Origin of the sequence: Niastella soli (assembly GCF_017742245.1) — a bacterium.
Taxonomy (GTDB): Bacteria; Bacteroidota; Bacteroidia; order Chitinophagales; family Chitinophagaceae; genus Niastella; species Niastella soli.
This window is the reverse complement of sequence record NZ_JAGHKO010000001.1, coordinates 636,075-693,745: the sequence shown is the minus strand read 5'-3', so window position 1 is coordinate 693,745 and position 57,671 is coordinate 636,075. Positions and strand designations below refer to the sequence as shown.

Sequence of the window (57,671 nt, the reverse complement as noted above, 5' to 3'; positions counted from 1 at the left end):
GCCACAGTGTTTGTTCTTTTTCGGCCAGGGCATATCCCTTTCCTTTCGTGGTGATCACGTGCAACAATTTGGGCCCGGGGATCTTTTTCAGATCCGCCAGAGTATCTACCAGCTTGGTGATGTTATTGCCATCGATAGGACCAAAATACCGAAGCTTCAATGCTTCAAACAGGTTACTGCTTTTGTTGAGGAAACCTTTGATACTGTGCTCCAGCTTACTACCCATTTCGCGGGTAAAGTTCTTACCAACAGGTAATTTGCCCAACGCCTTCCAAATATCATCTTTAAGGCGATTATAGGTAGGAGAGGTAGTAATATCGGTAAGATATTCTTTGAGCGCACCCACGTTGGGGTCAATGCTCATACAGTTATCGTTCAGGATAATGAGTACGTCAGAATCGGCTACGCCGGCGTGGTTCATTCCTTCAAACGCCAAACCGGCCGTCATGGCGCCATCGCCAATTACCGCCACAGATTTGCGGTTCTCACCCTTGTATTTCGCAGCCATGGCCATACCCAACGCGGCAGAAATGGAGGTGGAAGAATGGCCTACGCCAAATGTATCGTATTCACTTTCACTGCGTTTAGGGAAGCCACTGATACCATGATATTTACGATTGGTATGAAATTCATCGCGGCGACCGGTAAGGATCTTATGGCCGTATGCCTGGTGCCCCACGTCCCAAACCAGTTGGTCGTAGGGAGTATTGTAAATGTAATGTAATGCTACACTAAGTTCTACCACACCCAGGCTGGCGGCAAAATGTCCTCCGTGTACACTAACTACATCGATAATGTACTGCCGCAATTCATCACAAAGTTGATGTAACTGTTCTCTGGTCAACTGCTTAAGATCGGCTGGGGAATTGATGGTCGTCAACAATGGGCCGGGTGTAATGTCCATTTTTATTAGAAAATTTGGTAACAAAAATACGGCTTTAAATCATGAGCCCTAATAATGGCGATATTTTAACAGAACAAAAAAGCAGGCCAGGGTAATACCATACTGCCGCTTGTAAAATACAGGGCTGATTACCTGACAATTTTACTACTTTGTAGTGCCGGTAACCTATTTATACCGCCATATATCCCAAATACTAAACCAGAGTGGGCTAAATGCCTAGATTTGTTATAGTTCCAACAAGCATGATGAAGAGTAGAATCCCATATTACTGGCTTTGCCAGATCATAGGCTGGAGCGCCTATATAGTGTTGTTTATATTTTTTTATCTTACCCTGCGTACCCGCGTACAGCCATATTTTTACCAAACGCTGGTATCTGAGGCCTCATTGGGGTTTATTATCACGCATATAATGCGTGTTTTCATAAAGAAGTATAAGTTGGTTGAAAAGCCAGTGAATGAGCAGGTGGTTTACATAATCTTACTTTCTATTGCGTTTACGCTCGTATACGGCTCCACCATCGCGAAACTGGAAGAGTGGCTTGAATTTGAGTCGGAGAAACAGCGGGTGCTCACCTTTGTGAACAAAATGATCCGTATTTCTCTCGGGTATTTTTTCATAATCATTGTGTGGAACCTGATCTATTTCGCCTACCATTACATTGTAAAAACCCGGCAGGCCCAGTTGGATAAGATCAGGCTGGAATCGCTGGTAAAAGAGCTGGAGCTGAAGACCATAAAGGCGCATATTAACCCTCATTTCATTTTTAATGCGCTTAACAGCATCAGAGCGTTGATTGATGAAAATCCCAACCGGGCCCGCAACGCGGTCACCGAGCTCAGTAATATTTTACGAAGCAGCATGCAGGCCGAAAAAGTTGAAACCGTGCCTTTTGAAAAGGAGTTGGGTATTGTAAAGGATTACCTGGCGCTGGAGTATATACGTTTTGAAGACCGGTTGAAGATTGAATACCAGATAGATGAGGATACCCTCGATCAACCGGTGCCACCTATGATGCTGCAAACCCTGGTTGAAAATGCCATAAAACACGGTATCGGCAAACAAATTGGCGGCGGAGTGGTAAAGGTGATCTCTGATTTTAACGAGAACTTTCATGAACTGATAGTGCTGAATACCGGCTATCTGAATGGGCATGTTCAGGAGGGGGATGGTTTTGGCTTGTTCAGCACCAAAAACCGGTTGCAACTATTGTTTGGCGAAAAGGCTAACTTTGAAATAAAGCAAGTGGGATCTGACCTGGTGGAAGCCCGCATACTGATCCCTGTTGAAATAAAATAAAACCAGATATGATTAAAGCCATCATTATCGACGACGAACGGCTGGCCAGAAGTGAACTGCGCAAACTGCTTATGGACTTTCCTGAAATTGAAGTAGTGGCTGAGGCAGGCAATGCTGGCGAAGGCGTTGAAAAAATAGAGAACATAAATCCCGATCTCATTTTTCTTGATATACAAATGCCTGGAAAAACCGGTTTTGATATGTTATCAGAGCTGGATAAAGCGCCGCATGTGATTTTTACCACGGCTTATGATGAATATGCATTGAAAGCGTTTGAAGTAAATGCGCTCGACTACCTGTTGAAACCGGTTGAACCCAAACGACTGGCCGATGCCATTCAAAAACTGCACCTGCAGGAAGAACGCGAACAGGGCCCCATGGTGCCGGTAAACTTTAACCGCAGCATTTTAAGCGAGAATGACCAGGTGTTTGTTAAAGACGGCGAGCGTTGCTGGTTTGTAAAGCTGTCTGACATCAGGTTGTTTGAAAGTGTGGGCAACTATGCCAAGGTGTATTTTGGGCCTAATAAGCCGCTTATTTTAAAATCATTGAATGCCCTGGAGGAAAGACTCGATGAGAAAACATTCTTCCGGGCCAACCGCAAACATATTGTGAACCTGCGGTTGATAGATAAGATTGAACCGTATTTTAATGGTGGGTTATTACTGGAGCTAAAAGGCGGGGAGAAGATAGAAGTAAGCCGCCGTCAAACGGTGAAGTTCAAAGAAATGATGAGTTTATAAAAGGCGAAATTTCTTAAAAAAATAATTCATGGTTAAGCGCTGCTCGTACTTTATCCTGTTACTCCTGATAAAGCAAACTGCTTTTTCACAATCAATTGATAAGATCATCAACTCCAAAGAAGTTGCACGCATTGAAAAAACGCTTTCTGCGGATAACATGCGTGGCCGTAAGGCATTTTCCCCCGAAATAGACAAAGCTGCTGCTTTTGTTGCCGCAGAATTTAAAAAGGCGGGTTTACAACCAGCCAGTGGCAATTCCTTTTTACAGCAATTCGCGCAGTTACGTACAACACCGGTTTCTGTGAGTGGTACCATGAATGGCAAGCCGCTCGACGAAAAAACGGTGGGCGTGCTTTCTGGCAAAGAAGAATTAACTATTGACCAATCATCGGGTTATAAGCAGGTGCGGGTTAATGCTAAGGATACCCTGCCGGTTGTATTAATGAAATTACAGCGCCAGGGTGGAAATTACCTGGTGATGGTTGATACAGTGCATCGCGCGTGGTTTGAAAGAATGAAAAAAAGTGCCTTGTATTCCCCTAAAGGCGATATCGTAATGGTGCTGTCGCCCGAAGAGGCTGGTGAATATTCAATCAAGTACAAACAAACCGTGAATGGCCGATCACTGAAAAACGTGGTAGGTATATTACCAGGCAAATCGAAGAAGGAAGAGTATGTTATTTTCTCTGGTCACTATGACCACCTGGGAGTAGGCCGTCCTAATGCAGCTGGTGATAGCATCTTCAACGGCGCCAATGACGATGCGTCGGGCACTACTGCCGTGATCATGCTGGCCAACTATTTTGCTAAACAAAAGAATAACGAACGCACCCTGGTATTTGTGGCATTTACTGCTGAAGAAAGTGGTGGGTTTGGTTCACAATACTTTTCCCAAAGTTTCAATCCCGACCAGGTAATGGCGATGTTCAATATTGAAATGATCGGTACTGAGAGTAAATGGGGCGCCAACTCAGCCTTTATAACCGGTTACGAGAAAACCGATATGGGCAAGATCCTGGAGAAGAACCTGGAAAAGACCAACTTTAAATTCTATCCGGACCCATACCCTGATCAGCAGTTATTTTACAGAAGCGATAATGCCACGCTGGCCAGGTTAGGCGTACCTGCACATACCATCTCTACGTCAAAAATGGATAGTGAGAAGTTTTATCACACCCAGGAAGATGAAATTGAAACGCTCAATATGAACAATATGGCGGCCATTATAAGGGCTATCGCGCTTAGTTCTACTTCTATTGTTGCGGGAAAGGATACTCCTATAAGAGTTGCAGAAGGATCTTTATGATAACAGTATAAGTTACAGGTTGCAGATTATATGGACCCTGCAACCTGTAACCTGAAACTAGAATTTCTTTATCACTCCATTCATTACCTCCACGATCTCTTTATTGCACAGGTTTCCAATGCTGCCTTCATGCACGTGGTGGAGTTGTTTTTTATAATCGAAGTTGAATTCGCCCTTCTCTATTTGATTGCCTACTTCTTTATAGGCTTCGCGGAAAGGAATGCCTTTATTCACCAGCTCGTTCACTGCTTCTACACTAAACAGGTATTTGTATTTCTCATCATCCAGGATATTGCTTTTAACCGAAAGGTGCTCCAGCATTAACCGGGTCATTTGCAAACAGGCTTTTAGTTCCTCGATAGCCGGGAATAATATTTCTTTTGTCAGCTGTAGATCGCGGTGATAACCGGAAGGCAGGTTGGCCAGTAATAATGCCAGTTCATTAGGCACTGCCTGCAGGCGGTTGCATTTAGCCCTGATCAGTTCAAAAACATCAGGGTTCTTTTTATGAGGCATGATGCTGCTGCCAGTCGTTAATTCGGATGGGAAGGAAATAAATCCAAAGTTCTGATTGATATATAAACAGCTATCCATAGCCAGCCGGCCAATGGAACTGGCAATCCCGGCAACGGCAGTAGCTATTACTTTCTCCGTTCTACCCCGGCTCATTTGCGCATATACTGAGTTCCAGTTTAAGGTTTTAAATCCTAATAATTCGGTAGTGCGTCTTCTGTTCAAAGGAAAAGAAGAGCCATATCCGGCGCCACTGCCTAATGGATTTTTATTGGCTACCTGGTAGGCGGCCACCAGCAGTTCCATATCATCAGTTAAACTTTCTGCATAAGCGCCCAGCCACAATCCAAAGGAAGAAGGCATGGCGATTTGCAGATGGGTATATCCGGGTAATAAATGGTCTTTGAATTTTTCACTTTGCGCTATCAGCAGATCAAAGGTTTGCTTTACTTCTTCTTTTATTGCCAGCACTTCGGCACGCAGGTATAATTTTATATCCACTGCCACCTGGTCGTTCCGGCTTCGGCCGCTGTGGATCTTTTTACCGGCATCACCAATACGTTGGGTGAGCAAGAATTCAACCTGGGAGTGTACATCCTCAATACCTTCTTCGATTTGGAAACGCCCCTGTTCAATGTCTGTGGCTATTTCTTCCAAACCTTTTACAGCGCTATCAGCTTCTTCTTTCGACATTAAACCTACTTCACCCAGCATACGAACATGTGCTACGGAACCCTGCACGTCGTATTTCGCAAGCAGGATGTCGAATTCTTTGTCTCTTCCTACTGTAAATGATTCTACTAATTGTGATGTACTGGTACTTTCTTTACTCCACAGTTTCATAGTTGATGTATTTGCTGGTTACTAAAGGATCTCGTTCAATAAACGCACGTATAATTCAATTCCTTCAACAATCTCGTTTATGTAAATATATTCATCCGCAGTATGGCTCCGCGCCGAATCACCGGGGCCCATTTTCAATGCCTGGAAGGGCATCAGGGCTTTGTCGGAGGTAGTAGGGGAACCATAATATGTTCTGCCTAACGCAATGCCTGATTTTATCAATGGATGGTCCAGTGCAATTGAAGTGGAACGCAACCGCGTACTGCGGGGCGTTACCTCACATTGTACATTTTTATGAATGGTTTCCAGAATGTCTTCGAAGGTGTACAGCTCATTCACCCGCGTGTCTACCACAAATTTGGTATGGGCGGGCACAACGTTGTGCTGTTTGTTATCAGTTTCAATAACAGTTACGCTCATTTTTACCGGTCCCAGCAGGTCAGATACTTTGGGGAACTGATAGCTTTGGAACCACTCGATGTCTTTTATGGCTTTGTATATTGAATTCTCGCCTTCGTTGCGGGCGGCATGGCCGGCTTTACCGTGGGCTACACAATCCAACACCATTAAACCACGTTCGGCAACCGCCATTTGCATTTGAGTGGGCTCACCTACAATGGCGCAATCAATATTGCCAATGTGAGGAAGAACCAGTTCAATCCCATCTTTCCCGCTGATCTCTTCTTCCGCAGAAGCGGCGAGCACCAGGTTGTATTTAAGATCGGTACGATCATAAAAATACAGGAAGGTAGCGATTAACGATACCAGCGGCCCCCCGGCATCATTACTACCCAGTCCGAATAATTTGCCATTTATTTCAATGGGGGTAAACGGATCGAGTGTATAGTTCTTATTGGGCTTTACCGTATCATGGTGCGAGTTTAATAAGATAGTGGGCTTGCTGTCATCATAATGGGCATTGCGGGCGTATACGTTGTGTTGAACGTTTTTAACCTGCACGCCATGTTTTTCAAGGAAAGATCTTAAAATGTCAGCTGTTTTATCTTCCTCTTTACTGAAGGAAGGGGTGCTGATCAACTGCTTTAGCAATTCAATAGCGCTTTGCTGCAGTGTATGTAAATTGATATTACTCATGTACAATGCTTGTTCCGGCATTACCGGTGATAAGATCGGTTAACTGTTCAGCTTTGCCTATGATCACTTTCTTTACACCACGGGTCAATGCTGCAAAAGCATTATCCAGTTTAGGGATCATGCCGGCGAATATTTTTTGTTCTGATTTTAATTGCTGGTAATACACGGGGTTAATTGCCTTTATTACCGTGCTGTCGTCATTGGCATCGAGCAACACCCCGCTTTTTTCGAACGAGTAGATCAGCTGAACGTCGTACAGGGCGCTCAGGGAAGTGGCTACTTCCTGCGCAATGGTATCGGCATTGGTGTTCAGCAACTGCCCTTTTTGGTCGTGGGTAATAGGGGCCATTACCACGGCAATCTGTTGATCAAGGATACTTTTCAACAAGCTGGTGTTGATGGCATCCACATCACCGGCAAAACCGTAGTCGATAGTGGGGTGATTTCTTTTGTGGGCAAGTATTACATTGCCATCGGCGCCGGTTAAGCCCATAGCATTGCAGTTATTGGCCTGTAACTGCGCTACAACATTCTTATTAATAAAACCAGCGTACACCATTGTAACGATCTTCAGGGTCTCTGCATCGGTAATCCGCCGGCCATCGATCATTTGCTGCGGAACGTTCATTTGCTCGGCCAGTTTGGTGGCCAGTTTGCCACCACCGTGGATCAGGACCTTCTGACCTTTTACTGCTGCAAAATCTTTAAGGAAAGACGATAGTTTCTTTTCATCATCGATGATGTTACCGCCTATCTTAACAACGTATAATGTGGACACTGGCTGCTTATTTATTTAACGATTCAAGTATTTCACTGAGTACAGCTTGTGCTGCCCAAACACGGTTGCTGGCTTCCTGGGTAACAATGCTATTGAGACCATCAAGGATTTCATCGCTCAACTCAACATTACGCCGAACAGGTAAGCAATGCATTACTTTGGCGTTGTTGGTAACAGCCAGCTTTTTGTTGGTCAACATCCACTCAGGATCGTTGGTATAGATCTTACCGTAGTCTTTAAAAGTGCTCCAGTTTTTCACATAAACAAAGTCGGCGTCTTGTAAGGCCTCATCCTGATTGTGTGTAATGGTAGCTCCTTTAGTGAATTGCTCGTCCAGCTCATAATCCTCGGGGTGAGTGATCACGAAATCGGCTTGTCCCCAGGCGTTTACCCATTGGGAAAAACTATTGGCCACACATTGTGGCAATGGTTTTACGTGTGGGGCCCAGGTAAGAACGATCTTGGGCTTTTTGCCAGCTGGCAGGGGTTTCTTTTTCAGGCATTCGGTAATGGTAATGATGTCTGTTAAGCTTTGCAATGGATGGAGGGTAGCGCTTTCCAGACTTACCACCGGAATGCCGGCGTATTTTATGAATTGTTTAATGTACAGTTCGCTGTAATCGTCTTCCCGGTTCTTTAATGAGGGGAAAGTACGAATGGCCAGAATATCAAAATAGTTACCCATGATGGGGGCGGCATCTTTTACGTGCTCAACGGTGCTGCCGCTCATGATGGCTTCATCTTCAAACTCCAGTGCCCAGCCTTCCTGTCCAACATTGAACACGATGGGTTCCATGCCCAGGTTTTGTGCTGCGATCTGAGTACTAAGGCGGGTACGCATACTAGGGTTCAGGAACAATAAGCCAATACGTTTACCAGCTCCCAACGATTTGTCAAGAAATGGAGTTGTTTTGTAGGAGAGCGCCTTAATTACCAGCTCATCTATATTCTGCACATCGTGTACACTTGTGAAATTTTTCATGCCTGTAGCGGAAAGGAGAATGAATAATAAAGTTACTTATGAAAGTGAAGGTGATTTACCTGCTGGCAAATCACCTTCGTTCTATTTATTTTGCGATGCTTTCTGTGCTCACCTCAATTTCTTCTTTGATGGCTTCCAGCAACTGGTCTACATCTTTTTTGCGCAGGGCCAGGGAAGGCAGTAGTCTGATCACATTGGGTTTAGCTTCACCGGTGAAGATCTTGTGTTTCCACAGCAAGTTCTTACGCAGGTCTTTGAACTGCTCGGGCACATCAAACCCGATCATCAGGCCGCGGCCCCGTACATTTTGCAGCTGTGGGATCTTCTTAAGTTCTTCCATCAGGTACTGACCTACTTCGGCAGCGTTCTGCAACAGGTTTTCTTTTTCTATTACTTCCAATACTGCCAGCGCAGCTGCACAAGCCAGGTGATTGCCACCGAATGTAGTGCCGAGCATACCGTGTTTGGCTTGTAAATGCGGGGCAATGATAATGCCGGCAACAGGGAAACCATTGCCCATACCTTTGGCCATGGTGTAAATATCTGCATTTACACCAGCGAAGTCGTGTGAAAAGAACTTCCCGCTTCTGCCATAACCGCATTGTACACTATCGGCAATATATACGGAGCCATATTGATCGCATAAGCGACGGATGGCTTGCAAAAAGGACTCGCTGGCTACATTTATGCCACCCACGCCCTGTATGCCTTCGATGATCACCGATGATATCTCATTTCCCTGTTCTTTGAAACAGGCTTCCAGCGCTGCTATATCATTAAAGGGAAGAAAGATCACGTTCGATGTCTGGTTCACCGGAGCTACAATTGCCGGGTTGTCAGTGGTAGCAACAGCCAGAGACGTACGTCCGTGAAAAGATTTCTTGAACGCAATTATTTTTTTACGGCCATTGTGGAAAGAGGCCAGTTTAAGTGCATTTTCATTGGCTTCCGCGCCTGAGCTGATCAGGAATAACTGATAATCGGGTTTGCCAGATATTTTACCCAGTTTTTCTGCCAGTTCATCCTGCAAAGGCATTTTAACTGAATTGGAATAGAAGCCTACTTTATTTAACTGGTTGGTAAGTCGTTCAACATAATGCGGATGGGTATGGCCAATACTAATTACCGCGTGACCGCCATACAGGTCAAGGTATTGTTCCCCTTTGTCATCCCATACGTAAGAGCCTTTAGCCTTATCGATGGCGATGTTGTTGATCGGATAAACGTCAAAGAGTTTCATGGTTGTAATTGTTTACATCGTGGTTGCCCACTCCGCCGTTATGATTAAAAATAATTCGCTTTCAATTTCAGCCCGGCAGTTTCATCCAACCCAAATATCAGGTTCATATTCTGTACTGCCTGGCCGGAGGCTCCTTTGGTAAGGTTATCGATGGCGCTGTGCACCACGAGTTTGCTGCCTACTTTCTCCAGTGAAATAATACATTTATTGGTATTCACTACCTGCTTTAAAAAGATCTCGCCTTTGTTCAATACGGTGAAGGGCTGACCTATGTAGAAATCTTTATACAATTCAGTAAGCTGTTCCAGTTTCCAGTCGCAATCAACCAGTGAGCTGATAAAAATGCCCCTGGTGAAATCTCCGCGCCAGGGAATAAAGTTCAATGCTTCTGATGAACCATCGGCTGTTACTGGCGAAAAGGAGGGTTGCAATTGTTGTAATGACTGCGTGATCTCCTTTAAATGCTGGTGCGTTAAAGTTTTATATGCCTGAATATTATTGGCCCGCCAGCTGAAGTGTGAGGTGGCCGATAATCCCTGTCCGGCCCCGGTAGAACCGGTGATGCCAGTGGTATAAACCGAATTCAGCAAACCGGCTTTTGCCAGTGGCAATAAACCTAACTGAATGCCGGTAGCAAAACAGCCGGGGTTGGCAATGTTCTGCGCACCCTTGATCTGGTCTTTATTCAATTCAGGTAATCCGTATACGAATTGCCGGTTACCAATAGCAGATTTAGGCGCCAGCCTGAAATCCTGAGACAGATCGATGATCTTTATTTTGTCGTTTACAGTATACTCTGTTAAGAATTTGCGGGCATCGCCATGGCCTACACACAGAAAAATAACATCTACACTGCCATCCTGTAAGGGAGAAAGGTCATCAGAGAATTGAAGGTCTGTTTCCCCAACCAGATCGGCATGTACCTGGTAAATAGGATTGCCGGCATTGCTTTTACTGTTTATAAAGGCAATCTCAATATGGGGGTGATTGATCAGTAACCTGAGCAACTCACCACCGGTATAACCAGCGCCACCTATTATGCCTACTTTAATCTTTGTACTCATAACTTACATTAAATCGTGAATGGTCAATGGTGAATGGGCAATCAATTTCCTGCTTCCTACATCTTAATTCTTACTTCGATCCCTCTATCAACTCCATCAACCTTATCAACTTGCTGCTTTTTCTACTAACCTATACCTCGTCAACTATTTCTTCTTATTCTCTTCTGTAACCGAGTTCCAGATCGAGGTCTGGTTGCCAAATATTTTGCTGAATCCACGAACGTCTTCGCCTGTAAAGCCGGTATTCATTTCACCATATTTGCCAAACTTGCTGCTCATAAGGTCATAGGTTGATTCAATACCGATGATCTGGAAGCGATAGGGTTGCAGGTGAACAAATACATCGCCGGTTACGTGAGCCTGAGAGCTTTCGAGATAGGCTTCAATATCACGCATTACAGGGTCCATGATCTGGCCTTCGTGTAACCAGTTGCCATAGAACTGGGCCAGCTGGTCTTTCCAGTTAAGCTGCCATTTGGTAAGCACGTGCTTTTCCAGGGCGTGGTGAGCTTTCAGGATCACCATGGGGGCGGCTGCTTCAAAGCCAACCCGGCCTTTAATGCCTATAATGGTATCGCCTACGTGAATATCGCGGCCCACACCATAGGCTCCGGCAATTGTTTGCAGGTACTGAATGGCTTCGCTGGGGTGAGCAAATTCTTTATCGTTTACCTTTTTCAGTTCGCCTTTTTCAAAACGAAGTGTTACTTCTTCGCTGCCTGTTTTGGTAACCTGGGTAGGCCATGCTTCTTCGGGCAACATGCCTTTTGAAGAAAGTGTTTCTTTACCGCCTACGCTGGTACCCCACAAGCCTTTATTGATGGAGTAAACGGCTTTGGCGAAGTTCATGTTCACGCCTTTGCCTTTCAGGTATTCAATTTCTGCCTCACGGCTTAACTTCAGATCGCGAATAGGGGTAATGATCTCTACACCGGGGATCAAAATGTGGAATACCATGTCAAAGCGAACCTGGTCGTTCCCTGCGCCGGTGCTGCCATGTGCTACGGCATCGGCATTTAGTTTCTTTACGTGCTCTGCAATGTGCAGGGCCTGGCTCAATCGTTCGGCGCTCACACTTAACGGGTACGTGTTGTTCTTTAAAACATTCCCGTAAATGAGATATTTTATAATGCGATCGTAATATCCTTCTATGGCGTTAACAGTTGTATGTGTTTTTACACCCAGCTTGTAAGCGTGTTCTTCAATTTTCTTCAATTCTTCATCACTGAAACCACCGGTATTTACAATAATGCTGTGCACTTCGTAGCCCTGGTCTTCGCCCAGGTATTTTACACAAAAAGTAGTGTCTAAACCACCGCTAAAACCGAGAACAACTTTCTTTGCCATCTTCGCAAGAATTGTTTTTAGAGATTAAAAAAGTAGTGAAAAAAAGATTTGATCTTGCCGGCTCCGCCGCCAGAAGGGGTGTTGGAGTCTTTATCTTCCTTAAAGAAAGGCTTCAGCAATTTCCATTGTTTTATCCGTAACAGCCGCTCAAATACGCTTTTCTTCTCTTCGAAGAACTCCTTGGTTTCCTCTGGCTCGTAGTGATCTTTGGGATCGTACAGCATGGCGGTGCACAAACAGTTCTTACGCTCTTTGCTCATGAGAATATCGTAGTTCACACAGCTTTTGCAACCAGCCCAGAAAGCTTCATCCTGCGTAAGCTCGGAATAGGTAACGGGCTCATAACCCAGATCACTGTTGATCTTCATAACGGCCAGGCCGGTAGTAAGACCGAAGATCTTAGATTCGGGGAAGGTTTGCCTGCTCAGCTCGAAGATCTTTTTCTTAATAGCTTTTGCCAAACCGCCCTTACGGAAGTTGGGTGATACAATGAGCCCTGAATTGGCAACATATTCGCCATGGCTCCAGGTTTCGATGTAACAAAAGCCGGCCCAGATACCGTCCTGGTTAAAAGCGATCACGGCTTTCCCTTCACGCATCTTCTGTTGAATATATTCAGGCGAACGTTTGGCTATACCGGTTCCGCGGGCTTTTGCCGATGCGGCCATTTCATCGCATATGATCTGAGCAAAGCTGAGGTGTGATTCGTTGGCTACAAGTACCTGAAATTGATGTTGAGTTTCCATTTTTGAAACAAGGCTAAATGTGAAAAATGCAACGGCTTAAAACATCGTGCCGGAGACGAGGGTATGTTGGAATGAAGGTCATTCCAGTTACCACAAAGCATGCTGTATGGTTCAGTAAGTATCAACGTCGCACCCTTACGGGGATAGGTTGGAAGAAAAAAACTGTACGGAGACGTACAGGAAAAACCCCACGCACTATAGTAATCACGGCTAGCGCGACTACATCAGCGAGTATTATGGTGAGATTTTTTTGCATTTTAAACTGGTATGCTTTTGAATCAATAGAATTTTGTCACCGCAAAGAAAAACACTTTTTTACAATCAATCGGGGTTTTTGGTGTAAAATTTTAGCCAATTTCCAAATTAATTGTTAAGGGCCTCTTGCAATAAGACAATTAAGCCATCAGATTGTTCAATTATGATATTCGGGTAGGCACCGAATGTATGGCAGCACTCATCTCTTTTATCAGCGAAGCATCTTTTTCGATAGCATTGCCAATAACGATCAGATCGGCGCCTGCCTTGCAGTTGCGATAGGCTTTTTCGGGGTCGCAAATACCGCCACCGATCACCAGTGGTACTTCAATCACTTCTGCCACTTTCTCTATCATGCTTTCTGTGATGGGACGTTTGGCGCCGCTACCAGCATCCATATAGACCAGCTTCATGCCCAGCATTTCGCCGGCCATAGCGGTACACATAGCAATTTCATTTTTATCGGCAGGGATGGGTGCCGCATTACTGATATAGGAAACTGTGGTAGGTGCACCACCGTCAATAACCATATACCCGGTTGAAATGATCTCCAGCCGGCTTTGTTTTACAAACGGCGCTGAAATAACATGCTGACCGATCAGCAATTCTGCATTACGCCCCGATATAAGGGACAAATAAAGCAATGCATCGGCATATGGGGTAATTTGCGATGGGCTTCCCGGGAAAAGGATCACCGGGATATCGCAATTCTTTTTTATTTGCTGAACCACCTCATCGAGCCGGTTGGTAACAACCAGGCTGCCACCCACCAGCAAGTAATCAACCCGCGCTTCGGTGGCCAATGCGGTCAACTCATCTATTTTATCTACTGTAACTTTGTCTGGGTCAATCAGTACTGCAAATGACTTCTGTCCTTTCGCTTTTTGTTGCAGTAAAGATTGATAAATACGATTCGTCATGCTGGGCTATTGGTGACTACAAAAATGCAAAAAGTTTTCGAAAGGGGCTATAAGGTGCCCAAACTTTTACCGTTAATTGTTATTCAAAGTATTATAATCTACTAAAAGCAGTTACCTGAAGCAGATTTTCGTGCCCCCAACCATTACCGGCATCTTTTATAACCCGTAACATATACGATAACTCCAGGTCAGTATGTCTGTTGAACCGGTAACCCGTGCCTACCAGGCTGCGATTCTGGTCGAACCATTTGCCATTTACAAATTGCTGGCCGCTTACATTGAAAAAGAGCTCATTCTGCACTAACACATAAGTGCCTTTATTAAAGTCGTTTATAACAGAAACCAAAGGAATTTGTTCCCTTATCTGGTACCGCAACCGGTTGGTAAAGGAGGTCCCGGTTTTCTTTAGGTCATCATTTTCCGTCTGCAGGTTGGGCAGCCACCTGTTTTCGAGCCGCAGGCGATGCCGCATAAAGGTTTTATGCCTATGGCCTTCCCCGCCAAAATAAACAGGATGGGCCAGCCAGGCTTGTTCAAGTGCCTGATGCTCTGTTGCATAAGCAGTTATGCCGCCAATGGTGCGGCGATTGTCATTCAGGCAATAACCACCCCCTACGCTCCACCGGCTGTTCAACTGTACAAAGGCGCCGGTACGCATTAAAAAAGTTTGCAGGTATTGTCTTTTGGGATCGCTTCTAAAACTGGCTTCCAAGTGGTAAGTGACCTTGCGGGAAATAGAGAACTGGTTATTAGTGGTTGCCCAGCCCGATAATGCCACCTGGGACCGGGTGTTATAACCAGCGATCATTCCAACCATCATCCACGTTAATTGTTTATAAAAGGACATGTTAGGCAAAGAAAACGAACATTTTCCTAATGATTGTTTGTGTGGAGTAGAGTGGGGTGTTTCGGGGGCAGAACAGGCAATTTCCGGTTATTTATCGAAGGCCTTATTAGATAACGATTTTTTAATAAACAGCCTACAAAAAGTAATCAACATTGCACCGTATTCTGTGCAAAAATCAAGTAAGTCACACCCAGCTTGCATCTTAGTATTTTTCACATCCTTTTTCCACAGCTGTGCATATCTAGCAGTCGGAAATCTGGCCGTTGAAAGATATTTTCGTTCTCTACCCCTGTTCAAAATACCCTGATTAAATCATGTTAAAAACTTACTAACCAATGGCCATAAAAAAGCAATCGAAAGGCTTACAGTTCAATCGCCGCTTCACCCGCGAAGGAGTGTCCGTTTTTGATCAGTTTGAATACGATTACAGAACATCGGTGATCCGCAATCCGAGTGGTGAAGTGGTGTTTGAAATGAATAATGTGGAGGTCCCCAAGCACTGGAGCCAAATTGCTACAGACATTCTTGCCCAAAAGTATTTCCGCAAGGCAGGTGTTCCCCAACAGGATGGTTCATTAGGTCGTGAAACGTCGGTAAAACAAGTGGCCCACCGTATGGCCAATTGCTGGCGGGCATGGGGTGAAAAGTATGGTTATTTCGCTTCCGAGCAGGATGCAACTGTTTTCTACGAAGAGCTGGTACATTGTATCCTGAACCAATCGTGCACGCCTAACAGTCCGCAATGGTTCAATACCGGTTTATTCGAAAGCTATGGTATAAAGGGCAAACCGCAGGGCCACTATTATGTAGACCCCGTTGATGGCCAATTGAAAAAATCAACTTCAGCATATGAGCGTCCGCAACCACACGCCTGTTTTATTTTAAGTGTTGAGGACGACCTGGTTAACGATGGTGGTATTATGGACCTGTGGATGCGTGAGGCCCGCATTTTCAAATATGGCAGTGGTGTAGGAACGAACTTTTCAACTATAAGAGGTGAAGGTGAAAAATTAAGTGGTGGTGGAACTTCCAGTGGATTAATGAGCTTTTTGAAGATCGGTGACCGCGCTGCCGGCGCCATCAAAAGCGGCGGAACAACCCGTCGTGCCGCCAAAATGGTGTGTCTCGATCTGGATCACCCCGAGATCATGGAATTCATTAACTGGAAAGTAGAAGAAGAAAAGAAAGTAGGCGCCCTGATAGCTGCTGGTTATCCCAGCGATTATGAAGGCGAAGCATACAGAACCGTTAGCGGACAGAACTCCAATAATTCCATTCGTATTTCCAATGAGTTCTTCGAAAAGCTGGAGAATGATGATGAGTGGGAATTAAAAGCCCGGACCGATGGTAAGGTAATGAAACGCATTCCGGCCAAAGAAGTATGGAACCAGGTTGCCTATGCTGCCTGGCGTTGTGCCGACCCCGGTACCCAATACGATACCACCATCAACGAATGGCATACAAGTCCTAAAGGAGGCCGCATCAATGCATCAAACCCTTGCAGTGAATACATGTTCCTCGATAATACGGCCTGTAACCTGGCATCAGCCAATCTGCGCCGTTTTTATAACGAGGCGACCAATACGTTCGATGTAGCTGGTTTTGAATATATATGTCGTTTATGGACGGTAGTACTTGAAGTATCGGTGCTGATGGCACAGTTCCCTTCAAAAGAAGTAGCGCAATTGAGCTACGATTACCGTACCCTGGGTTTGGGTTATGCCAACCTGGGTTCTATGTTAATGGTTATGGGTATACCTTATGATAGCGAAGAGGCCCGCGGTATTGCCGGCGCCCTCACCGCTATTATGACCGGTATTGCTTATAAAACTTCGGCCGAACTGGCTTCTATACTGGGACCCTTCAGCCGATATGAAGAGAACCGGGAAGATATGTTGCGGGTAATGCGCAATCACCGCCTGGCCGCTTATGATGCAGATGATTATGAAAAACTGCAAATAAAGCCACAGGGAATTAAAGCAAAATATTGTCCTGATTACCTGTTGAAAGCAGCTACCAAAGCATGGGACGAAGCTGTACAGTTAGGAGAAAAATATGGGTATCGCAATGCCCAGGTTACTGTAATTGCGCCTACCGGCACCATTGGCCTGGTAATGGATTGCGATACCACTGGTGTTGAACCTGATTTTGCATTGGTTAAATTTAAAAAGCTCAGTGGTGGTGGTTATTTTAAGATCATCAACCAGAGTGTACCTACCGCGTTGAAGAACCTCGGTTATCAAACACGCGAAATTGAATCCATTGTAAAGTATGCAGTAGGAGCGGGCACTTTCTTAGGCGCTCCGCATATCAATCACCAAACATTAAGCGAAAAGGGATTTATTGCCGAGGAAATAAAAAAATTAGATGCTGCGGTAGCTTCCGCTTTTGAGATCGGATTCGTATTCAATGTTTACACGCTCGGCGAAGAATGCCTGCAACGACTGGGATTCAAACCTGAGCAGTACTTTAATTTCGAATGGAGCCTGCTTGAAGCTTTAGGTTTTTCAGATGAACAGGTTGAGGCCGCTAATGATTACATCTGCGGTACTATGACCATTGAAGGAGCACCCTTCCTGAAGGCCGAACACTTGCCCGTTTTTGACTGTGCCAACAAGTGCGGTAAAAAGGGAGAACGGTATATTCATGCCCATGGCCATATTCGTATGATGGCCGCCGCACAGCCTTTCCTGAGTGGTGCTATTTCAAAAACCATTAACCTGCCCAATGAGGCAACAGTAGAAGAAATTGCAGATGCGTACATGATGAGCTGGAAACTGGGCTTAAAAGCCTGTGCGTTGTACCGCGATGGTTCCAAGCTAAGTCAGCCGCTCAGCAATAAGAGCGATAAGAAGAAGAAAGCAGAAGAAGAGACAAGTGAAAATGTTACTACCGCTGAACCACAGGAATCTAACATTGTTGACCTGGGCAAACTCACTATTACTGAGTTGCTGGGTGAAGTACAAAAACGCGTTCAGGCATCGCCCGATACCAAGCTGAAACGGGAATTGGCGCGTATTGTAGAACGTAGGACCTTACCGGCAAAACGCCGTGGCTTTACACAAAAAGCCAAGATCAACGGACAGGCCTTGTTTTTACGCACGGGTGAATACGGAGATGGAACAGTAGGTGAGATCTTCATTGACATGGCAAAAGAAGGTGCTACTATGCGTAGCATGCTGAACTGTTTTGCAATTGCTATTTCTATTGGTTTGCAATACGGCGTGCCTTTGGAAGAGTATGTTGAGAAGTTTGTGTTCACGCGTTTTGACCCCGCTGGTATGGTCGATCACCCCAACATCAAGAGCACCACTTCCATTGTAGACTTTATTTTCCGTGCCCTGGCATACGAGTATTTGGGTAGAACCGATCTGGTACATGTGCTCGACAAGCCAGAAGTAATGAATACTGGGGTAGATGAATGGGATGAAATTCCCACATCGCTGGAGTATGAAAAAAAAACTCCCCCATTGAGTGATGTACGGGTTGTGCCCGGTAAGCCAACGAAAACACCTGATGTAGAACCTTTAAAACCAGTAAAAGCCACTGTTAAAAAAGCAGAAATAGGTATCGATGCCATCAATGCAGCAGCTAAAAGCATGCAAAGTGATGCACCGGCCTGCAATACCTGCGGACATATTACCATCCGTAGCGGAACCTGCTATAAATGCCTCAATTGCGGTAACAGCATGGGCTGTAGCTAATGTTGAGATTTGTTTGAATGATGTTCCGCTCCAATCGTCCTGATTAAGTCAGGACTCATAAATGTGATTTTTTGGACGGTTATATTTATAAACTTCAATCCGCTCATGTTCATGAGCGGATTTTTTGTTAGGTTGAAGAAAAACTTTCCTTTTTGCGTATTCACCGGCCTAAAAGGACGGTTCATCTACTTGTTTTTATAGTTATGTAGATATTTTTTAATATTAGGTTGAAATACAAGTCCGTTTATCCTTAAAACCCAGCCCATGCACTTGAAATGGAACTCTTTTTTACTGGCAGCATTATGCCTTATTTTTCTGGCCTCCTGCACCCGATTTATCTCGCCATACCAGGCTGCGAATGGCAGAGCTAAATGCGGCCGGGGAGTGAGATGAGCATCCATTTAGCCTATTAAACTTTTTCATTTGCGCAGTACCCGGTTTGTTTGCCTGGTTACTGCGCTTTTTTATAATATATCCTCCATCCATCATCCCAAGAATCCCATAAGTCCCATCCTACCATTCAAAAATACCCGATCACCCCAGTGCTTTCCTAAGGAGCTGATTTGTAATTATGTGAATGATATTCAGCAGATTAATAAAAATACCCCTGTTTTTATATCCCAATAAACCACCACAAAGTGGTATTGCAATCCGCCACTTTCCTAAGTAGGTTTGCAAACGAAAAAGTTTTGCCCTCTGCACTAAGATATTTCAGACGAATTACTAAACCTCAAGTATAGCCATTAAGAACAAGTTTGCCCTGAAAACAGGGACATTCCCGCGTAAGCGGGATAGTTTCATGTGCACTGCTGGACAGGGTTCATTAATTTGAACCCTGTTTTTATACCAGCCTTTCCCGGGAATTCTTACTTTTACGGCCTTAATAGGGGAAAACTGAATGACAGTCCAATTTGGCTATGATAAGAAGCAGGTAATTCAAGCCTTGCGGTATCACTTTTTAATGCGTCCTGAGATCAAGATCCTACTGGTATTGATAAATGTATTTGCCATTACCTCGGCGGTATTGTTTGCCCTAAAGAAAATACAACCTATTTCTTTTTTAATATTTTCTTTTTTGTGGTTCCTGCTGATGCTGGTTATCTGGCGCATCTTACCTGGCAGTATCTATCGCCGGTCACTCACCTTCCAGGACCATTTTACCATGCGTTTTGAAAATGAAGGGGTAATGCTGGAAACCGCCAAGGGATCCAAGGGCTGGGACTGGAAGAAATTCAGCTATTTTGTAGAAAGTCCCTATTTTTTTCACCTCTATTTTGATGCGCGCTCCTTTTTCCTGGTGCCTAAAGACGCGTTTAAGGATATTACCGATCTGCAAACGGCCAGGGAGATGCTTAAAGAGAAAGTAGGGAAGAAATAAGTTGACCAGTTGATCTGTCGATAATGTTGATAAGGTTGATAGAAGGCCGCGTCGTGGTTTGCCCCGCTGAGGTGCCTAAAAGCCGGGGTAGTTGCCATTAATAGTAATAGTGCACCCGAATTTCAGACCCCACTCACAACTGACCACTCACAACTGACTAATTCGGCCTGTATTTACTTTCCTCAAAAATTATTTTCGCATCGGTATTCAACAGCTCATTTAAGGAGAGTGCGCTGTGTTTGTCCATGTATTTCTTGACTATCTGCCAGCCAACAAAGATGCCAATGGCGCCGGGCGACTGTTCGCTGATCTCAGGGGTGTTAGGCGCTTCCTCCATATACGGCCTTATATCAGCGGGTTCAATGGTGAATAATAAATTGTGTGAGAGGAAGTGATTCCAGATAAGCCCTTCGTTCTTATAACTTCCTGTAAGTTGTGCGGCGGTATAACCGGTTTTCAGCGAATCCTCGATAAAAGGTAAGATCTTATCCAGCACATATAATCGCTTTCCCTTTTCAACCATTTGCTCTACCAGTGGCCTGCTGCCGCCTTTTTCAGGTGAAATATCGTTGATGATATTTTTCATACAGTTCACTACAATATAGTCGGGTGTAAAACGCCGGGAAATGTAACCGGGAAAAACTGCCTGGCCCATACTGCTTTGGTACAACGAATAGTTTTTGCCCATGTGCAACTGTAATCCTACTGCCAACGCATCGCGGGTGATCACATCACTGTAACCCTCCATGGGCCCGATATAGGTAATGAGCTGTGTAGGTGGTTTATACGCTGGGAAATAATATTTTACAAACTGCAAACCCTTTTTCACATCATTTTCAATGGAGGTGAAATTCCGGAATACCTGGTCGGCCGAATCCTTAACGGGTTTGTAGTCGCCAATGAACTTTTTCAGCAATGCCAGTTCCTGCTGGCTGGTATCACTCAACCCCGGCAGCTCCATAATGTTGTATAAAAAGTCGCCCAGGAAAAGCGGATATTTGGGGCCCATGTGCTCCAGAGAGGTCATAAGGTGATTAGAATCTATAGCAAAGAAATCCTGTTCAAACCGCTTTACGGTCAGCTCAACTTTTATATTCGATACGTTAGGAATGTCTTTGTTTTTACAGGAAAATAACCCGGCAATTACCAGTAGTACCAATCCAGTTCGTTTCATCTTGCAAGTTTTATGGTTCGGCTTTTGCATGCTGCGTTTCAACGCCGACAACCCGGTTTTTGTTGTAACGGCCTGCAATTTAGGGGATATCAGGCTGAGCTTGTATCTCTTTGCACATTCGCGTAAATTTGTAGGCAGAACGAAAAACGGGGGTCCGTTTTTATTAAACCCAACATATTCAAATGAAAATTGCCATTGCGCAACAAAATTATCATATAGGGAATTTTGAAGATAATACCCGCAAAATAATGGGGGCTATACAGTATGCCAAGAGCCGTAAAGCCGACCTGGTTATTTTTTCCGAGCTAAGTATTTGTGGTTACCCTCCGCGTGATTTTCTGGAGTTTGATGACTTTATCAATGAATGTTATAAAGCCATCGACATTATAAAAGAGCAGGCTGATACCATTGGGGTAATTATTGGCAGCCCGCAACGCAATCCGGCAAAAGAAGGAAAAGACCTGTTTAATGCAGCCTGGTTGTTGTATGACAAAAAGATAGCGGGCGTAGCACATAAAACCCTGTTGCCGAATTATGATGTGTTTGATGAGTACCGGTATTTTGAGCCGGGCTTTGAATGGAATGTGCTGGAATTTAAAGGGAAGAAAATTGCTTTAACCGTTTGTGAAGATATCTGGAACCTGGGTGATAATCCATTGTACAGGCATTGCCCCATGGATATGCTTATTACCCAGCAGCCTGATCTTATGATCAATATCTCTGCTTCCCCTTTCGATTACGATCACGATCAGGACCGCGAAGAGATTGTACGAGCTAATGTATTGAAATATGGACTGCCCATGTTTTACTGTAATGCCATTGGTTCGCAAACAGAGATCGTGTTCGATGGCGGCAGCCTTGTCATGGACGCCAATGGCCAGATAGTGAAAGAAATGAAATATTTTGAAGAGGACTTTGCCATTGTAAACCTCGACGAAATTGAAGTGCAAAAGGCCAAACGCAAACCAATGAAGGCCGTGCCGGAGTTTGATAAAGACATGCGGGTAGGAAAAGTGGAAGACCCTGAAAAGATCATCGAGTATCTCACTTCCGATGAAAATATTGGCCAGATAAAAGAAGCCTTAATATTGGGCATAAGGGACTATTTCCGTAAAATGGGTTTTACCAAAGCCATTCTGGGCAGCTCAGGTGGTATTGACAGCGCTGTTACCCAGGCGCTGGCAACACGTGCCCTGGGCCGTGAAAATGTACGGGCCATATTAATGCCTTCCCATTTCTCCACTTCCCATTCGGTTGACGATGCAGAACAGTTAAGCAAAAATCTGGGCAACCCTTATGATATTGTGCCTATAAAAAATGTGTACGATTCACTGCTGCATACACTGCAGCCTGTTTTTGGTGATCTGCCATTTGGATTGGCCGAAGAGAATTTACAAAGCCGTACCCGTGGCAATTTGTTAATGGGTATAAGCAATAAGTTCGGTTATATATTATTGAATACTTCCAATAAAAGCGAATTGAGCACCGGGTATGGTACCCTGTATGGCGATATGGCCGGCGGGTTAAGCGTATTGGGCGATGTATACAAAATGCAGGTATTCGCGCTGGCAAATTATCTCAACCGCAATGGGGAGATCATACCCGAAAATATTATCACCAAACCACCGTCTGCGGAACTGCGGCCCGATCAAAAAGACAGCGACAGTTTGCCCGATTATGCAGTGCTGGATAAAGTGTTGTATCAATACATTGAAAAAAGAAAAGGGCCAAAGGAATTGATCGCTATGGGCATCGATGAAGCGTTGGTGCGCCGGATCCTGAAGCTGGTGAACAGCAATGAATACAAGCGCAATCAGTTCTGTCCCATTATTCGTGTAAGTTGTAAAGCGTTTGGGGTAGGCCGTAGGCTGCCAATAGTAGGAAAGTATTTATCATAAATAAAAAAGGACTGTCGATACCCGGCAGTCCTTTTTTATTTTATATAGTACAATTAATATCTTCTGTAAGTATAGGTTGTAGTGATCACAATGTTGTTCTGGGCTCCGAGTTCTTCCAGCACCAGGGTGCTTTGGGAAAGAGATTTTATATTATATTCCACTCCGTCGATTATAAGTACGTTGCCATCCAATGACCAGTTAACGGTCCAGCTGTCAACAGTAGAACATTTTGTGCCTGCATCAACAAGCGTTGCCGAGAAGTCGCTTCTTAAAATAGTCTGATCATCTAATTCGCAAGGATCGTGATATTCAGTTGTAACATCTATCTCCGGATGGCCGGTCACTTTTTCCGTTTGGGACACCAGTACATAAGTGCCTACCAGGTTTGCAACTGTAATAGCCTGTGTATCTTTTGTACAAGCTGTAAATGAAGTAACTGCTATCAGGATTAAAACAAGAATTTTAGTAAAAGTTTTATTCATAAAGTATCGGATTTATTACAGGGATAAACGATTTAGGCCGGCATTTAAACAGCATTTACCCTTCTTTATTGTGTAGATAATAGCTTTTTAATCTATATTTTATATAGGGAAACCCTTATCGCTGACGGGGTTACAAACAAAAAGCCCCCCAGACATGGGAGGCCTTAAAACTAATTTTATTCGTTAAACTATTAGTGCTTTAGGTCGAGTACTAAAGTAAAATTGCCATATGGGGCAAAGGAGGTGTCTTTTAATATCCGTAACCTGGTGTTGCTCAGTTCTCCTACCTTGAAGTTTCCGGAAAAGCTACTGCCAAAAAGCGGATCAGGGCTATACAGTGTAGCTCCATTGTCTTTAAACCACCATCTAAAGGCTACTGTTGCCGGATCGGTTGAATTACACTTGATGGTACCATTGCTAAGTACGCCGGTACTATCACTTTTGAAGGTAATGGTATTGTCCTTATCGCACGCTTGTACACCGCCTACAATGGCAGGTATGGGCTGATCGATTTTCCCGTCTTTGTCGGTATCCAGACCAACGGTATCATATTTCCAGGTAGCGGTGGTAATTAACTGCATTTTTGCGTTAGTGTCATCTGATTTTTTATCATCGTCTTTGTTACAGGCATAAAGGATAATTCCGATTGAAAGCAGTGCGAATACGTAATTTTTCATCTTTACAGTTTTAGATAGTTTAATACCCGAAAACGGAAATTGGGTAAATACGGCCACTAATATGAGCAAATTTTATTCCTATTCCGTTGCTTTCCGGTAAGTTAGTTTGTAAATTACTGCAACTACAAATTTGCCAGTTTATTGTATGTTGTCAAACATGTTTATTTTTATTGATTTTAGGAAGGTTTTTATAAGTTGGCAAGCCCTTTGCAAAGGCATTGGCGTATTTTCATAACTGATTATCAATCATTCATACTAAACCCCGTATATGCTATTAACAGCAGATGATATCCGGCAGCTCAATGACAAAATACAATATCAGGGCGCTTTTATCGACCGGCTCCGCGACGAAACAGCCAGGGTTATTATTGGTCAGCATCATATGCTCGACAGACTGATGATAGGTCTGTTAAGCAACGGGCACGTTTTGCTGGAAGGGGTGCCGGGTTTGGCAAAAACACTCACTATTAAATCACTGGCGCAGGCGATACATGCCAAATTCAGCCGCATTCAGTTCACTCCCGATCTGTTGCCTGCTGACGTAATTGGTACGATGATCTATAACCAGCAAAAAAATGAATTTATAGTACGCAAGGGGCCTATTTTCGCCAACTTCGTACTGGCCGATGAAATAAACCGCGCCCCCGCAAAAGTGCAAAGCGCCTTGCTGGAAGCCATGCAGGAACGCCAGGTAACTATTGGCGAGACCACGCATAAACTGGATGAACCGTTCCTGGTACTGGCCACACAAAACCCGTTGGAGCAGGAAGGTACTTACCCATTACCCGAAGCCCAGCAGGACCGCTTTATCATGAAAGTAATTGTTGATTATCCAACCAAAGAGGAAGAACAGATCATCATCCGCCAGAACCTGCAGGGAGAAAAAGGACCCCAGGTAAGCCAGGTAGTGACGATGCAGGAAATAAAAGAAGCTAAAGACCTCGCCCGGCAGATATACATGGACGAAAAAGTAGAGAATTATATCCTCGATATTGTTTTTGCCACGCGGTTCCCCGATAAATACAAACTCGAAAAATTAAAACCACTGATCGCATATGGTGGCTCACCCCGCGCCAGCATTAACCTGGCACTGGCGGCCAAAGCCCATGCCTTCCTGAACAAGCGTGGTTTTGTAATTCCTGAAGATGTGCGCAGTATTTCAAAAGACGTATTGCGTCATCGTATAGGTTTAACGTACGAAGCCGAAGCGGAGAATGTGAATGTGGAAAATATAATTGACGACGTTTTACGTGTAATACAAGTACCATAAAAAAGGCACCCTATTCCCCATTATGCTAACGACAGCCGAAATAATAAAAAAAGTTCGCGAGCTGGAGATCAAAAGCAAGAAGCTTACCCGTCATTTATTCACGGGCGAGTACCACAGTGCTTTCAAGGGCCGGGGTATGTTGTTTAAGGAAGTACGCGAATACCAGCCAGGCGACGATATCCGGTTTATCGACTGGAACGTTTCTGCCCGCTTTAATCACCCATTCAGCAAAGTATTTGAAGAAGAGCGTGAATTGTCGGTAATGCTGCTGGTCGATGTAAGCGCCAGTTCTTTATTTGGTACTACCCATGCCCGAAAAAAAGACCTTATTACTGAAGTGGCCGCTGTGATGGCGTTTTCAGCCATTAGTAATAACGATAAGGTGGGCGTACTTTTCTTTAGCGATGTAATAGAAAAGTTCATTCCCCCAAAAAAGGGAAGAGACCACGTACTGTACATCGTTCGCGAACTGCTAACCGCCGAACCAAAGAACAAAGGCACCCGATTGGGGAACGCCTTGCAGCGGTTAAATAACACCGTTCGCCAAAGCAGCATCGTTTTCCTCTTAAGCGATTTCCTGGACAATGATTTTGAAGATGGATTGAAGGTAGCTGGTAAAAAGCATGATGTGATAGGAATTAAGGTGTATGATAAAATGGATATGCAATTACCCGAAGCCGGCTTAATAGAAATTGAAGATGCCGAAAATGGGGCCCGCAGCTGGGTAGATACCAGCGACTACCTGGTACGCCAACAATACGAGGCTGCTTTCTTTAATCATACAAACTATTGTAAAAACATCTTTGTGCGGGCTGGTTGCGAACTCCTGCATATACGCACCGGTGAAGATTATGTAAAAGTGCTGCAGAAATTCTTTGTCGGTCGTAACCGGTAATTTATGAAAAACCCTATTCTCAATATTATACTTATTGGTTGTTTACTCTCCAGTCCGGTTTATACCATAGGCCAGGTACTGGCCAGGGCATCTGTTAACCGCGATCAAATCCTTATTGGCGAGCCCATTAAACTGACCTTTGAAGTACGTATACCGTTGGGGCAAACCTATACCTGGTTTAACCTTGATTCCATTCCACATTTCGACATTATTGAAAAAGGCAAGACCGATACCACCGATAACATTGATGGCAAGCAGTTTCACCAGGAACTCACCCTCACCAGCTTTGACTCGGGTACTGTTTTTATTCCGCCGCTTGTCTTACAGGTTAACGGTAAATCATACGCTACCGATTCTATTGCTGTTGAGGTAGGCTATGCGCCACTGGACCTCTCAAAAGACTACCGGGATATAAAAGAAATTGAGGAAGTGCCCAAACCGGCCTGGATGACCTGGATACCCTGGATCATTGGCGCATTTACCCTAATTGCTATTGGCGTTATTGTTTACCTGTTGCGCAAACCCAAAAAAGCAGCCCCCGTTGTACAACCGGCCCAGCCCAAACTGGGGCCTTACGAGGAAGCTTTACAGGCGTTGGAAGAATTGCGTAAAGAGGGGCTGAAGAATGGGGAAGTAAAAACGTATTACAGCCGGCTGAATGATATTCTGCGTGTATTTATGTTCCGTAAGCTGAAAGTGGCCACGCTTGAAAAAACGAACGAAGAGCTGATCGTGCAACTGCGCCAGACGCCTTTGGATAAAGAAAGTTTTAATCAGCTGGTGCATGCTTTACAGATCGCCGATTTTGTAAAGTTTGCCAAGTATCAGCCAGATGAAAGCGATAATGAAAAGAATCTTGCCGTCATTGAAACGGCTATCAAAACACTAAACAATATTTCCTGACCCTTGCTGTACAATTGGTTTGAACATATAACATTTGCATACCCTGAAGTATTCGGGTTGTTTGTACTGGTGCCGGCTATGCTTTACTGGTACCTGAACAAGTATAATAGCAAACAGGGAACGCTGAAAGTGTCTTCCCTTGCAGTTATTCGTAAAAGCAGTTCGTGGAAAAGTACTTTTCGTCATGCGCCCTTTGTGATCCGGCTACTCGCCCTTTGCTGCATCATCATGGCCATGGCCCGCCCGCAAACCCGTAATGATGAAGAGCTAAAGAACGGTCAGGGGATCGACATTGTACTTTGTCTGGATGTGAGCGGTAGCATGCTGGCGCAGGATTTTTTGCCCGACAGGCTGGAAGCGTCCAAACAAATGGCCGCCAATTTTGTCGACATGCGGCCCACCGATCGCATTGGCGTGGTTATTTTTTCGGGAGAAAGTTTTACCCTGGTGCCACTGACTACTGATAAAGCTGTATTAAAAACCCAGATATACAATATTCAGCGCGGTTTACTGGAAGATGGTACCGCCATTGGAGATGGCCTGGGTGTAAGTGTTGACCGGTTGAAAAACGTAAAAACAAAATCGAAAGTGGTGATCCTGCTCACCGATGGGGAAGACCAGGGTGGCCGGATTGATCCCCTGGCTGGTAAGGAACTCGCAAAAGCCTATGGCGTACGGGTATATACAATTGGGGTAGGTTCAGAAGGTTATGCCCCCGTACCTATTGGCGATGGCGCAGGCGGCATTACTACCAGGCAGCAAAAAGTGAATATTGATGAAAAACTGTTGCGGATGATTGCTACGGAAACCGGTGGTTTGTATTTCCGGGCAAGGGATAATGAAAGCTTGAAAAAGATCTACCTGGAAATAGATAAACTCGAAAAATCGCGCATAGAAGTTACAGCATTAAAACGGTATACAGAGCGGTTCTTTCCCTTTGCACTCGCTGCCGCTGCCTTACTTTTCCTGGAAATAATTCTGCGATATACTTTATTTAAGAAATTTCCATAATATTCTGAACGAAGAAGGTGAGCAATCGAAGTACAAGTAATATTGTACATTTATGCCCTCAATGAAAGCAATCGTATACCGGTCAACCGGCAGTTGGTACAATATAAGAACAGAAACGGGCAAAACGATGAGTGCCCGCATAAAAGGCGTTTTCAAAATTGATAATATTACTTCTACTAATCCCATTGCTGTGGGCGATGAAGTGATGATTGAGATAGAAAGCGAATCGGCTAATACGGCCATCATCACCGAAATTTGCCCCCGGCGCAATTATATTAACCGGCAATCGCCCTCGCATAAAAAGCAACATCATATTGTGGCAGCTAATATCGATCAGTCGGTGTTATTTGCCACGCTCAGGGACCCAAAAACTTCCCAGGGCTTTATTGATCGTTTTTTGGTAACCAGCGAGGCCTACCACGTTCCGGCCATTGTGGTGTTCAATAAAGCCGATCTGTATAAGAACAAAGAGCAGGAAAAATTTGCCATGCTCAAGGAAATGTATGCGGCTATTGGCTACCGTACGATATTGATGTCGGTTAAAAACAATGAAGGCATCGATGAATTAAAGACTGCCCTCGAAAATAAAATAACCCTCATGAGCGGCCATTCCGGCGTGGGGAAATCCTCCTTTATCAATAGCATTTTTCCCGAGTTGCAATTAAAGACCCAGGATGTAAGTGGCTGGAGCGGCAAGGGTATGCACACGACCACTTTTGCCGAAATGTTCGACCTGCCCACCGCAAATGGCGGCAGGGTTATAGACACCCCGGGTATGCGCGAATTTGGTTTGGTTGATATTTCCCGGCAGGAACTTTCACATTATTTTCCTGAAATGGCGCGCGTACTTAATGACTGCCAGTTCAATAATTGTTTACACATAAACGAACCGGGTTGCGCCATAAAAGACGGTGTTGTCAATGGGACCATTCATGAAGAGCGCTATGTAAGCTACTACAACATTCTGGAGTCAATTGACGAGAAAAGCTATTAATTATTGACGTCCGGATGGACTTTCAATACAGGTTATGGATAATGGAAAAAGAGAGGATGATCACAGTGGAGTAATACTAAGCAACAAATCGTTTGGTCTTATGCACCATTAGCTTGGTCTCCAGAAATTTTGCGACCTCAATTACCGCATCATTGTCTTTGCGGGGAGCTTCCTTGATCTTGAAAGGATAAATTGAAATGCCGGTGTAAATGTTGTAATACAGCGAAAGAAGATGTCCCTTGTAGGCAAAATTCCATGTTAGGGTATCAAAATCGTCCTGCTTGTTGGTGAACCGGATCTTGAGATCATCCAATAAAATATTAGCGACCTCATAAAAGCGCTTCAATCCGCAGTCATCGTCAATAATGGCTTCAGTACAGCCAAAATCTGTGCGTAGAGTCAGGCTCATAAAGTACGGTTTAGATTATGAAAAGGTTGAACCGAAGTTCAACCGGTATTCAGGGACTACGCTTTGAATTTTCTTGCTTTGGGCACTTTTTCTCCACTCAGGATCCGTTCGGCCCCAACGTTTTTACCATTACTTGGGCAACCGGTTTTGCGACTACATGAACTTCCGCCTAAAACATAGACAACTGCAACAGCTAAAAACAGAAAAATTCTAATTGATTTCATAAACTCTTTTCTTAGGATAAAACGCTCTTAAATTTAGATATATTATGTCAGAATTGCAATAGATAGGACCAATTATTCGGTTACCTGATCACGGAACCAATCGGCATATTTTATGTAATTATTGGCGATCCGGTCAATTTCGCTGTGAACCTGCGATACAACAATGTCTTTCACCTTCCTGGCAGGAACGCCCGCAAAGATGGTGCCCGGCGGAACGATGGTTTCTTCCAGTACCACGGCGCCAGCTGCAATGATGGAATTGCTGCCAATATGGGCCCGGTCCATAATTATGGCGCCCATCCCTATCAGTACGTTATCATCTACGGTACAACCATGTACAATGGCGTTATGTCCAATAGACACGTTGTTGCCAATAATGGTTTGGGTACGTTTATAGGTACAATGGATGATGGCACCATCCTGAACATTTACTTTATTCCCCATACGAATGCTGTTTACGTCGCCCCGTACAACGGCATTGAACCAAACGCTGCAATCATCACCCATAACCACATCGCCAACAATGGTAGCATTGGGAGCAATAAAAGCATTATTTCCAAATTTTGGGTATACCCCTTCAACGTGTAAGATTACTGGCATGGCTGTTTTTTTTAAGGTTCTGTTTTACAAATATCCTAATTAATCTCATCAATCAGTTACCGGTTTCCTGTTACGGGGTATTGAAAATTATAAATCCTGACTACCGCTGGCCTCCTGGTGACAAAAACCGGTGACTGGCAACTAGTAACTGGTAACCAGTATCTTTGCCGGGATTATGAATAAACGCGAATTATTTCTCCGGCATGTGGCGCAAACTTCACCTGCTCCACTGGGTTTAGAGATCGTGAAAGCAAAAGGAAGCGTATTGGTTGACGCTGCCGGCAAAAAATACCTCGACCTCATTGCCGGTATCAGTGTGTGCAATGTTGGCCACCGGCACCCCAAGGTGGTAAAAGCCATCAAAAAGCAGGTTGATGACTACATGCACCTGCTGGTATATGGAGAAATGATAGAAACGCCTCAGGTGCAGTTTGCCAAATGGTTAACCGATCATTTGCCGGCCACCCTCAACTCGGTATATTTTACCAATTCCGGGGCCGAAGCCACGGAAGGGGCCATGAAACTGGCCAAACGGGTCACTAACCGTACCCAGATCATTGCGTTCAATAAAAGCTACCACGGTTCAACCCAGGGCGCGCTGAGCATTATGGGCGATGAATACTGGCGCAACGCCTTTCGCCCACTGTTACCCGATGTATTGCACCTGGAGTATGACGCTTTTGAGTCGTTGAACCAGATAACCACCCAAACGGCTTGTGTAATAGCCGAAACCATTCAGGCTGAACGTGGGGTAGTGGCGCCTTCCCCACAATGGATGTCGGCCCTGGAAAGAAGATGCCGCGAAACCGGCACTTTATTGGTACTGGATGAAATACAGGCCGGATTTGGAAGAACCGGCACCCTTTGGGGGTTTGAACAGTTTAATATAGTGCCCGATATTGTTTTAATGGGGAAAGCCCTGGGCGGTGGCATGCCGCTGGGCGCTTTTGTGGCCGATAAGGAGATTATGAAGGTGTTTACCGAAAACCCGGTTCTGGGCCATATTACAACCTTTGGTGGCCATCCTGTATGCTGTGCCGCCGGACTGGCAGCATTTAAAGTGCTGCTGAAAGAAGAAATAGTAGAAGAGGTTGCTCATAAAGCGGCCCTGTTTGTTGAAATGTTGCAACATCCATTAATAAAGAAAGTACGGGCAAACGGTCTGCTGATCGCTGTGGAGTTTGAAAATTTCGAGATAAATAAAAAGGTTATTGACGGCTGCCTGCAACAGGGTATATTGACCGACTGGTTCCTTTTTGCGCCTGAGTGTATGCGAATAGCTCCACCGCTTACCATTTCAACCAAAGAGATAAAAAAGGCTGTCAAAACGGTTTTGCAGGTATTGGATGCGGCACAATAGCCTGGTTGTTTGATTGTTAATATGTTGTCAAACCGGTAGATATCAACTATATACCTTTAAATTTGCGCGGTTGTTTCGATAAGTGTGAGCTGGTTAAACCATTATTTCATCACTTCAAAAATAGTTTATGCGTAAAATTGGTCTTATTCCTTTTCTGCTTTTAGGCATGGTTGCTTGTAACGATGGCGGTTCAAAAACTGAAGAAACCGCTACTGACACTGCCGCAGCTGCTTCTACTGCTATGGATACCACACACCACGCGGCTGAGCCTGCCGCTGAAGTAGCCCCGGTTCCAGAAATTCCTGCTGGCGCTAAAGTATTTTTCAAAAACCTGAAAAATGGCCAGAAAATAAAATCTCCCTTTAAAGTACTAATGGGCGTATCAGGTATTGCACTGGATTCTGCCGGTGTAATAAAACCTGCTTCTGGTCACCACCACATTTTGATCGATAACGGCGATTCTCTGGCTTTGGGAACTGTGGTGCCTAAAGATTCTACTCACCTGCATTTTGGCAATGCTCAAAAAGAGGCAGAACTGAAATTAACGCCTGGTGAGCACAAATTGACGCTGCAATATGCCGATGGTATCCATCGCTCATATGGAGGTAAACTGGCTTCATCTGTTACAGTAACTGTACAGTAATTTATTATACGTAAAAATTAATTAGGGCAGCCCTTGTAAAAACGGGCTGCCCTTTTTTATTACAGACTGCTACTTAAAATACGATTACGCAATCGGTTGAGTTGATTAAATCCGCATTAAAGTGTCTTTTTTACACAAAATATATCCCTGCTGAATGTGGTGTTTTTGGGGACTTATTTGTTAAAATACTGCAGCTCGTCTAAAAAATTATTTTCTTAAAATTCTGTACAATACTTTTGAAGAAGTTAAACAAGGTCTATGCAATAGCTTTGAGGGCATGACCTGCGGGGCGATTTTCTAATCGCCCCTTTTTTATGCTATAAAATCGTTCAAGCATCCTTACAAGTCAGTTGATTGGAATCAATATGATGTTTTTTTTTCATAATTGTTTAGTACACTCCTACCATTTCATTGTTTTAATTAGTGATAGTCAGTTATTGCGCCGGCAAAATTGAAATTTCCCCTGAATTTCAATCGGACATTAGCAAATTATCATAGTTCTTTTTCTTTGTGAAGTATCGCAAATTACACTTTACCAGGAGCCATTTCTATGGCACCTGTTTTTTTTTAACCCTGTTCAATGTTGGAGGCCCATTTCTATTTAGTCGGAGCATTCTGAGCGTCCGAGCATCCTGAGCGCTTCGCTCACCGAAGCCTTAGCGTAGGTGAGGAGTCGAAGGATCGAAGGGCCGACGAACATTTACTTGCGATCCTTAAAATAAAAAATCCCGACCTAAGCCGGGATTATATAATTAGCTGTATCACTATACATCTTCTACATTTACCACTCTCTTTTAGAATTGTAATCTAAAACTTCCAAATATCCCAAAACGTTGTACACTAGATTCGGGTAGGGGCTGAGGTAATACCCGCCAAATAAAATCAACCCGCAACACTTTAAAGATATTATCTACGCCGGTACCAATTTCCAGGTACGTTTTTCCATCCAGTGATTCAAACATATAGGTAGAACCCGAAGGCATGTTCAATGCCCTGTTATCTTCAGTCAGGCTGCCCCACAATCCTTTTACTGTATAAAACTGACGGAATTTTAACTTACGCGTAAGCTCTGTAAACCGGAATATACCTGAACCGATATTATGCTCGAAATTAAAACCGGCATATTTGTCATGCAGGTATTGCCAACGGTTCATTAAGCTATAAGCATACTTGTTATAATAATAAATTTCATTACCGGGTGCTACATCCAGCAGCATAAAGGGCAGGGTGCCAAAAGTTTTGCCGGCAAATAAACTATAGTACAAATTGCCATAGGGCGATATTTTCAAATAGTCGGAAACACTGCCGCTTATTTTACTGTAATCATAATTGCTGTTCCACACACCCTTGAAGCCACGCGTATATTTAACAGATACGATCGGGTAGGGGCTGCCCAGGCTGTACCGGTAAAAATCTCCTTCCAGGAACTTCTCTAAATAAGCGAAACGTACCTGTACAGATCCTTCAAACGTATTTAATGGTTCTGTAACGCCACTACCATCATAAAATATCTCTTTTTCGGGCAGGTTCAGCAAGGGGTTGTATGTTCTGCGTGAACCATTAAGGTTAACCGATAAACCGGAATGCCATTCCTTGAACAGATCCATCTGTATTAATTCGGTCTCCATGAATTTCATAGGAACGCCAGGTTTTCTGATGGCCAACGCAAAAATGTTATCCTGGCTTACTTCATCTAAATAATTCTGACCGTAATCGATGTCTTTTAAGTACCTGGCAGAAATGTACGACCGGGGATTTCTCTTGAACAAATACATGGCATCGCCCTCGTATTTGAACTTCTGGTCTTTTGTTCCATAGGCCAGGTACCCGTGTAAATACAGGTTTTTGAACATTTTCTCATTGGTACCAAGGTCAAAGCGAAAGCGCCAGCCCTCCAGGGTATTTGCATAGATCCAGTTGTACCAGGGACCAATCTCAAATTTGCCTATATCCAGATAACCTGTTGCCAGAAAGTTGACGGTTTTAACCGCTCGTTGAAAGGCTGGCAGCTTTAACAGGGTATCAATGGTTTGATATAATTTCTGTTCGGTAGGGCTTAACTCTTCATGGCGGTTATGTACCCAAAAGCTATCCGGAGCATTATTGGCCTGAGGCGGAAAAATGGTTTCTTCTATGAGTTTGTTTTTTGCCAGCTCATTGTTTACTGAGGTGTCATTAACAACAATGTCTTTGTAGGTGGTGGTTTTTCTACCTATTGCCGATAACATCTTTTCACCGGAAAGCAGCGATAGGTCAACCACAAATTTATCTCTTGTAAGGAACCAGGTGCTGTCGTTAAGCATACTGAATTCCTGAATAAGACTAAGCCGGTTTACATAGTTCAGATTGGCGTCTTTACCCAGGCGCAGGTTCATTTTTTGAACAGCAAATGTGGTGTCATGCACCCAGCAATCACCTTCAAAAGTGTTTTGTCCCTTATGTTTGGGTATAAAGAAGAAGTGAATAAGGCGGCGGCCATTTACAAATTGCGAATCAAGCACTTTGTAATTGTAGAACGCATCCCCGTTATCACTGATGGGACTTACAAATTGTTTATCGAATACCGGAATGAAGTTGGCATAAAAGTTTACATTTTGATCAATACCACCCAGCAACTTGGAAACGCTTTCGTTGTTCACACCCATGGTTTTGGTACCTCTAAACACTTCGCGGCGGCGCATGGGATTTTTTTGGAAGTAGTAATCTGAGATGGCTTCTGTAATATACACCGGTAAATAGGGAACCCCTTCCTCCGTGGTATCGATGTTATTCAGCACAAAATTAAACTTCTTGATAAAGGGCAGGTTCTCCCATTTTTCTTTTTTGATATTCTTAAGGTCAACTTCCAGTTTGTTGTACAGCTCATAGGAGAAGTTGCGGAAGCGATAGCGGTCGTTCTGTGGTTTGTGTTTCACAATGCGTTTCCACATGAGCAGGCCGCGGTCAATTTTCTTTTTTACCACTACTGCTGCAAAATTTCCGCGTTCCATCAGAATGCTGATATCTAACACATTGTTTTTGGCTCGTGACAATAGAAAACTGTCGAATGGTAATTTAAAATCCTGATATCCTACATAAGAAATGATGAGGGTGTCAGAGGGCCATTCGTTAAAGCGAAAGCTGAAAGTTCCTGCCGAATCGCTGAGTTTGCCGGTCCTTTGGGATTTGAATTGCATAGAGGCGAAGGGGATACGTTCGTCGCTATGAGCATCTTTAACAATTCCTTTCAATATCCTGGTTTGGGCCATTGCGCTTTGGGTCAACAGTATCAACAGCAGGAGTCTAAACGGTCTAATAGGCATTTCTTATAAGGTCGGTTTGATTTCTCCGCCAAAAATACAATAACAGACAGAAAAGCATTTTGTTAAAAAAGATTAAAGCCACCAGTATCCCGGTAAAACCCGTAATATTTCGGTAAACATATAGTTTCAGAGTGCATAATTATCCTGAAAAAGGCCGAATAATGTTGTGGAAACATTATATGACAAGGCTCACTTACAGGTGTTAGTATATTTCCGCTGCTGTATAACCCAGGAAATATCTCCAGGCCAGCTAACGGAACGGTGAAAACGCTTCAAGCATAAAGATGGCTTCCGCGTCTTATCAACTAAATTAACTTGTTATACCTGATAATTTACCAATAGGTCAAAGAACTGCGTTAACGATACAAAAATACCCAATACTTCCATCCGGTTTCTTCATCATGTGACGGGCTTCGGAAACCGCTGTGACGGTCTTCGAAAAACGGTGGGACGAATGGACATTTTACCACGGAAATTTCAATTTTGGTGTGCCGGTCGGGGGAAAACGGTGGGACGAATGGTCGAAAACCAGTGACGGTTTTTATTTCCTTCGCTTTGGCTATACTGATCCTTCATTGTGCCTACACTGATCCTTCAGCCTTGGGCCTCGGGCGCCGTGGAGACAATGAGGCGGGAAAGAGAAGGAACGGTAGGGCTATAATGGTAGCAAAGAGGGGCAGTTTTACAGGATAAAAATGGCATTAGACTTTAACTTAAATAACAAAAAACTGCCATTTCAGCATATTTTTTTAAATAGACAGGAGAAAAGTTTGGAAATCTGAAAAAGGCACACTTACTTTGTTTTACAAAGTGCTTTTTATGGATAGCCAACATCCCCCGCTGGAAACCCTGCAGGATATTAAACGAATGATGGAACGGTCGTCACGCTTCATTTCCCTGAGTGGATGGAGCGGTGTCAGCGCCGGCGTATGCGCCCTGCTGGGAGCCTGGGCCGCACAGAACCGTATTTCCGGATACCTGCAAGCCATACATGGGGGGCGCGGGTATTATGAATATGGAACAGGCCGATTTGGCAGAACGGGCCAATTAGGTGATAGTGTGGCGATATTATACAATGACCTGCTGGTGATTGCCGGCATAACATTTCTGGCAGCTTTGATCTCGTCGTTTTTATTCACCCTGGCGCGTAGCCGCCGTAATGGCATCTCTATGTGGGACCGTACCGTGCAACGCCTGGCCTGGAACACTATTTTGCCCATGGTTGTAGGTGGATTGGTTATTCTGCGGGCTATGGAATGGGGATATTATGAGTTAGTAGCGCCCGGTTGCCTGATCTTTTACGGTCTGGCGCTGGTGAACGCTTCGAAATATACTTTAGGAGAGATCCGGTACCTGGGGTACGGACAACTGGTGTTAGGTATTATTAATTTGTGGACAGGAGGTTTGGGTTTGTATTTTTGGGCCGCAGGTTTTGGCATATTGCATATTGTGTATGGTGTATTTATGTGGTGGAAGTATGAACGTCAGCCCTAGTTAATAATTTACAGCATGAAGAACCCGATTGAAAATCTTAATAAAATTTTTGATAGCCGCATTCGCATGGGGGTCATGAGCATCCTCATTGTGAATGAGGAAGTGAGTTTTAATGATCTGAAACAAATGCTCGATGTAACAGATGGAAACCTGGCATCGCACATGGTAAACCTGGAAGAAAATGGATACATTAAAGTACACAAAGGATTTATTGGCCGAAAGACCAATACAACCTACTCAATTACCAGGGCTGGTGAAAAAGCATTCAAAGACCATATTGAGGCATTGGAAAATATGATCAAGGGTATGAAGTAAATTTTTTTTGTCCTTACACTTTGAAATACAAAGCACTTTTAAAATTATGAGATCCTTTTTACATCAATTAGTATTAGCGTTGGCCATCTGGGTGTTGGCTGTAATAATAAACACCGCTTTGGGCACCATCTACCTGGTTGCAATCAAATTTCTCGATGCCGCCAGTTTGGTGGCATTTGGAACTATGTACGGCGCCATTTTTTCCTTCCCCATCATGATTGCCATTCTTATTATCATTAACCGGTACGCCAGGGATCGTAAAAAAGGCATGCGGTTATTCAATACGGTTCTTACAACCAGTGTGGTGCTTACCGTAATGGTGTTTTTTATTTTCTGGAAGATGATGGGTTTAAATGGAATAATAATGGGATCAGTACTGCAATGTATAGCCATTGCTTCAGGAGTGATAAGTCTGATAACATTTTACAACAGATTGGTTAAATGCGGTGGCGATCTTAAAACCGTTCAGAAAGTATAGCCATGAAAAATAAAAACATTTGAAACCCTAAACCAATTTTATGAGCTTATATCCTACTAAAACAAAAGACGGGTTGTTTATAACCGGTCTGGTGTTAATACCAATTTCCCTTTTCTTTCTTTGTATTCCGGCGATGACCATTATGCAGCAGGATACATTGGGTTTGTTCGTCTGCAACTTTACTATAACAGTAGCCTACTTTGTACTGTTGCTGTCAAGCAACCGACTTAAAAAAGGCAGGGAAGGGTTGATGCCTCTTTTCCTGTTCCTGATCTTATTGCTGATCAGTGCTTACTCCCTAAACCGTGAAATGGTAGTTTTTGAAAATACCGTAACCTGGTTTGCCGTATTGCAGATAATACTTTGTATTAATTATATAGCATTTGCTTATTTTAAACACATCTCCCAATGGCTACAATTGGTGATGGTATTTTTACTGGGGGTATCATTGATCACCTTTTTATATATAGCCATTTATCTCTTTCCCTTATATGTGTTTAGCCTTATAGCCTCATTCGTATTAGGTATTTCAATACATGCTTTTGTTGGACTGTTGTTTGTCATTTACACAATAGTGCTGGTAAAAAGAGCAGTTGCCGGCAGCCGTATATTATTATATGCTCTTTATGGGGGTATCGGTGTTACGATAGTAACTGTTGTGGCATTTGTTTTAAGCTGGGGCATCATAACCAAAAATATCAATACAACTTACCGCCATGCAACGGTCCATGAAAATGAAGGTTGGCCTGCATGGGTATCCCTGGCCCAGCATGTACCACAAAATGGATTGACAGAAAAGGTCTTAAAGGCCGGCCTGGTGTATAGTTCATTTAGTAAAACGGATGGTTTTTTCTGGAGGGTACCTACTAAAAACTTCGGAGAAGAAAGAAAACATGATCCATTGGTAGTGATAGCTACTCTTTTCGCCGGCGAAATAAATTTAAACGAAGAGAACCGGATAAAACTCCTCGAATCAATGTTCGATTCGCGACACCAGGCACAGGAGCGCTTATGGAATGGAGACGATTTGATCACTGAGTACATTAATACTGCAGTTCGTATTTGGCCGCAATTTGGACTTGCCTATACTGAAAAGACCCTCACCGTTTCAAACATGAAGCCTGAAAGTAGTTGGAGGAACCAGGAAGAAGCAATTTATACTTTTCATTTACCAGAAGGAGCTGTAGTAACCGCCCTTTCATTATGGGTAGAAGGTAAAGAAGCCAAAAGCATATTGACCACCAAACAAAAGGCCGATTCGGCATATAAAGAAATTGTAGGGGTACAACGACGTGATCCATCTGTATTACACTGGCAGGAAGGTAATACCGTATCGGTTAGGGTATTTCCGGTGCTGGCGGGGGAGAGCAGAAAATTTAAAGTGGGCATAACAGCGCCCCTGACCCGCGCAAACGGCAAAATGAAATATGAGAACATTTATTTCAATGGTCCATCCGTTGCCTATGCAAAAGAAGCCGTTAGTTTACAATTTCAGCAATCGCCCAAAGACTTTGAAGCCCTTGCGGCTTTTACTTCCAAAAATCAACTGACTTATACGCGTTCAGGCAGCTATGATGCATCCTGGGCCATTGAACTCGCTGATCAACCGCTTAGTAATGAGGTATTTTGCTTTGATGGTAAACAGTACGCTCTTCGTCCGTATCAAAAACAATTTGAGGCGGCAAGCTTTGAAACCGTTTACCTGGATATTAACAAGTCATGGACAAAAGATGAATTCAACAGCGTCTTCGATGCGATAAAAGGAAAGAAAGTGTTTGTTTTTAATAATGAGTTGGTTCAGGTAACAAATGAAAACAAGGACGAAATTTTTGATGAATTACATGGCTTCCAGTTTAGTTTATTTCCGGTTTACCTGATTGAAAATGCCGGCACTTCGTTGCTGGTAAGTAAAAGCAACGAAGCTTCGCCCAATCTGAATGACCTTGCGGAAAGCAAATTTCTGGAAAAGGTGAAAGAATCGATGAAGGACAGTAGGAAATTGAAAATCTTCAATCTGGGCAATACCTTATCCCCCTATTTGAAAACCCTTAAAGAATACCGGGCATTCCAATATGATCATGGAACGGTAACTGATCTTCAACAAAAAATAGCCAAACGGGAGTTTGTAAAAGATATTGAAAATGATAAACTGCTGGTTATAGATAACGCCGAATTAGCGATTGTTGAAGACGAATGTAACCAGCCTGCTACGGCCCCTGATCACCTGTTGCGCCTTTTTGCCTACAATCATATTATGCAGAAAATGGGGGCCAGGTTCTCCAACACTACAAATGATACGGATGAGTTGGTGGCTGAAGCGCAGAAGGCATATGTTGTTAGTCCCGTATCGAGCCTGGTAGTATTAGAAACACAAAATGATTACGAAAAGTTTGATATTAAGGATAGCCAAAATAGTTTAAAGAATGCTTCCCTGAATTCAAAAGGGGCTGTTCCGGAACCACATGAGTGGGCGTTGATAGCCATTGCCTGCTTAACACTGGTGTATATTAAGTATTATCCTGCTAAAAAGAAAATGTTATCATGATCCAGACATTACCATTACCACTTAGAACGGATAAGTCGCAGCGAATGGCCCTGGCTTTTTTTCTGGCCTATGCAGTAATAATGGCGCTGTCGTTGCATGCTTATTTGGCCTGGCAGTCGTTACCCGTTATAATGGGCGTACTGGCATTGCCGCTGGTTACTACCTTACAGCCAGGTTATGGTAAAAAAAGATATGGTATTGTAGCGGCAATGATGGCAATGGTAACAATGTTGCTACCTGTAAATACCCTGTTATATTTCACGCTGGCTTTTGCCTGTTTGTTTATAACTGAAAGTTTTCTGGGAAGAATAAACTGGCTGCCCGTATGTATGATCTTTTTGCTATCACCAGTATTTCAATTCGCAGCCAATGTATTCAGCTTTCCTGTACGGCTGGAATTAACAAGCTGGGCAGGGCATATTATGAACGCGGTTACGGGACATGTAACCGTTGAAGGCAATATGATCATCTGTAAGGGAAATGAATTTTCTGTAGATCCGGCTTGCATGGGGTTAAATATGATAGTTACTTCCCTGTTGTTGCAATTGGTAGTGATGGCCATGTATCAACGTAAATTCAAATTACGGTTAATGTGGTGGCAGGTTACTGGTTTGTTGGCAATAACTTTTACGCTGAATGTAATAAGTAACCTGTTTCGCATCATTAGTTTGGTTTGGTTCAATATTTTGCCCGGTACTTATATGCACGACCTGGTTGGCATTGGTTGTCTGATCTTATATGTGATCGTACCTGTATTATGGCTTACACAACTGGTGATCAGGTATAAGGGTCGTGCAGTTACGCTGCAAGCTGATAAAACAACTTCTTTATCCTGGAAAAGATTGGTGGCTATTCATTTGCTATTGTTGTTGCTCGTTTGTTGGTCTGCATATACAGTTATAAGAAAAGTAAAAGCAATAAACGATACTTCTGAAACAGTTGCTGCTGTTGATGGCTATATGACAACGAGGATAACTACTGAGATAGTTAAGCTTCAGAACAGCGAATCCCTTATATATATTAAACACATACCCGGCTTTTACAATGCCGATCATCATCCTATGATCTGTTGGAAAGGAAGCGGGTATTTATTTAAACAGGTAAAACTGGAAACCATCGGTAAACAGCAGGTATACACTGCTCTTTTACAAAATGGAAAGGACCAGTTGTATACTGCCTGGTGGTATGATAACGGAATTCAACGGACCATTGATCAGTTACGCTGGCGTACTCAGATGCTGTCAGGCGCCAGGTCTTACTCTGTAGTGAATATTACAACATCAAATAAACAACAATTGATCAGGGAAATAAAAGACCTGTTTAGCGATAATAGCCTTAAACCCTTATTGTAGAAAAGCTTTATCTCATTGCATTAATATAAACCACACTATGAACAAAGATCTTGTAAAAATAATTTTAGTAACAGCAGGTGCTGTTTTATTTAACCTGGTATTCTGGAACGAAAAGCTGGCCATCAATACCGTACTGTTTGATGCGTTCTTATTATCGGCGCTGTTCTTTCTATACCCCAATGCCCGCAAATCGGCCAATGTAAACTGGTTATTGTTGGGGCACCTGGTTAGTTTGGCCATGGTGGTGGTGCACAATACCGAGCTAAGTAAGATAGCTTTTGTGGTTACCTTGTTACTCGTGGCAGGCTTTGCAGAGTATACCCATCGCTCGGCGTGGTTTGCCGGTGGTTCCATGTTGATGAATGCAGTAATGGTAGTTGCGTCATTTGTAGAACCTATTAAGGTCAATAAAGGCAAGCGAATAAAGCGCAAAGGAGTAAGCCGTTTTATCAGGTTTGCGATATTTCCTATTATCTTGTTGATTGTATTCTTTTATATTTATCGTGGAGCGAATAATGCTTTCTCTGAGATCGCAGACCGCATAGGGGCACAACTGGATCTCTTCTTTAGCCACTTTTTCGATTTCTTCTCCTGGCAACGGTTGTTATTCCTTTTACTGGGATTACTGATCACCGGTTCTTTATTACTGAAAAGCAAACTGGATTATTTCAGCGTTCGGGAAGCCCGGATGAACGATGGATTGCAACGCTTTCGTAAAACATTGCGTCAAAAAAGAAGTGGGGCTTTTTTTCAATTCGTTGAAGTAGTAATGGGTAAAATGGCCAGCGGTATGCTGGCATTGAAGAATGAGAACACCACCGGTATAATCAGCCTGGTATTATTGAACATGTTGTTGCTGTTGGTGAATATCATTGATGTGAACTTTTTATGGTTGCATTTTCAATACAAGGAAGGCTTGCCGGTATATAAAATGGTGCATGAAGGAACAGAGCTGCTGATAGTTTCCATAGTACTGGCCATGGCTATCTTATTGTTCTTCTTTAAAGGCAACCTCAATTTTTATAAACGGAACAAATGGTTGAAGTATGGTGCCTATGCCTGGATTGTACAGAATGCCATGCTGGTAAGTTCGGTTTTCCTGCGCGACTATTATTATATCCTTAAGCATGGACTGGCATACAAACGCATTGGAGTACTGTTCTTTTTGTTAATGGTATTGGTTGGACTGGTAACTGTATTCCTGAAAATATGGAATAAAAGAACAAACTACTTCCTGTTCAGGGTGAATGCATGGGCGGGTATAGTAGTGCTGGTGCTGGCTACTACAATTCACTGGGATGAATTTATTGCGGGTTATAACCTGAAAAGAAAGAATACAGTTGACCTGGATGTAACTTTTCTGCTCTCGCTGTCGGACAAAGCATTGCCCTTGCTCGACACCAATATAGTTGCATTGCAAAAACGTCAGAACGATGCGAAGGGGTTAAATACAGATAACAATTTTTCCAATTGTGATACCTGTTTTATTGAACAGTTAAAACAACGGGAAAAGCAATTTGAACAAAAGCAAAAGGGATACACCTGGTTGTCATGGAATTATGCCGATGCCTATACGAAACAATATTTCCGGAAAAAAGGCTTGATCACGTCAATTCATTAAAGCTATGTCAACTCCTTTTTCAATAGCGGTTAAGATATGGGTGAAAACCATAACGTTGGCGATTTTTATTTGTGGTATAGGAATTATACTGGAAGAGAGAGACTGGGCAATATTGTTTATAGGATTGTCAGTAATTTTTGGGTACCTGGTAACATCGCCATTATTAATAATTATTTTGCCTCTTGTAAAATGGTCATCCCGAATACCTTATGCTAACCGGGCAAAAATGGCCTGGCTTATATTTCTTCTTTTTCTGTTGTACTTTTTGATTTATACCCTGTTCATGCTTTTAACAGGCGCTATACATGGCGATTTTATAGAAGTTTTTAAGACAAAGGAAGGTGCCATTTTTATACTGAGCATAATTGTTGTGCAGTATATAGCTGTAAGATCAACCCGTACATCGCTCTATAAATTATATGATCAGCCAAAATGATCTCACGAATAAAAAATAAGTTTTATGAAGATACAGGAGTTTTCTATCCGGGCAAGAGTAAGGAGCTTCCGGTTTGCGTTGGAAGGTATTGCCGCTTTTTTTCAAAGCGAGCACAATGCCTGGTTGCATTTTATGGCAACCGTAGCGGTATTTACCCTGGCTAGCCTGGTGGGGGTTACCAAAAATGAACTACTGGCACTGGTATTTGCCATTGGGTTTGTTTGGGTGGCGGAAATGTTCAATACCTGTATTGAACGGGTCATGGATTTTGTTTCTGACCAACGGCATAAAGAAATAAAGTTTATCAAAGACCTGGCTGCGGGCGCTGTATTAACAGCTGCTTTAACGGCCCTGGCTGTTGGTGCTGTTGTATTCATTCCTAAATTATTTTAATGATGAAAGTAGCGCAAATGAAACCTATCAGTAAGCCTTATCGCTGGATGTTCTTCAATACACCCCTAAATGAAATAGACCGCATGCTTACCCTGTCAATGGGGTTTAGCATAGCATTGGTGATGGCCCGTATTGTGTATACAGATAAGTTCACATTTATTTGGCTTATCTGGAATTTATTCCTCGCCTGGGTGCCCTATGTAATATCGTCCTGGCTGCAAAAGCAAACAGAAATGCAGGAACAGAAGTGGAAGTTTTTTGCCATTGCGGTCATCTGGTTGTTGTTCATACCTAACTCGTTTTACATTTTGACCGATCTTTTTCACCTGGGTAAATTTCACAATGTACCCAACTGGTTCGATCTTACCCTGATCATTTCATTTGCCTGGAATGGGTTACTGTTAGGTGTATTATCGGTAAGGCAAATAGAAAGAATGGTACAGAAATACTTTCCTGGTAAACATGAGTTGGTTTTCATTTTTCCCATTATGTGGCTGAATGCAATAGGTGTCTATATTGGCCGCTATCCACGATTCAATAGCTGGGATGTAGTTACCAATCCGATTGGTTTGTGTGCTTATTTAGTTAAGATGATCTGTCATCCTGTTCAGTATGTATATGCCTGGGGCATGGTGGCCTGTTTCTCTGTATTCATGACGCTTGTATACCTCACTATAAAAAGGATAAGCAAAGCTATTCATTGATCCCGCCGCTATACCCTTTCAATATAGCGGTTGGTTTATCCACAAACAGGCGCTGTGTTCCCATAGCGCCTTCATTTGGCTCCTCTGATACTTTCAATAAAAAAGCCTCCCGATACATCGGGAGGCTTTGAATTTTATGATTTGTCTTTGCTTTGCCCGCCGAAGCTTTAGCGTAGGAGGGCCGTCTGCCTTCTGCCGTATTAGAAATCAACACCCATGGCAAAGTGCAGGTAGGGTTTGTCTTTGAAGAACGTATTCATTTCCCAGCCACAATCGAGGCGAAGGAAATATCCCAGCAGCGTGCTGCGTGCACCAAATCCATAACCCCCGATAAATGGTCCAATACCACCGGCTTTTATCAGCACCTGAGCTCCGGGAGCTTCACCATACACCACTTGCGGGCGTGCCAGTTTATTATACTTACCATTCCAGGCACTGCCCAGGTCAAAAAACTGAATAACCTGGAAGTTACGGAGGAAGGCATTATTGATCGGTTTATTGAACAGGGTAGAAAATACCGGTAAACGGAACTCACTGTTCAGTACTATGTTGTTATTACCGTTGGCTACGTTTTGTGGGAAGCCACGCATGTTAACAGCCAGTGACTGGAAGGCATAGTCTGGGTCCTGAGGTCTGGGGTTCACACTGTATTTAGGGAACATCCAGGCATCAACACCACCCAGGTAATAAATGATCTTCTGGCTACCCCACGAGAAGTCGCCCGATGCCCGGCCAGCCCAGATAAAGTTGCGGTAAATGGGATAGTAATAACGGCCATCAAACCCGAAGTTATAGGTAAAACGACCGGGTTTAACAGTGGTAACAACTGATGGTTTACTGATCTGTCCATCTATGTCCATGTAGATCTTGTACCGCAACCCATTATAGATGTTGGTAGCTTTTAAGATAGCATCATCGTGAATATATTCTATCCGGGTTACTGCAAAGGTCTGTTTGTTTACATCAGGCACTTTTAAAGTAAACGTATCACCAATCAAGCCACGCACTACTACTCTGTCGGTACGGATACCGCCCGAAAAACGGATGCTGCGTACCCTGTCGAACGGATATTTTATCACACCCTGAAACAGGTTGGTTATTGATTTTCCTTCATAGGGGATAGCAGTACCGCCTATATTTTGCACATAACCCAATTCGGTACGGCGATAGTAGAGCAATGAATAATCCAGGCGTTTTTTAAGATAATCAGCACGCGCGAACCATTCACCACCACCATCGAACAGGGATTGGTTAGTCGGTACAAACACACTGGCGCCGCTGCCGCTTACCTGGGTACCGTTTCCGGTACCGCCAATCAGGGGCAGACGCATAGCACCGGTAAAGCGAATGTCTTCAAACAGATCGAAGATGGATGCTTTCAGCATTCCATTGAAAGCGCCACCACTTTGCAACATGATCGGTAAGGCCCCTGTATAAGGTTGATAACGGCTTATAAGAACGTCGTTATTGAAACCACCGGAGAAGTTATCTACAGAGAATTTCAGCTTATAATCGAATCGCTTGGCCTTTTTCAGGATCGACTCTTCGCCTTCTTTTGGTGCAGCAGTGGCTGGTACCACAGGTGGTATTATGGTCGGGTTTGTTGTAGGCGGTTGTTGTGGCTGCTGTTGTTGTTGAGCACTGTCTTTTTTCTCCTTTTCAAATCCGGTCTCAAAAATGTCCGTGATCTTCACTGGTTCCTGTTGCTTTTCCGGAGTTGGCTTAAACTGGATGGCTGCTCCGCTTGCCGCCTGTTCGGCTATAATGGTCTTGCGCCGGTATTCAGTAGGTCTTACATTCAGATTGCGCTTCTTTAAGGTAGCGTCGTCTACTTTCAGCCGGTATAAGAATTTCAGATTTCCCTGTTGTCTTACCTCACTCACCTGGCCATTATAACCTGCGATCTTTGTTTCAAGCAGGGCGCTTTGGTAGTTGGTAATGGGGAATGTATAGGCAGAATCTTTTGTTACAGAGAAAGTGAACACAGAATCAGGTTCAGTTTTACCCCAGGCTTTCAATGTTGAATCGATCTCCAGTTGATCGGGGTTACGCAATACCTGATCGCCAACCAGTACAACGGTATCCAGCCCTGCACGCTGCGTGCTGAAGAAGCCGGCAAAACGGTTTGAGATACCGGTTTCATCACTTACAAAAGTGAAGTGATAAGTATTGTACTGCATGGGGAAACGGGCATTCCCATACTTCATTTTCGTTAACTGGGTAATTTGCCTGAATTCGCTTTTGTTATAATTGTCGGCCAGGAAAATATTATAACGTTGGGATGCAACAGCTGTATCGCCTCCTTTGGTTGTGGCATCGGGCCGGTTGCTGGAGAAAATGATACCGGTTTTATTGGGGAAGGCCACAAAGCTGGCATCCAGGTCGGCATAGCTGTCATTGGTTAGCTGCTCGTAGGTATCCTTTTCAATATTGTAAATGTAAAGGTCCGATTGGCCATTGCGAACAGCGCTAAACAACAGGGTGTTGGAGTTCAGCATAAACTCCATGCTCTGTATCTGTTCAAAATGAGGTATGTCCTGTTTTATCCGTTTAAAACGGGCCACCATGTCGTATACAAACAAATGGACTTTGCCTTCAGACCAGTAAACACAGGCCAGGCGGGTGCCTTTACCGTCCCAGGACAGCAGGGGGTAGTTGGGGTTTATTTCGTTCTCATTTGAGCGGACCCCTATATTCAACAGCACTTTTCTTTCAGTCATATTATCCCACAACACAACGCGGTATTTCCCTTTTATAAATTCCACCACTGCATAGGTTTGACTGCGGGGAGCGGGATTTTGCGTGAAATGGAGGAAGTCTTTATTGTGGGTCACTTCTTCAACAATGGCCACGGTCCCTTTGGGGATATCGCGCCGGCCACGGAGGTCTTTTTCATACAGCTCTGTTCGTTCATTCATGAAATCTTTCAGCACTTCCTTGAACTTCTTTTTGCAAATGCGTTGCGAGGCGCTGTTAAGGTTACGGTAAACACGCGACAGGTATAAAAAGTAGGTGACGTTCTCTTTTTTATATTTTTCTGCAATGTATTGCCAGAAGGCATGACCAGCCAGAAGAGGTTTTTCATACGCTAACTGGTAAAAATTCGTGTATTCACCAGAAAGCAGCGCCAGTTTTAGTTCATTATCGTAAGATGGGCTCCATTCTTCGGCTACATAATCCACATATCCGTCAACCAGCCATTTGGGAAGATCGAGGAGGGCCTGGTTGGTGGCAAACTCCCCCAGGTCGTCGCCAAAAAGAATATTATCAACCAGGATGCGGGCAATACCCTGGCGTATCTGTTTACGTAAATTGGCATGGTCGCCATCGTAATAGATCACCACTTTGTTATTTACCAGTTTGGTAAGACCTCCGGTTGTTTGCCAGTCAAGGGAGAGGCCAATGTTGGATTGTAGTAATTCGTCAAAATGATTATATATAACAATATTGGCGCGGCGTTGCAGGCCATATTCAACAAACTGTTCCAAAGCGGGTAACTCGGTTTCAGCCACTTGGGCTACATAATTGGCAATTGCCTGACCATTTTCATAGAAGTAGGTATTGAAATTGGTAGATTGATAATATTGCCATTTGAATTTACGGTACTGAACCCGGTTTTTTCCAAATTCCACAGTATTCACCTGGGCGAATAGTACGGTTGGCAGCAACAAGGTAAGTAACAAAGGAAAGGAAGAAAATACTTTTGTCTTTGGCTGAATCTGTTGAAATTGCATAGCCTGTCTTTATATCTTTTAAAGTTAAAACAATCCATAATACCGCGAAAATCAATTATAAAAGGTACCAGTATGCTTACAGTGACGTCTTTTACATTTAGCCCGGTTCAGGAAAATACGTATGTGGTGCATAACGAGTCCGGGGAGTGCTGCATCATTGATCCCGGCTGTTATTTCGGTAACGAACGTAATGAGCTGAAAGAATTCATACAATCTTCCGGCCTAACGCCTAAATATTTGTTAAATACCCATTGCCACTTAGACCACGTATTCGGAAACAAATTCGTTCATGATACCTGGGGGCTAACCCTTCACCTGCACGAAAAAGAAAAGCCTGTTCTGGACTATGCCCCAACGTCTGGAATGTCCTGGGGGTTGCCTTTCGATAATTATAAGGGCGACCTTATATTTTTACGCGAAGGTGATACCATACCGTTGGGTAATGATGCGTTTAAAGTACTTTTTACACCAGGTCATTCGCCTGGACATATAGCATTTTATTGTCAGGCGCAGCAGTTTGTTTTGGGGGGCGATGTATTATTCCGTGAGAGCATTGGGCGAACCGATCTCCCGGGCGGAAATTTTGAGACCCTTATTAACAGCATTCGCAATCAGTTATTTGTTTTACCAAAAGAAACCGTGGTTTTACCCGGACATGGCCCGCAAACTACTATCGGTTATGAAAAAGAACATAACCCATTCCTGCAGGGGTAAAAACGGCTGAACGGTTCAAATAAAAGAGCAAATGCTATATATGATCGAGGCCTGTTGTAAGGCCTTAAATGAATTTGTAGATCAGCTTTCCCACATAGGGCAATTTGCTGAACTCCTTACGTTCAACACGTAAAATAAATACGATGTAACCTAATGTAAACACTGTAGCCAGTGAAAGGCTTATCCATTCTTTGGGCCACCAGCCTATAACGGCATGATGTACCAGGTATATAATGGCCACAATGATCATATAGGCACAAAGCTTTTTAGCAGCATAGGGGATGGGATATACTTTTTGTCCCCATATATATGAAATAGCCATCATGCTGCCATAACAGAAGAACGTAGCCCAGGCGCAGGCCATATAACTGTACCGGGGAATAAAAATGGCATTTATGATCAGGGTAATGGCGGCTCCCACGAACGTGATCATGGCTCCCGCCGAGGTCTTTTGCGATAACTTATACCAGATACTTAGGTTGTAATATATGCCCAGGAACATATTGGCTAAAAGTAATATAGGCACTACTGCAAGACCCGTCCACATTTCTTTATTCCGGATAAACTGTTTCCAGATATCAAGGTAAAGGGCCACCATCAGGAACATAACCGAAATGGTGATCACAAAGAATTTCATAACCCGGGCATAGGTTTTTGGTGCATCTTCCTGTACCGATTGTTTAAAGAAAAAGGGTTCTGCGCCCATGCGGAAAGCCTGTATGAACAGGGTAATAAGAATAGACAATTTATAGCAGGCACTATAGATGCCCACTTCGGTACGGGCGGCTTCCACCGAGTGGGTGGGCGCCCACCAACCCAGCATAATACGGTCAAAGGTTTCGTTGATCATTCCGGCAAAACTGGCAATTGCTATGGGCCAGGCATAGATCATGATCTGCTTCCACATGGAATAATTGAATTTCAGCTGAAAGCTGAATAACTCCTTTCTTAAGGCCACCAGTTGGTAAAAGGCTGAAACGGCATTTCCCAGCAGGATATAACCAACCCCGAAATTTTTATTATATATCAATAAAAGCGGGCTATTGGCATTTTTCTCCAGCAGTCTGGGACAAACCGATAAAAAGAAATATACGATAGCGATGTAGATCAGGATAGTTGTTACCCGGACCATGGCAAATTTTACCGGGCGGTTTTCCTGCCGCAGTTTGGCAAAAGGCAGGGCTGATAATGTATCACAGGCAATGATAAACACACTTATGGTAATATATTCCGGATGGTCCTGGATAGAGATCAGGTGAGCGAAGTCGCCGTGGAAAATCAGCAGCAGGACCGACAGAAAAATAGTGCTGGAAAAAACAGAAATGGAAAGTGTATTATAAATGTCGGATGCGTATTCATCTTTCTGCACAAACCTGAAATAGGCCGTGTCTATCCCAAACAGGAACAGGGTACTTAAAAAGGGCACAGCTGCATATACCAGGCTCATTTCCCCGAAACCCGCACCACTTAATTTATAAGTCAGGTACGGAGTAAGCAAATAATTCAGGAAACGGGAAAAAATTGTACTGACCCCATACCACAATGTTTGCCCGGCTAATTTTTTAATACCGCTCAATGAATTGAAATTTATTAAGATTAAGGGTCAAAATTAAGGGTTCAGCCATAATAACCCCGCACCAGCCGCCTGTTTATACAGGATATAGGCCAGAAATAACAATTAGAACACCATTAAAAGCCGGATTTTATATGTAAACATTGATTATCAAGGCGTCATCAGCGTCCGTTTTACAGATTTTACAGGATTGGACCGGGTAAATATGAAAGGCAGATTAAAATCAGGCGTTTAAAACGCCCGAAATTGTGTATATGTTTTTCTACTGGTTACTCTTGTTATCTTTGGCCCCTGATTGTATATTTAAGCATCAAAATCCGATCCCGATGAAAGTATCTTTACCATTAATGGTCCTCGTAACCGTTATAACAGTAAGCACTCCTGTATTTTCGCAATCCGGCGAAACAAAAATTGAATTCCAAAAAGGCGATAAAGTATCCGCAATCATCGAATTACCTTACTCAGCCAGAGTAGTGGAAGAAGCTATCCAGCAATGGATGGAGAAAAAAGGCGGTAAAAGCGACCGCGTCAAAAGTTTTGACGTATTTCGCAATACCCGTTTGGATAAAGATGAGCCTGAAATTGTTGATGTGTATTACAAGGTAGATCGCAAGGTGGCGAAAGACAAGGAAACGGCTACCGTATACCTGCTTATTGGCCGCCCCGGTGAAAATGTAGGCCTCCGTACCGAAGATGACCACTTTAAGATTGCTGAATCAAAGGAACTATTGAATAAAATGGCTCCTTATATCGATGCGTATAACCTGGAAGTACAGGTAAAATTGCAGGAAGAAGTGGTGAAGAAATCAGAAAAAAAACTGCTGAACCTGAAAGATGATCAGTACGACCTGGAGAAGAAAATTAAGAACCTGCAAGACAAGCTTGCCCAGAACAAGAATGATCAACAAGTGCAAACCGATGACCTGAATCGCCAGAAAGAAGCGTTGAATGTTATCCAGAATAAAAAGGATACCAGCCAGGGTAAGTTGAGCAAACAATAAGTTGATTGGTTAATAAGAAGAAGCGTTTTTTTAAATAGTTGTAAGTCCCGACGGCCCCCGTCGGGGCTTTTTTTTTCTCCTCGCCCGCCGAAGCTTTAGCGTAGGCTGGGTCGCCCGCCGAATCCCCGGCTGGCGAGTAGGAGGGCCGTCTGCCGGCTACGGTTGAGAAAACCGGGTATCGTTTATAAAAGAAGAATCGGTAAGTGTTTTCAGAAACTCAAGCAGGTAAAACTTTTCTGCATTGGTAAGCGGGATCTTATTTTTTAACAGCGGATCTAGCGTGGGACCATTCTGTACACCACTGCTGTAATGGTCCAGCACGCTGGTAATGGAAGAAAAGCGGCCATCGTGTTCATAGGGAAAAGTAAGCGCCACATTGCGTAAACTGGGTACTTTAAACTTCAATGAATCGGTGCGATTATTGGTGATACGCATTCTGCCATAATCCTTGATAAACGGGTCAAGCGGTAACCCTACGTTGCGAAAACTATGATCAGTGAACAGTGGCTCCGGGTGACAGCTGATACATTTCGATTGAAAAAGGGTATATCCGTTTTGTTCCGTTTGCGAAAAGTTGGCCGAACCCTGTTTTACTTTATCATATTTTGAATTAGCCGATACCAGCGAAGTTACAAACTGGGTAATGGCAAATAACATCCGCTGGGTGTTGATGGTGTCAGAGCCAAAGGCAGCCGTAAACATTTTTTTATACTCCTCATCCTGCTGTAGTTTGCTGATCACAGCATTAATGTTTTCGGCCATTTCATTGGGTGCCGTCAGGGGGGCCAGGGGTTGTACCTCTATATTGTTAATACCGCCATCCCAATGCATTTCTTTATTCCAGGCCATATTGAACAGGCCCGGTGAATTGCGCAGGGTGAACTGGTTATCAAAACCATGGCTGAGCGGGTGATCGAACGTGGCAAAGGCGGCAAACTGCTGGTGGCAGGAGGCGCAGGGGAAATTTCCGTCTTTTGACAGCTTGCCATCATAAAATAATTTCCTGCCCAGTTCAACCCCTTCCTGAGTAAGGGGATTGCCGGTAAAGGAGTATTGCGGGGCAGGAAATCCTGCTGGTTGAGGCAGCGTAAGCGGGTGAGGCCCGCTGTTTCCCTCGCCTGATTTTTTATTACAGGCATTTACCAGCAGGCATCCTAAAAAAAGCAATAAACAAAGTCTTATAGTCCATCTAACAGTCACTGCTATGGTTCGTTATACACTGAATCTATGGTAAATCCTTTTGATCCATAATTCTCTGCAACCTGTGTTGCCAAAAGACCAGGAGTCGCTATCACGGGGTTGTCGGCAATTTTTATATCCCAGGGTTGGAAGAACCAGGCATTGGCATCGCAGGTAATATACACAATGCTCTCTTTGCCGGGTTTCATATCCAGGTTTGTCGGAAATGGAAATAATCTAGGTATAGTTTTACTTACATTCTCCTCGCCTGAAAAACCGCCAATGTGATATTCAAATCTACCGGTGGGCGATTTGGGTGAAGTTCCCTCCAGCTTGGCCATAATGTAACCGGTATTCCAGTTCCAGAACATGCCCTTGGCTGGATCCAGCGCATCGGTTTGAGCACCGCCTACATTCTGGGCGCTGTCAACTCCAATGGTGAATGAAAAACGGTTATACACATATGGTGCAATAGTGATCTTTATTTCCATAGTGGTAGTATCGGAAAAGTCCACCAGGTAGTATTTATCTTTAGCCAGTTTAAATATTTTGCCCGAGTCGGTATTTTCCAATTGAAAATTATGAATGTAAAACTTGAAACCGGTAGGTGTATAATCTTCTTTAAAATAATTTTTATAGGTTTTACCCAGCACAAGGGGTACTGAATCAAAGGACACAACGGGTTTAAACCTCAGGACAAGGTTGTGGTCTTTCTCAGGTACTTTGTCAAAATGTAATTCTTTCTGGCACGAAAAAACTGCCGTTACGAATAGTAATCCAAAGCAAATTTTGGGCAAATGAACTCGGTGCAAAGGATGAGTCAGTTTCATAGCATTCGGTGTTACGCTTACAAATCGCCGGGTCGGAATTTTCGGCGGTTCTTTTTGTGTTGTGATTGTTTCTGTTTAGAATCAAGCCGCTTTTCTTTAGCTGCTTTACTAGGTTTTGTGGCGATACGTTTTATTTCTTTCTTTAAAGCCTGCGTTATTAACGCATTCATTTTTTTTACCACTTCTTCCTTGTTCGACAACTGGCTGCGGTGAATCTGGCTCTTCACTTGCAAAAACCCTTCCGAATTTATCTTTGCAGCCAATTTCTTTTGAACAATCCCTTTTTGTTCTTGGTTTAAAATCAGTGAGTTAGATATGTGAAAATATCCTTCCACCATGGTCTCTACCTTATTAACGTTCTGCCCCCCTTTTCCACCGCTACGTGCAGTTTGAAATTCCATTTCTTTTGAAACATCTATCTTCATTGCACAAAGGTAAAATTAATTTATAGGTACTATGCGAGCGGTAATACAACGGGTAACTTCAGCGAATGTTGTGATCAATAACAATGTACGGTCATCTATTTCAAATGGTTTGCTCATTTTGGTAGGAATTGAAGACAGTGATACAACCGAAGATCTTATATGGCTAAGTGCTAAAGTGGTTAACCTGCGCATCTTTAACGATGCAGATGGGGTAATGAATGAATCGATAAAGGACCAGGGCGGCGATATCCTGGTGGTAAGCCAGTTCACCCTGCATGCCTCCACCAAAAAAGGGAACCGGCCCTCCTATATCAAGGCCTCAAAACCCCCTGTTGCCATCCCGTTATATGAACAATTTGTTCAGCAGTTACAAACCGACCTGGGTAAACCGGTTTTTACGGGTGAGTTTGGCGCCGATATGAAAGTATCTCTTTTGAACGATGGGCCCGTTACCATAGTAATTGATACAAAGAATAAAGAATAATCTTAATTTGAAATCAATCTGCCGAAATCAACTTAATACCCCAGCGCAAAAATCAATAAACTATGGACATAAAAGAAGCACAACAACAGGTTGACCACTGGATAAAGACAGTAGGCGTTCGATATTTCAGTGAACTAACCAATATGGCTATTCTTACCGAAGAGGTAGGCGAGCTGGCACGTATCATGGCCCGTAAGTATGGAGATCAGTCGTTCAAGGAAAGCGATAAAAATAAAGACCTGGCCGATGAAATGGCCGATGTATTATGGGTGCTTATCTGCCTGGCCAACCAAACCGGTGTTGACCTTACCGAAGCCCTGCATAAGAATTTTGAAAAAAAGAATATCAGGGATGCCACCCGGCATAAGGATAATGAAAAATTGAAATGATCGTTTTACCCCTTACATGGCTTTTATTTACAAGCAATACCAGGAACCTACTCCCGAAGAGAAAATGCAAAGGGCCATGAAGCAGCCCCTGCCATTTCATGTTTTGCTAGATAAAACGCTGGCTTTATCGGCTGCCATCATTTTCGTGGTGCTTGTCGCCCATGGCTATCAATATTATTCCAAGGCGGATTGTGTTAATGAAAACAACCTGGAAACGATTCCGCAATGCATTACCGAACCGGTAAAGCATGAGCGCCTGGGAGAAAAGAACCCCGTTTATTCCTATACTTTTAAATTCAGGGGGCACAACCTGGAATGCCGGTTTTATGATACTTATTACGATTATGCTCCCAATGCTTCCCTCCTTTCAACCCTCGTGGAGGGCGACACGGTAACTGTTCAAATAGATAAAGCCAACCTCGGCTTTTTCAACAACCAATATAGTGAAGGGCGTATTGAACTGTTAAATGTGACCCTTAAAAATGATTTTTTAGTTGATCACAGCTACCGGAATGCCTGCTTCAATAGTGCCCATAGAAATGATTATTTTGTATTCCTGATTGCATTTATGGCTATTATACTCCTCATTTTATTGAAAATTTTATTAAAAAAAACGCACGCCTTCGGACTGTTCCCTGCCAGAGAGTAATTCCGGGTAATAAGTCTTGTCAACTTGTTAACCTTATTATCTGATCAACTATTATATTTGCATCCTTATGGCAACAGATAACAACAGGTTCCAGGCAATTATTGCGCATTGCAAAGAGTATGGGTTTATTTTTCAGTCCAGTGAAATATATGATGGGCTTAGCGCCGTATATGACTATGGTCAGTGGGGTAGCGAGTTAAAGAAAAATATCCGGGATTACTGGTGGAAAAGCATGACCCAGATGCATGAGAACATTGTTGGTATCGATGCGGCTATTTTTATGCATCCTACCACCTGGAAGGCCAGTGGGCACGTGGATAATTTCAGCGATCCCATGATCGATAATAAAGACAGCAAAAAACGCTACCGCGTTGACCACCTGATTGAAGCCAAGGCCGATGAGTGGGAAAAAGAAGGGAAGAAAGCGGAGGCTGATGCCTTGCTGGCTGAAATGGATAAATTGCTGGTAGCCAACGACTACGATGGCCTAAAAAAGCTTATTGAAGACAATAAAATAAAATGTACGGTAAGCGGTACCGGCAATTGGACTGAAATTCGTCAGTTTAACCTGATGTTCAGCACCCAGCTGGGCAGCGTATCGGAAGAAGCCAGCGAAATTTACCTGCGCCCCGAAACCGCCCAGGGAATTTTCGTAAACTTCCTGAATGTACAAAAAACCGGACGCATGAAAATACCTTTTGGTATTGCACAAACCGGTAAAGCATTTCGTAACGAGATCGTGGCCCGTCAGTTCATCTTCCGCATGCGGGAGTTTGAACAGATGGAAATGCAGTTCTTTGTTCGCCCTGGCACTCAAAAAGAGTGGTACGAATACTGGAAAGAAGCGCGTATGAAATGGCACCTGAGCCTGGGTATTGCAAAGGAGAAATACCGTTTTCATGACCATGCCAAACTGGCCTTCTATGCCGACGCAGCCTGCGATATAGAATATGATTTCCCAATAGGTTTTAAAGAGGTTGAAGGTATACACTCCCGTACTGATTACGATTTGAGCAAACACCAGGAATACAGCAAAAAGAAAATGCAGTATTTCGATCCGGAGGTCAATCAGAACTATATCCCATACGTAATAGAAACATCAATTGGGCTCGATAGAACCGTTTTGATGGTATTAAGCGAGGCCTACTCAGACGAAGACCTGAGCACTCCTGAAAAACAGGACAGCCGCGTGGTGTTGAAATTCCCTCCCAAGCTGGCCCCTATAAAACTGGCCATTTTACCATTGGTGAAAAAAGATGGGTTACCGGAAATAGCCCGCGAGATCATGGATGACTGTAAGGCGCATTTCCGTTGTTTTTATGAGGAAAAAGATACTATTGGAAAGCGTTATCGTCGTATGGACGCGATCGGTACACCGTTTTGTATCACTATTGATAAACAAACCAAAGAGGATGGCACTGTAACTATCCGTCACCGCGATTCCATGCAACAAGATCGTATTCCTGCGAACCAGGTCCGGGAATTTGTGCAGAAATACCTTGTGTAATAACGACATAAATATTGGGTTAATAAAAATTCTTATATAGGAA

Annotated in this window: 50 protein-coding genes (1 of these 50 only partly in view); 27 read left to right on the top strand and 23 right to left on the bottom strand. The window is 43.6% G+C overall.

What is annotated here, in order from left to right:
• A protein-coding gene (gene dxs / locus J7I42_RS02630) for a 1-deoxy-D-xylulose-5-phosphate synthase (RefSeq protein ID WP_209137217.1) crosses the window boundary here: on the bottom strand, positions 1-904 show its 5' portion. Its footprint begins 1,028 nt before the window's first position; 904 of the gene's 1,932 nt are visible here — the first part of the coding sequence; its start codon is at positions 902-904; its stop codon lies off the left edge, out of view.
• A gap of 242 nt (positions 905-1,146) precedes the next feature.
• Here dxs and J7I42_RS02625 point away from each other — a divergent pair, with 242 nt between their 5' ends.
• The 3 genes from J7I42_RS02625 to J7I42_RS02615 are packed head-to-tail and all read left to right on the top strand — an operon-like array spanning position 1,147 to position 4,251.
• On the top strand, positions 1,147-2,202 hold the full coding sequence (locus J7I42_RS02625; RefSeq protein ID WP_209137216.1) for a sensor histidine kinase: 1,056 nt from the start codon (positions 1,147-1,149) through the stop codon (positions 2,200-2,202).
• Between the two features lie 8 nt (positions 2,203-2,210).
• Positions 2,211-2,945: a LytR/AlgR family response regulator transcription factor gene (locus tag J7I42_RS02620; protein WP_209137215.1), complete on the top strand. Its 735-nt coding sequence runs from the start codon at positions 2,211-2,213 to the stop codon at positions 2,943-2,945.
• 28 nt (positions 2,946-2,973) lie between these two features.
• A complete protein-coding gene (locus J7I42_RS02615; protein WP_209137214.1) occupies positions 2,974-4,251 on the top strand; it encodes a M28 family peptidase in 1,278 nt (425 codons plus the stop codon).
• A gap of 57 nt (positions 4,252-4,308) precedes the next feature.
• Here J7I42_RS02615 and argH read toward each other — a convergent pair whose 3' ends face one another.
• The 10 genes from argH to J7I42_RS02565 all read right to left on the bottom strand — a co-directional run bounded on the left by argH (position 4,309) and on the right by J7I42_RS02565 (position 14,881).
• A complete protein-coding gene (gene argH / locus J7I42_RS02610; protein WP_209137213.1) occupies positions 4,309-5,607 on the bottom strand; it encodes an argininosuccinate lyase in 1,299 nt (432 codons plus the stop codon).
• Positions 5,608-5,628: 21 nt separating this feature from the next.
• On the bottom strand, positions 5,629-6,702 hold the full coding sequence (locus J7I42_RS02605; protein WP_209137212.1) for a M20 family metallo-hydrolase: 1,074 nt from the start codon (positions 6,700-6,702) through the stop codon (positions 5,629-5,631).
• On the bottom strand, positions 6,695-7,480 hold the full coding sequence (gene argB / locus J7I42_RS02600) for an acetylglutamate kinase (protein ID WP_209137211.1): 786 nt from the start codon (positions 7,478-7,480) through the stop codon (positions 6,695-6,697). Before argB ends, J7I42_RS02605 begins: the two co-directional genes overlap by 8 nt.
• 7 nt (positions 7,481-7,487) lie before the next feature.
• A complete protein-coding gene (locus J7I42_RS02595) occupies positions 7,488-8,462 on the bottom strand; it encodes a Rossmann-fold NAD(P)-binding domain-containing protein (protein WP_209137210.1) in 975 nt (324 codons plus the stop codon).
• 85 nt (positions 8,463-8,547) lie between these two features.
• Positions 8,548-9,702, bottom strand: coding sequence for an aspartate aminotransferase family protein (locus J7I42_RS02590; protein ID WP_209137209.1), 1,155 nt, complete (start codon positions 9,700-9,702; stop codon positions 8,548-8,550).
• Positions 9,703-9,746: 44 nt separating this feature from the next.
• A complete protein-coding gene (argC, locus tag J7I42_RS02585; protein WP_209137208.1) occupies positions 9,747-10,766 on the bottom strand; it encodes an N-acetyl-gamma-glutamyl-phosphate reductase in 1,020 nt (339 codons plus the stop codon).
• 144 nt (positions 10,767-10,910) lie between these two features.
• Positions 10,911-12,113: an argininosuccinate synthase gene (argG, locus tag J7I42_RS02580; RefSeq protein WP_209137207.1), complete on the bottom strand. Its 1,203-nt coding sequence runs from the start codon at positions 12,111-12,113 to the stop codon at positions 10,911-10,913.
• A 17-nt stretch (positions 12,114-12,130) separates the two neighbouring features.
• On the bottom strand, positions 12,131-12,859 hold the full coding sequence (locus J7I42_RS02575; protein ID WP_209137206.1) for a hypothetical protein: 729 nt from the start codon (positions 12,857-12,859) through the stop codon (positions 12,131-12,133).
• Positions 12,860-13,275: 416 nt separating this feature from the next.
• Positions 13,276-14,034 carry a geranylgeranylglyceryl/heptaprenylglyceryl phosphate synthase gene (locus tag J7I42_RS02570; protein WP_209137205.1) on the bottom strand — a complete coding sequence of 253 codons (759 nt, stop codon included), beginning with the start codon at positions 14,032-14,034 and terminating at the stop codon, positions 13,276-13,278.
• Positions 14,035-14,125: 91 nt separating this feature from the next.
• Positions 14,126-14,881, bottom strand: a complete 756-nt coding sequence (locus tag J7I42_RS02565) for a DUF2490 domain-containing protein (protein WP_209137204.1) — start codon at positions 14,879-14,881, stop codon at positions 14,126-14,128.
• Between the two features lie 335 nt (positions 14,882-15,216).
• Here J7I42_RS02565 and J7I42_RS02560 point away from each other — a divergent pair, with 335 nt between their 5' ends.
• Together J7I42_RS02560 and J7I42_RS02555 are read left to right on the top strand one after the other, a co-directional pair.
• Positions 15,217-18,585: a vitamin B12-dependent ribonucleotide reductase gene (locus J7I42_RS02560; protein ID WP_209137203.1), complete on the top strand. Its 3,369-nt coding sequence runs from the start codon at positions 15,217-15,219 to the stop codon at positions 18,583-18,585.
• Between the two features lie 898 nt (positions 18,586-19,483).
• Positions 19,484-19,963, top strand: a complete 480-nt coding sequence (locus tag J7I42_RS02555; protein ID WP_209137202.1) for a YcxB family protein — start codon at positions 19,484-19,486, stop codon at positions 19,961-19,963.
• 157 nt (positions 19,964-20,120) lie between these two features.
• Here J7I42_RS02555 and gldB read toward each other — a convergent pair whose 3' ends face one another.
• A complete protein-coding gene (gene gldB, locus J7I42_RS02550) occupies positions 20,121-21,137 on the bottom strand; it encodes a gliding motility lipoprotein GldB (protein ID WP_209137201.1) in 1,017 nt (338 codons plus the stop codon).
• Positions 21,138-21,319: 182 nt separating this feature from the next.
• Between gldB and J7I42_RS02545 the strand changes: the two genes are divergently transcribed.
• The gene (locus tag J7I42_RS02545; protein ID WP_209137200.1) at positions 21,320-23,035 is read left to right on the top strand and encodes an NAD+ synthase; all 1,716 of its coding nucleotides are present in this window, start codon (positions 21,320-21,322) and stop codon (positions 23,033-23,035) included.
• 53 nt (positions 23,036-23,088) lie between these two features.
• Here J7I42_RS02545 and J7I42_RS02540 read toward each other — a convergent pair whose 3' ends face one another.
• Together J7I42_RS02540 and J7I42_RS02535 are read right to left on the bottom strand one after the other, a co-directional pair.
• The gene (locus tag J7I42_RS02540) at positions 23,089-23,517 is read right to left on the bottom strand and encodes a lipocalin family protein (protein WP_209137199.1); all 429 of its coding nucleotides are present in this window, start codon (positions 23,515-23,517) and stop codon (positions 23,089-23,091) included.
• A 191-nt stretch (positions 23,518-23,708) separates the two neighbouring features.
• Entirely contained in the window at positions 23,709-24,194 is a 486-nt protein-coding gene (locus J7I42_RS02535) for a hypothetical protein (protein ID WP_209137198.1), read from the bottom strand.
• A gap of 268 nt (positions 24,195-24,462) precedes the next feature.
• Here J7I42_RS02535 and J7I42_RS02530 point away from each other — a divergent pair, with 268 nt between their 5' ends.
• From J7I42_RS02530 to rsgA, 5 genes are all read left to right on the top strand, one after another.
• Entirely contained in the window at positions 24,463-25,464 is a 1,002-nt protein-coding gene (locus J7I42_RS02530) for an AAA family ATPase (protein WP_209137197.1), read from the top strand.
• 22 nt (positions 25,465-25,486) lie between these two features.
• Positions 25,487-26,359 carry a DUF58 domain-containing protein gene (locus J7I42_RS02525; protein WP_209137196.1) on the top strand — a complete coding sequence of 291 codons (873 nt, stop codon included), beginning with the start codon at positions 25,487-25,489 and terminating at the stop codon, positions 26,357-26,359.
• Between the two features lie 3 nt (positions 26,360-26,362).
• Positions 26,363-27,262, top strand: a complete 900-nt coding sequence (locus J7I42_RS02520; RefSeq protein WP_209137195.1) for a BatD family protein — start codon at positions 26,363-26,365, stop codon at positions 27,260-27,262.
• 3 nt (positions 27,263-27,265) lie between these two features.
• Positions 27,266-28,273: a vWA domain-containing protein gene (locus J7I42_RS02515; protein ID WP_209137194.1), complete on the top strand. Its 1,008-nt coding sequence runs from the start codon at positions 27,266-27,268 to the stop codon at positions 28,271-28,273.
• 61 nt (positions 28,274-28,334) lie between these two features.
• Positions 28,335-29,267 carry a ribosome small subunit-dependent GTPase A gene (gene rsgA / locus J7I42_RS02510; protein ID WP_209137193.1) on the top strand — a complete coding sequence of 311 codons (933 nt, stop codon included), beginning with the start codon at positions 28,335-28,337 and terminating at the stop codon, positions 29,265-29,267.
• A 76-nt stretch (positions 29,268-29,343) separates the two neighbouring features.
• Here the strand turns inward: rsgA and J7I42_RS02505 are convergent, their stop codons facing one another.
• Both J7I42_RS02505 and J7I42_RS02500 read right to left on the bottom strand, forming a co-directional pair.
• Positions 29,344-29,676 carry a DUF3630 family protein gene (locus tag J7I42_RS02505; protein WP_209137192.1) on the bottom strand — a complete coding sequence of 111 codons (333 nt, stop codon included), beginning with the start codon at positions 29,674-29,676 and terminating at the stop codon, positions 29,344-29,346.
• Positions 29,677-29,972: 296 nt separating this feature from the next.
• Positions 29,973-30,500, bottom strand: a complete 528-nt coding sequence (locus J7I42_RS02500; RefSeq protein ID WP_209137191.1) for a gamma carbonic anhydrase family protein — start codon at positions 30,498-30,500, stop codon at positions 29,973-29,975.
• A gap of 175 nt (positions 30,501-30,675) precedes the next feature.
• Between J7I42_RS02500 and J7I42_RS02495 the strand changes: the two genes are divergently transcribed.
• Together J7I42_RS02495 and J7I42_RS02490 are read left to right on the top strand one after the other, a co-directional pair.
• Entirely contained in the window at positions 30,676-31,860 is a 1,185-nt protein-coding gene (locus J7I42_RS02495) for an aspartate aminotransferase family protein (RefSeq protein ID WP_209137190.1), read from the top strand.
• 127 nt (positions 31,861-31,987) lie between these two features.
• Positions 31,988-32,503 carry a DUF4399 domain-containing protein gene (locus tag J7I42_RS02490; protein WP_209137189.1) on the top strand — a complete coding sequence of 172 codons (516 nt, stop codon included), beginning with the start codon at positions 31,988-31,990 and terminating at the stop codon, positions 32,501-32,503.
• A gap of 794 nt (positions 32,504-33,297) precedes the next feature.
• On the opposite strand, the gene J7I42_RS02485 is transcribed toward J7I42_RS02490, so the two are convergent.
• Positions 33,298-35,733 carry a DUF5686 family protein gene (locus J7I42_RS02485; RefSeq protein WP_209137188.1) on the bottom strand — a complete coding sequence of 812 codons (2,436 nt, stop codon included), beginning with the start codon at positions 35,731-35,733 and terminating at the stop codon, positions 33,298-33,300.
• Positions 35,734-36,624: 891 nt separating this feature from the next.
• On the opposite strand from J7I42_RS02485, the gene J7I42_RS02480 reads away from it, so the two are divergent.
• The 8 genes from J7I42_RS02480 to J7I42_RS02445 all read left to right on the top strand — a co-directional run bounded on the left by J7I42_RS02480 (position 36,625) and on the right by J7I42_RS02445 (position 45,143).
• Positions 36,625-37,299: a hypothetical protein gene (locus J7I42_RS02480; protein WP_209137187.1), complete on the top strand. Its 675-nt coding sequence runs from the start codon at positions 36,625-36,627 to the stop codon at positions 37,297-37,299.
• Between the two features lie 15 nt (positions 37,300-37,314).
• Positions 37,315-37,614 carry a winged helix-turn-helix domain-containing protein gene (locus tag J7I42_RS02475; protein WP_209137186.1) on the top strand — a complete coding sequence of 100 codons (300 nt, stop codon included), beginning with the start codon at positions 37,315-37,317 and terminating at the stop codon, positions 37,612-37,614.
• A gap of 46 nt (positions 37,615-37,660) precedes the next feature.
• Positions 37,661-38,092 carry a hypothetical protein gene (locus J7I42_RS02470; RefSeq protein WP_209137185.1) on the top strand — a complete coding sequence of 144 codons (432 nt, stop codon included), beginning with the start codon at positions 37,661-37,663 and terminating at the stop codon, positions 38,090-38,092.
• A 40-nt stretch (positions 38,093-38,132) separates the two neighbouring features.
• Positions 38,133-40,637 (top strand): XrtN system VIT domain-containing protein, encoded by a 2,505-nt coding sequence (locus J7I42_RS02465; protein WP_209137184.1) that lies wholly within the window; start codon positions 38,133-38,135, stop codon positions 40,635-40,637.
• Positions 40,634-41,989 (top strand): exosortase N, encoded by a 1,356-nt coding sequence (gene xrtN, locus J7I42_RS02460; protein ID WP_209137183.1) that lies wholly within the window; start codon positions 40,634-40,636, stop codon positions 41,987-41,989. Before J7I42_RS02465 ends, xrtN begins: the two co-directional genes overlap by 4 nt.
• Positions 41,990-42,026: 37 nt before the next feature.
• Positions 42,027-43,610, top strand: a complete 1,584-nt coding sequence (locus tag J7I42_RS02455) for a DUF4153 domain-containing protein (RefSeq protein WP_209137182.1) — start codon at positions 42,027-42,029, stop codon at positions 43,608-43,610.
• A gap of 460 nt (positions 43,611-44,070) precedes the next feature.
• Entirely contained in the window at positions 44,071-44,439 is a 369-nt protein-coding gene (locus tag J7I42_RS02450) for a diacylglycerol kinase (RefSeq protein WP_209137181.1), read from the top strand.
• Positions 44,439-45,143 (top strand): DUF1361 domain-containing protein, encoded by a 705-nt coding sequence (locus J7I42_RS02445; protein WP_209137180.1) that lies wholly within the window; start codon positions 44,439-44,441, stop codon positions 45,141-45,143. The genes J7I42_RS02450 and J7I42_RS02445 overlap by 1 nt, the downstream gene beginning before the upstream one ends.
• Here the strand turns inward: J7I42_RS02445 and J7I42_RS35275 are convergent.
• Both J7I42_RS35275 and J7I42_RS02440 read right to left on the bottom strand, forming a co-directional pair.
• On the bottom strand, positions 45,133-45,261 hold the full coding sequence (locus J7I42_RS35275; protein WP_262898091.1) for a hypothetical protein: 129 nt from the start codon (positions 45,259-45,261) through the stop codon (positions 45,133-45,135). The two genes, J7I42_RS02445 and J7I42_RS35275, sit on opposite strands and share 11 nt — an antisense overlap.
• A gap of 82 nt (positions 45,262-45,343) precedes the next feature.
• The gene (locus tag J7I42_RS02440; protein WP_209137179.1) at positions 45,344-48,877 is read right to left on the bottom strand and encodes a hypothetical protein; all 3,534 of its coding nucleotides are present in this window, start codon (positions 48,875-48,877) and stop codon (positions 45,344-45,346) included.
• A gap of 72 nt (positions 48,878-48,949) precedes the next feature.
• Between J7I42_RS02440 and J7I42_RS02435 the strand changes: the two genes are divergently transcribed.
• Positions 48,950-49,591, top strand: coding sequence for an MBL fold metallo-hydrolase (locus tag J7I42_RS02435; RefSeq protein ID WP_209137178.1), 642 nt, complete (start codon positions 48,950-48,952; stop codon positions 49,589-49,591).
• A gap of 64 nt (positions 49,592-49,655) precedes the next feature.
• Here J7I42_RS02435 and J7I42_RS02430 read toward each other — a convergent pair whose 3' ends face one another.
• The gene (locus tag J7I42_RS02430; RefSeq protein ID WP_209137177.1) at positions 49,656-51,167 is read right to left on the bottom strand and encodes an oligosaccharide flippase family protein; all 1,512 of its coding nucleotides are present in this window, start codon (positions 51,165-51,167) and stop codon (positions 49,656-49,658) included.
• 323 nt (positions 51,168-51,490) lie between these two features.
• On the opposite strand from J7I42_RS02430, the gene J7I42_RS02425 reads away from it, so the two are divergent.
• Positions 51,491-52,165: a hypothetical protein gene (locus J7I42_RS02425; protein WP_209137176.1), complete on the top strand. Its 675-nt coding sequence runs from the start codon at positions 51,491-51,493 to the stop codon at positions 52,163-52,165.
• A gap of 156 nt (positions 52,166-52,321) precedes the next feature.
• On the opposite strand, the gene J7I42_RS02420 is transcribed toward J7I42_RS02425, so the two are convergent.
• Genes J7I42_RS02420 through arfB form a run of 3 tightly spaced genes read right to left on the bottom strand, consistent with a single transcriptional unit; the run spans position 52,322 to position 54,599 of the window.
• Complete coding sequence (locus tag J7I42_RS02420; protein WP_209137175.1) at positions 52,322-53,365, bottom strand: cytochrome-c peroxidase; 1,044 nt, start codon at positions 53,363-53,365, stop codon at positions 52,322-52,324.
• A gap of 2 nt (positions 53,366-53,367) precedes the next feature.
• A complete protein-coding gene (locus tag J7I42_RS02415) occupies positions 53,368-54,174 on the bottom strand; it encodes an MbnP family protein (RefSeq protein ID WP_317196220.1) in 807 nt (268 codons plus the stop codon).
• Positions 54,175-54,191: 17 nt separating this feature from the next.
• Complete coding sequence (gene arfB, locus J7I42_RS02410) at positions 54,192-54,599, bottom strand: alternative ribosome rescue aminoacyl-tRNA hydrolase ArfB (protein WP_209137173.1); 408 nt, start codon at positions 54,597-54,599, stop codon at positions 54,192-54,194.
• A 31-nt stretch (positions 54,600-54,630) separates the two neighbouring features.
• Here arfB and dtd point away from each other — a divergent pair, with 31 nt between their 5' ends.
• The 4 genes from dtd (at position 54,631) to J7I42_RS02390 (ending at position 57,628) form a co-directional block, all read left to right on the top strand.
• A complete protein-coding gene (gene dtd / locus J7I42_RS02405) occupies positions 54,631-55,083 on the top strand; it encodes a D-aminoacyl-tRNA deacylase (protein WP_209137172.1) in 453 nt (150 codons plus the stop codon).
• Positions 55,084-55,145: 62 nt separating this feature from the next.
• Entirely contained in the window at positions 55,146-55,472 is a 327-nt protein-coding gene (locus J7I42_RS02400) for a nucleotide pyrophosphohydrolase (protein ID WP_209137171.1), read from the top strand.
• A gap of 16 nt (positions 55,473-55,488) precedes the next feature.
• On the top strand, positions 55,489-56,121 hold the full coding sequence (locus J7I42_RS02395; RefSeq protein WP_209137170.1) for a hypothetical protein: 633 nt from the start codon (positions 55,489-55,491) through the stop codon (positions 56,119-56,121).
• A 67-nt stretch (positions 56,122-56,188) separates the two neighbouring features.
• A complete protein-coding gene (locus J7I42_RS02390) occupies positions 56,189-57,628 on the top strand; it encodes a glycine--tRNA ligase (protein ID WP_209137169.1) in 1,440 nt (479 codons plus the stop codon).
• Positions 57,629-57,671: the final 43 nt, after the last annotated feature.

What these genes read in the sequence shown, in the direction of transcription:
- J7I42_RS02625 (WP_209137216.1), top strand. Translation starts at nt 1,147, where the DNA reads ATGATGAAGAGTAGAATCCCATATTACTGGCTTTGCCAGATCATAGGC.
- J7I42_RS02620 (WP_209137215.1), top strand. Translation starts at nt 2,211, where the DNA reads ATGATTAAAGCCATCATTATCGACGACGAACGGCTGGCCAGAAGTGAA.
- J7I42_RS02615 (WP_209137214.1), top strand. Translation starts at nt 2,974, where the DNA reads ATGGTTAAGCGCTGCTCGTACTTTATCCTGTTACTCCTGATAAAGCAA.
- argH (WP_209137213.1), bottom strand. Translation starts at nt 5,607, where the DNA reads ATGAAACTGTGGAGTAAAGAAAGTACCAGTACATCACAATTAGTAGAA.
- J7I42_RS02605 (WP_209137212.1), bottom strand. Translation starts at nt 6,702, where the DNA reads ATGAGTAATATCAATTTACATACACTGCAGCAAAGCGCTATTGAATTG.
- J7I42_RS02595 (WP_209137210.1), bottom strand. Translation starts at nt 8,462, where the DNA reads ATGAAAAATTTCACAAGTGTACACGATGTGCAGAATATAGATGAGCTG.
- J7I42_RS02590 (WP_209137209.1), bottom strand. Translation starts at nt 9,702, where the DNA reads ATGAAACTCTTTGACGTTTATCCGATCAACAACATCGCCATCGATAAG.
- argC (WP_209137208.1), bottom strand. Translation starts at nt 10,766, where the DNA reads ATGAGTACAAAGATTAAAGTAGGCATAATAGGTGGCGCTGGTTATACC.
- argG (WP_209137207.1), bottom strand. Translation starts at nt 12,113, where the DNA reads ATGGCAAAGAAAGTTGTTCTCGGTTTTAGCGGTGGTTTAGACACTACT.
- J7I42_RS02575 (WP_209137206.1), bottom strand. Translation starts at nt 12,859, where the DNA reads ATGGAAACTCAACATCAATTTCAGGTACTTGTAGCCAACGAATCACAC.
- J7I42_RS02570 (WP_209137205.1), bottom strand. Translation starts at nt 14,034, where the DNA reads ATGACGAATCGTATTTATCAATCTTTACTGCAACAAAAAGCGAAAGGA.
- J7I42_RS02565 (WP_209137204.1), bottom strand. Translation starts at nt 14,881, where the DNA reads ATGTCCTTTTATAAACAATTAACGTGGATGATGGTTGGAATGATCGCT.
- J7I42_RS02560 (WP_209137203.1), top strand. Translation starts at nt 15,217, where the DNA reads ATGGCCATAAAAAAGCAATCGAAAGGCTTACAGTTCAATCGCCGCTTC.
- J7I42_RS02555 (WP_209137202.1), top strand. Translation starts at nt 19,484, where the DNA reads ATGACAGTCCAATTTGGCTATGATAAGAAGCAGGTAATTCAAGCCTTG.
- gldB (WP_209137201.1), bottom strand. Translation starts at nt 21,137, where the DNA reads ATGAAACGAACTGGATTGGTACTACTGGTAATTGCCGGGTTATTTTCC.
- J7I42_RS02545 (WP_209137200.1), top strand. Translation starts at nt 21,320, where the DNA reads ATGAAAATTGCCATTGCGCAACAAAATTATCATATAGGGAATTTTGAA.
- J7I42_RS02540 (WP_209137199.1), bottom strand. Translation starts at nt 23,517, where the DNA reads ATGAATAAAACTTTTACTAAAATTCTTGTTTTAATCCTGATAGCAGTT.
- J7I42_RS02535 (WP_209137198.1), bottom strand. Translation starts at nt 24,194, where the DNA reads ATGAAAAATTACGTATTCGCACTGCTTTCAATCGGAATTATCCTTTAT.
- J7I42_RS02530 (WP_209137197.1), top strand. Translation starts at nt 24,463, where the DNA reads ATGCTATTAACAGCAGATGATATCCGGCAGCTCAATGACAAAATACAA.
- J7I42_RS02525 (WP_209137196.1), top strand. Translation starts at nt 25,487, where the DNA reads ATGCTAACGACAGCCGAAATAATAAAAAAAGTTCGCGAGCTGGAGATC.
- J7I42_RS02520 (WP_209137195.1), top strand. Translation starts at nt 26,363, where the DNA reads ATGAAAAACCCTATTCTCAATATTATACTTATTGGTTGTTTACTCTCC.
- rsgA (WP_209137193.1), top strand. Translation starts at nt 28,335, where the DNA reads ATGAAAGCAATCGTATACCGGTCAACCGGCAGTTGGTACAATATAAGA.
- J7I42_RS02505 (WP_209137192.1), bottom strand. Translation starts at nt 29,676, where the DNA reads ATGAGCCTGACTCTACGCACAGATTTTGGCTGTACTGAAGCCATTATT.
- J7I42_RS02500 (WP_209137191.1), bottom strand. Translation starts at nt 30,500, where the DNA reads ATGCCAGTAATCTTACACGTTGAAGGGGTATACCCAAAATTTGGAAAT.
- J7I42_RS02495 (WP_209137190.1), top strand. Translation starts at nt 30,676, where the DNA reads ATGAATAAACGCGAATTATTTCTCCGGCATGTGGCGCAAACTTCACCT.
- J7I42_RS02490 (WP_209137189.1), top strand. Translation starts at nt 31,988, where the DNA reads ATGCGTAAAATTGGTCTTATTCCTTTTCTGCTTTTAGGCATGGTTGCT.
- J7I42_RS02480 (WP_209137187.1), top strand. Translation starts at nt 36,625, where the DNA reads ATGGATAGCCAACATCCCCCGCTGGAAACCCTGCAGGATATTAAACGA.
- J7I42_RS02475 (WP_209137186.1), top strand. Translation starts at nt 37,315, where the DNA reads ATGAAGAACCCGATTGAAAATCTTAATAAAATTTTTGATAGCCGCATT.
- J7I42_RS02470 (WP_209137185.1), top strand. Translation starts at nt 37,661, where the DNA reads ATGAGATCCTTTTTACATCAATTAGTATTAGCGTTGGCCATCTGGGTG.
- J7I42_RS02465 (WP_209137184.1), top strand. Translation starts at nt 38,133, where the DNA reads ATGAGCTTATATCCTACTAAAACAAAAGACGGGTTGTTTATAACCGGT.
- xrtN (WP_209137183.1), top strand. Translation starts at nt 40,634, where the DNA reads ATGATCCAGACATTACCATTACCACTTAGAACGGATAAGTCGCAGCGA.
- J7I42_RS02455 (WP_209137182.1), top strand. Translation starts at nt 42,027, where the DNA reads ATGAACAAAGATCTTGTAAAAATAATTTTAGTAACAGCAGGTGCTGTT.
- J7I42_RS02450 (WP_209137181.1), top strand. Translation starts at nt 44,071, where the DNA reads ATGAAGATACAGGAGTTTTCTATCCGGGCAAGAGTAAGGAGCTTCCGG.
- J7I42_RS02445 (WP_209137180.1), top strand. Translation starts at nt 44,439, where the DNA reads ATGATGAAAGTAGCGCAAATGAAACCTATCAGTAAGCCTTATCGCTGG.
- J7I42_RS35275 (WP_262898091.1), bottom strand. Translation starts at nt 45,261, where the DNA reads ATGTATCGGGAGGCTTTTTTATTGAAAGTATCAGAGGAGCCAAATGAA.
- J7I42_RS02440 (WP_209137179.1), bottom strand. Translation starts at nt 48,877, where the DNA reads ATGCAATTTCAACAGATTCAGCCAAAGACAAAAGTATTTTCTTCCTTT.
- J7I42_RS02435 (WP_209137178.1), top strand. Translation starts at nt 48,950, where the DNA reads ATGCTTACAGTGACGTCTTTTACATTTAGCCCGGTTCAGGAAAATACG.
- J7I42_RS02425 (WP_209137176.1), top strand. Translation starts at nt 51,491, where the DNA reads ATGAAAGTATCTTTACCATTAATGGTCCTCGTAACCGTTATAACAGTA.
- J7I42_RS02415 (WP_317196220.1), bottom strand. Translation starts at nt 54,174, where the DNA reads ATGAAACTGACTCATCCTTTGCACCGAGTTCATTTGCCCAAAATTTGC.
- arfB (WP_209137173.1), bottom strand. Translation starts at nt 54,599, where the DNA reads ATGAAGATAGATGTTTCAAAAGAAATGGAATTTCAAACTGCACGTAGC.
- dtd (WP_209137172.1), top strand. Translation starts at nt 54,631, where the DNA reads ATGCGAGCGGTAATACAACGGGTAACTTCAGCGAATGTTGTGATCAAT.
- J7I42_RS02400 (WP_209137171.1), top strand. Translation starts at nt 55,146, where the DNA reads ATGGACATAAAAGAAGCACAACAACAGGTTGACCACTGGATAAAGACA.
- J7I42_RS02395 (WP_209137170.1), top strand. Translation starts at nt 55,489, where the DNA reads ATGGCTTTTATTTACAAGCAATACCAGGAACCTACTCCCGAAGAGAAA.
- J7I42_RS02390 (WP_209137169.1), top strand. Translation starts at nt 56,189, where the DNA reads ATGGCAACAGATAACAACAGGTTCCAGGCAATTATTGCGCATTGCAAA.